Raw genomic sequence first — 57671 nt, 5'->3', positions numbered from 1 at the left:
ACCGCCGACGTGCCGCTGATGGGCGATCTCAACGTCGCGCCGCTCCATGCCAAGATCGTTCGACAAGGCGCGCAATACGTCTTGATCGACCTGGCCGGCGGCAACCAGCCCCATGTGCTCAAGGATGGCGAAACCATCGCCATCAGCACGTTTACCCTGCAATTCAGGTTGAAAGCAGGCGCGGCGCAACGGGCGAGAGATCAAGCTCGCGCTCCCTTGCCGCCGCTCGCACCGCCGGGCGTGTGCCAATTTTGCGGTCAAACAAAAGACCCGGCCACCGGCCTTTGCGCTTGCTCGACGCCGGCGCCCGCTCAACAACCAATAGGATCGATCTCAACTGTCTTGGTCGGCATGGACGGCCCGTTCGCCGGTCAACGCATCTCGCCTTCGCAAAGCGGGCTGATCATTGGGCGCGAAGCAGGCTGCTCGGTCGTTCTGCCGGACGGCTCGGTCAGCCGCCGCCATGCCCGAATCGCCATCGAAGCAGGTCAAATGACCGTGTACGACGAAAATAGCACTAACGGAACCTTTGTGAACGAACAACGAATCCAACAGCAAGCCCTGCGACCGGGGGACATTGTGAGAATAGGGCCGTTTCGGTTTAGAGCGGAATGAGCGAGAGCTTGAAGGGACGGGTGGCCGTGATAACGGGCGCAAGCCGAGGCATCGGCAAGGCGTGCGCGCTGCGCCTGGCTCAGGAAGGCTGCCACATTGTGATCGCCGCCAAAACGGTAGAGCCCGATCCACGATTGCCCGGAACCATCTACGACGCCGCGCGAGAAGTCGAACAGTACGGCGTCGAGGCGCTGGCGATGCAAACCAATGTTCGGAATGAGGACGAAATCGAGCGATTGGCCGAGGCTGCGCTGCATCGCTTTGGCCGAGTCGACATTCTGGTCAACAATGCGGGCGCGCTATGGTGGCAGCCCGTAACCGAGACGCCATCCAAACGCTTTGACCTAGTGATGGAGGTGAACGTGCGGGCGTCGTTCCTGTGCGCGCGAGCCTTCTTGCCCAGCATGATAGAGAACCAGTGGGGGCACATTGTAAACATGTCGCCACCGATCGACATGAGCGTCATCTCTCAACGGACGGCCTACATGATCAGCAAGTTCGGCATGACGATGATGGTCTACGGTCTGGCCGAAGAGGTCAAGCAGCACAACGTCGCGGCCAATGCGCTTTGGCCGGCTACCATCATCGAGAGCCAAGCCAGCATCAATTATCAGTTGGGCCAACCCAAGGACTGGCGCAAGCCCGAGATCGTCGCAGACGCCCTCGCCGCCATCGTGTCCAAGCCGCCCAGCCATCGAACGGGAACGGCGCTGATAGACGAAGACGTATTGAGAGAAGAAGGCGTAACCGATTTTGAGAAATATAACTGTGTGCCGGGCAGCAATCCGCCCCGGCTGACCTGGAACGCCGTACAATAGGAGCCGACTATGGAGCAAACCCAGCGAATAGACCCGAACCAGATACCCGACCCCAATCGCACTCAGGCGATGCCCGGCGGCACCGATCCGAATCGGACCCAAGCCATGCCGGTCGGGGCCCCGACCGGTCCGCCCTTAACGCTGCAGATAACGCAAGGCCGCTCGGTAACGCTGGCGCACGGCGTCTCTCGCGAAAGGGTTCTCTTCGAGCTGATTGCCACCGGCGCGATGACAGGCGGTCGAGCGCCCCTCAATCTGTGCCTGGTGATCGACAAGAGCGGTTCGATGGAAGGGGAGCCATTGGAGTACGTCAAGCGGGCCTGCGCGTATGTGGTCGATCTGCTGACCGACCGGGATGTGCTCTCGATTGTAACGTTCGAAGAGATCGTCGAGGTTCTGATGCCGCCTCGCCGAGTGCTGAACAAAGAACTGATCAAGCAGAACATCCAGCGATTGCAAGTGGGCAATACGACCAACCTCTACGACGGGCTTTCGCTGGGCCTGCAACAGTTGGCCGCGGGCAAGCAACCCGGATATCTCGACCGCCTGGTGCTCTTTTCCGACGGAGAACCCACGGCCGGCATTAAAGACTTTTCCGCCATTACCCAGTTGGCGGGCGGCGCCAAGGAGCGGTCGATCCCGATCAATGCGCTTGGTTTTGGCCCGGACTACAACGAAGAGTTGATCGCTGGGATTGCTCGCCGAAGCGGCGGCAAATACCACTACATCGACCGTCCTGAGCGCATCCCCGAGGTGTTTCGCGACGACCTGGAAAAGATGATGAACGTAGTGGCTCGGTCGCCTCGCCTCGAACTTCAATTAGCGCGATGGGTGCAGATTCGCCAGGCGTTCGGCGCCGAGATGAACCTCGCAAGTCGAACGGCGACCCTATCGATGGTCGACCTAGAGCGCGGAGCGAGGCTGACGCCGCTGATCGAGTTCGACTTCCCCAACCATCCGGCCGGGAGCTATCGGGCGGCCAAGGCGAAACTGGCCTATGTAAACCCTGTAACCGAAGCCGAAGAGACGATCACAGCTGACCTGATATTCGAGTTCACGACCGATGCGGCTAAGGCTTCTCTGCCCGAAGATGCGCGAGTGGCGGGCGAAGCTCAAGTGGCGATCGCATCCCGCGCTCTCGAAAAGACGATCATGGGCATGAAGACGCACCAATTGAACCCAACCATGGCTCTGCACGAGCTTCAAAAGACGCAACAGATCCTTCTGCAGCAAGGTCGAACGGCGGAGGCTTCCGAGATCGGCAAAGCGATCGGCGACCTGCAACGACAGGATATGAGTTCGGTCGAAAAGACACTCATCGGCGCGGCGCTCGACCTAGAGCAAGGCAAAAAGCAAGAGTAAGCGCTCAGTACTTCGGGCCGTTGGTGAACTTGTGGATCGTCTCGATCTTGCGCACGGTGCCCGATTTGCTCCTCATGACGATCGAGTGCGTTACGGCGCCTGTGCCTGTAAACCGCACGCCGCGAAGCAGATTGCCGCCCGTGATACCGGTCGCCACAAACATCAGATTGCCTTGCGCCAAGTCGTCCATCATCAGCACGCGCTCGGGATCGCCGCCCAAAATTTTGGCCGTGCGCTCGCGATCGGCCTCGTTTCGGCACACCAGCCGGCCTTGGATCTCGCCGTCCGTGCAGATGCAAGCGGCGGCCGAAAGCACCCCTTCGGGAGCGCCCCCGATGCCCAGCGCCACGTCCACTTCGCCCTCAGGGTCCAGCGCCTCGATAGCCAACGAAAGATCGCCATCCGAGATCAACCGTATCCTGGCCCCCGATGCGCGGATGTCCTCGATCAGCTTCTCGTGCCGTGGACGATCCAACAACCCTACGGTAAGGTCTTGGACCTCCTTGCCCAAACACCGAGCTATCTCCTTAAGGTTTGCCTGAACAGGCCGAGTGATATCGATCGCGCCCTTGGCCGGCTTGCCGACCACTAGCTTGTCCATGTAAATGTCGGGCGCATGGAGCAAATGCCCTTCCGATTCCATGGCCGCCGCCATCACGCTGATCGCGCCCGGAGAGCCGGTCGCTACCAGATTAGTACCCTCCACCGGATCGACCGCGATCTGGACGCCAGGGCCCTTCCCAGAGCCCACTTCTTCGCCGATGTAGAGCATCGGCGCCTCGTCGCGCTCGCCCTCGCCGATCACCACAACGCCCTTAATCTCCACGTCGCTCAGCGCCTTTCGCATCGCCTCGCACGCCGCATGATCGACCATGTGCCGGTCGCCCTTGCCCACCCAGCGTCCCGAACTGAGCGCGGCGGCCTCCGTCGCACGAACGAACTCCAACCCTAAATTGCGTTCCATGATGAATCTCCTCGCCCTTGATGTTGCACGATACTCATTCGCCGCGCGGTTCGTCTTTCCTACAGAGCAGGTACAATGGCCTTGATGTTGCGCGCAATCAGACGGCTTGGGACGGCGGCTTTGGCAGGTCTTGTCGTGCTGGCCGCTTGCGGACCAGGCGGCGCAAAAAGCACAACCCAACAACCGCTTGAGCCTGCGCCCGAAACGGCCCCCGTTTACGGGTTTAAGATTGTCAAAGAGTATCCGCACGACCCCAAAGGCTTCACCCAGGGTCTGGTCTATCTAGACGGGTTTCTCTACGAAGGAACGGGACAGGAGGGCCTCTCCAGCCTGCGCAAAGTCGAACTGGAAACCGGGCGCGTGCTGAAGAAGGTCGATTTGGACAGCCGACTCTTCGGCGAGGGCATCGCGATCTTAAACGACAAGGTCTACCAATTGACCTGGCGCAACCAGACGGGATTTGTGTACGACCTGGCCACCTTCCGCAAAGAGCGCGAGTTCAGCTATCGCACCGAAGGATGGGGGCTGACGCACGACGGCGCGCATTTGATTATGAGCGACGGCACGGCGACGCTCTACTTTCTCAATCCAGAGAGTCTGCGGATCGAGAGACAGATTATCGTAACGGACGGCGGCATTCGTCAGGACTATCTGAACGAACTTGAAATGATCAACGGCGAGATTTGGGCAAACATCTGGAACTCCGACATGATCGCCCGGCTCGATCCTAAGAGCGGAAAGATCAACAGTTACGTCGATCTGACAGGGATATTGGCAACGAAGCATCGGCACGGCAAGGAAGACGTGCTGAACGGCATTGCGTACGACAAAAAGAACGATCGAATCTTTGTTACGGGCAAGAACTGGGCAAGGCTCTTTGAGATCAAGGTCGAGCCGAAGCCCAAGGCTAATTGACGACGTTCAGCAACACCCGCGCCTCTCTTGGCTCCTCGTCCTTGGCCTCTACAATCTGATAAAGGCTGTCTCGTTCGACCGGGATGCGCCCGGCCTCTCGAATAAGATCGAGCATCTGGGTTCGCGTCAACACCTGTCGCTTTTCGCCTGGCGCATCGTCCTGATAGACGATCTCGTACTCGTGAATCGTGCCGTCCACATCGTCCGCGCCGTACCAAAGAGCGGTCTGCGTAACGGCCGCCGTGTTCATAATCCAGAAGCTTTTGATATGGGGAATGTTGTCCAGCATCAGTCGGCTGATGGCGATGTTCTTAAGATCGTCATAGCCTGTGGTGTGAGGAAGGTCCTCCAAATCGGTGCCTTCTGGATGGAAAGCGAGCGGCGTCATAGCCAGAAAGTGGCCGGTCTCGTCCTGCAATTCGCGCAGTTGAACAAAGTGATCGACTCGCTCTTCCAGCGTCTCGCCCATCCCATAGAGCAGCGTCGCATACTGCTTAAGACCCGCGTTTGCGACCGACTTGGCAATCTCGATCCATCGCTTGCCGTTGATCTTCTTATGAAACAATTCGGCATGAACCCGGTCGCTCAAAACTTCGATTCCCCCGCCCGGCACACTGCCTAAACCCGCCTCGCGAGCATCCGCCAGCGCCGCATCGACCGTGGTGTTGCCCACTTTGGCGATTTCTTCCCACTCCACCGCCGTAAAAGCCTTCACATGAACGCCGGGGCGCTCCTCGCGCACCGTTCGAATCACGTCCATATAGTAGTCGTAAGGAAGCCGAGGATTGACGCCGCCCACCATGTGCACCTCTGTAATGGGAACGTGTCTGTGGGCCCTTAACCTTTGGCGAATCTCCTCCAAAGAGAGCGTATAAGGAGACGGCCCGCCCTTCTTGGCGTAAAAACTGCAGAACTTGCAGAACTTGTTGCAAATGTTCGTGTAGTTGATGTGCTGGTTGCGCACGTAGTAGGCATTATCGCCGTGCAACCGTTCGCGCGCGATGTTTGCCAATCGTCCGATTCCGGTCAGATCGCTGGATCGATAGAGCGCCGTGCCGTCGTCAAAGCTGAGCCTCTCCCCCTGTTGGACTTTGTGATAGATAGGCACGAGTTCTGGACTGAGAAAGGCTTCGGCGCGCATGGCGAAAAGTATACCTGCGCGTTAGGGACGTTTCTTGATCGTGCCGACGTCCAATCGCCGGTCGCCCGTCAATTCGGTTTCGACCGTCTTGCCCTGCCAATCGCCAAATGGCTTGATGTGCACCCGATACTTGCCATGTCGAATGGAAGCCAGCGCACGGATTTGAAACCGACCGCCTTCGTTAATCCGGCTGACAGGCAGCGCATGTTCGCCTAAATAGGTGTCCGCGTCGAGCTCTCGAATCTCGACGCGCACTGGAGAGTCAAACCCCTTGTAATCTTCAAAAACGCCCTCGATCGTGGCGCCCATGTAGGTATCGATCCGCACCCAGCCTGCTTCGCTCGGCGCGTCGTTCGCATCGACCAGAAACAGCATGTACCACCCCGGCGGGGCGATCTTTGGATCCCAAGGCATGGCGGCCTCGACCGTATCTCCGTCGACCCGAAAGTGGCATCGCACCAGCATCTGGTCGGAGTTGACCGAACGAGAGACGCTGGACGGCCGCACCAGCGCCACCGACTTGATCTCCGCCGCGTAATCGCCCTTCGCCTTAGCGTACTTGATCTTGGCAACCTCGCCGTAGGCCCAGGTCTCTTCTCGGGGAATCGATAGGATTCTGGGTCGCTCGTCGGCTGTGCGCTTCTCGTTCGTGCCGGGACGATAGGCGTAAGGCGGGAAAAACAGCGTCGGCGAGCGGGAAACGTATTTGTCGCACTCGACTTCTGGACCGTGGCGGTGGCGAACCATGTTGGTGCCCGCAGACAACAGACTGCTGTCCGCCAACAGCACGGTGGTCGATCCGTAAGCGCGCATGGCGTCCGGCGTGCCATGCTGACCGCCTAACCGCGCATTAGAGCCAAAGCAATCCTGAATCGCCTTGTCCGTATCGCCCCGCGGAGCGTCGGCCAGCGGGATCAGCGCGCCGGCGCCAAATCCCCATTGCCCGTTCTCGCCTGCTCGATAGAGCCAAGTGGAGTAGCTGACGTCTTCCCACGTCCAGTCGCAATCGTTGGGCTTCTTCATCCCGCCGTTGATCAGGATCTGTCCCGTCGGCAAAATCGTCGCATTGAGATAGACCTTGCCCTCGCCGTTGGGCGAGGCCGGACCGCGCTCCCAAGTTACTTCTGCGTTGCCGCCCACGCGCAAAAGGGTGATAAACGACGCCCCGCCGTGAACCGTGCAACCGTCCGCGCCGCCGATCTGCGCCACCTGCCCCATAACCTGATCGGCAAGGTTCTGCGGATTGAGCGCCCTGGCCTCCATTCTCGGCAATAGCACGGTCGAGCCTTCGTATCGGTTCAGCGCGAGCGACGGCTGCTGAGCAAACGCAAAGCCCAAAACCATGCAGAATGCCAAAAAGAGTTTCATAACGAATTAGATTCTATCACGTTTTAGCCGCCGGGTAACATTGGAGCAATGCGATCTCCCGAAACTTGGCGACAGCTGGGTCTCAATGACGACGAATACGAAAAGATCGTCCAACTGATAGGGCGCGAGCCGACCGAGACCGAATTGGGCATGTTTTCCGTCATGTGGTCGGAGCATTGCGGATACAAGTTCTCCCGGCCCGCCTTGCGCCTGTTCAAAAACTATCGCGAAGCGCAAGACGCGGGCGGATTTGAGAACGCGGGGCTTATATCGCTGACGGAAGACCTGGGCGTGGCGATGAAGGTTGAAAGCCACAACCATCCGACCGCCGTCGAGCCTTTTCAGGGCGCTGCGACCGGAGTCGGGGGCATCGTTCGGGACATCTTTACCATGGGCGCGCGGCCCGTCGCCCTGCTCAACTCGTTACGATTTGGACCGTTGGACGACGCAAGAAACCGCTACCTCTTCGAACAGGCCGTAGCCGGCATCGGCGGCTATGGCAACTGTATCGGCGTGCCGACGGTAGCGGGCGAAGTCAGCTTCCATCCGCGCTACAGCGGCAATCCGTTGGTGAACGCCATGGCTGTGGGAATCGTCAAGCGCGAGATGATCACCTATGCCCGAGCGGACGAACCGGGCAGCATCGTGCTTTACGTAGGCGCAAGGACCGGGCGAGACGGCATACACGGCGCAACCTTTGCCAGCGTCGCCCTGGGAGAAGATTCTGAGGAGAAGCGCCCGAACGTGCAGATCGGCGATCCCTTTATGGAAAAACTGCTGATCGAGGCCTGCCTGGAGGCAATCGAGAAGGGTTTGATCTCTGGGATGCAAGACATGGGCGCCGCCGGTCTCACTTGCACCACCTGCGAACCGAGCGCCAAATCGAACACGGGCGTCGAGATCGACGTTGCCAAAGTGCCCGTGCGCGAACAAGATATGACGCCCTATGAGATTATGCTTTCGGAATCGCAAGAGCGGATGCTCTGCTTTGTAACGCCCCAAAACGCAGAGGCCGCCAAAGCGGTCTTCGCCAAATGGGACCTTCAAGCCGTCGAGATAGGCCGCGTTACCGATACGGGAAAAGTTACCGTGTTAAACCGGGGCGAGATCGTGGCCGACGTACCCTCCAAAGCGCTGACCAACGAATGCCCGACCTATCGGCTGCCCATCGAAGAACCGGAGTACTACCGCCGGGCCAAAGCCTTCACGCTGGACGCCGTCCCCGATGTCGCCGATGCCAAAGGCGCCCTGCTCAAACTGCTCGCCTCGCCCAACATCGCCTGCAAGCGCTGGGTCTACCGCCAATACGATCACACCGTGCAAGCCGCCACCGCACTCTTGCCCGGACAGGGCGACGCGGCAGTGATCGCCGTGGAAGGCACGGAAAAAGGGATCGCGGTCAAGATCGACGGCAACGGCCGCTACTGCTACTTTGATCCTTTTGTCGGGGCGCAAATTGCGGTGGCCGAGGCGCTGCGCAACGTCGCCTGCACAGGCGGCGAGCCAAAAGCAATCACCGATTGTCTTAACTTTGGCAACCCTCAGCGTCCAGAGGTCTTTTGGCAGTTTTGGCGATGCGTGGAGGGCATCGCTTCCGCTTCGGACGTTTTGGGCGCTCCTGTCGTGTCGGGCAATGTCAGTTTCTATAACGAGAGCGAGCTAGGCGAGGTGTTCCCCACCCCGACCATTGGCGCGCTGGGCGTATTAAAAAAGGTGGACAGGCGAGTTGGCGCAGGATTTCAACCGGGCCATCGAATTGCGATTGTGGCTGCGCCCACTCCGGCCGATCGGCTTGAAGGCTTGGGCGCATCGGAGTATCTCAGCGTCGTTTGCGGCATCGAGGACGGCCTGCCGCCGCCGATCGATCTATATTGCGAAGCCAAACTGCATAAGTTTCTCCATTCGGGCGCCTCGTCCACCCTGTTTCGATCCTCGCACGACTGTTCGGACGGCGGATTTGCCGTAGCGCTGGCGGAGTGCTGCATCATGGGCGGCGTAGGAGCCAGCGTGCAGATGCCCGGCCAGGGTCGATTGGACGGTCGCCTCTTTGGCGAGACGCAGAGCCGCGCGATCGTCAGCTATCAAGACGAAAAAGCCGTTGAGCGCTTGGCAGAGCGCCTCGGTCTCGCTTTTGTGCCTATTGGCGAAACGGGCGGCGAAGAGATCGTCATCGAAGGCGTTCTCGCCCTCTCTCTCTCCGCCGCCCGCGACGCTTACGAAACCGCCCTCCCATCAGCGATGGGGGGGGGTAGACGCTACTTATCCCTGTTCGGTATCCCTCGGCCACTGCGGTCGGGATAAGCCGGCTTGGCAGGCGCCTTGTAGGGGTTGCGCCGCAGCTCGTCCAACATATGCTGGATCGCCGCGTCCAACTGGGGATCGCCGCCGTTCTGCATCTTGGCCGGATCGTCCCATACCAAAATGTCCGGATCGACGCCGTGCCCCTCGATGCCCCAGGTGCCGTCCGTCTCGTAGAATCCGAAGGTCGGCACGCTGAGCGAACTGCCGTCGATCAGCCCGGGCGTGCCCGTCAAACCGATCAATCCGCCCCAAGTGCGCGTACCGATCAGCTTGCCCAGCCCTGCTTGCTTGAAGTAGTAGGGGAAGGCATCGCCGCCCGAGCCGGACGGACCGTTGATCAGCATGCATTTGGGCCCAAAGTGAGCATCGGGCGGCCAAGGCCAATCGACGCCGTCCCGACGCGCCCAATAGTTGGTAACCGGTCGATTGAGCAGTTCGATGAAGCGCGTCGGAATCTGTCCGCCGCCGTTCCATCGCTCGTCTATGATCAGCGCATCTTTGTGCATTTGGCCGTAGAATTGGCGCACCAGGTTGGTTTGGCCGTTGATGCCCGTATCGGGCACATAGATGTAGCCCACGCGCCCGCCGGTCTTCTCTTCGACGTACTTGCGATTGCGCTCGATGGCCCACCGGTAGCGCTGGCCGCCGTCGCCGCCCATCGGTCGCACTAACACGTCCTTAGCGTCGGCATCCTTGGTCGGCTTGGAGCTGACGGTGATCGTAGTCGGTCGGTTGGCCGTGCCGATAAATGCGGCCCAGATGTCCTTGCTCGTATCGATCGGCTTGCCGTTGACGGCCAGGATGTAGTCGCCGACCTTGATCGAAACGCCTAACTGGTCGATGGGGCTGCGCTCGTCGGAATCCCAAGCGGCGCCCTTGTAAATCTGGGTGATTCTGTACGCGCCATCATGCAACTCATAATCGGCGCCGAGCGAGCCGACGCTCACCGTCGTTTGCGGCTCTCCGGTTGCGCCGGGATTATAGTAGACGTGGCCTGCGTTCAGTTCGGAGATCATTTCGGCGATGACGAAGCCAACGTCCTCGCGACTGTTGCAATACTGCAACAGCGGCTCGTACTGTCGGCGGACACCCGGCCAATCGACGCCATGCATCCCCGGATCATAGAAGATATCTCGCAGCAGCCGCCACACGTCGTTGAACACCTGCTGCCACTCCTCGCGCACCTCGACAATGGCGGTCATGCCTGCGGTGATGACGTTCTCGGCGTTCGCGCCCGCCGATGCGTCTTGTATGGCGGGCGTGCCCCCGCGCATGAAGATGATCTTCGTGCCATCGGCCGAGATGTCGAAGTTGCCCGCGCCAGTAGCCACGCTCTTCTCTTCGGTCTTGCCGTCGCTAAAGTCGACGAGTTTGATCGCATTCTCGTTCGGTCGGGTAAAGAGCAGATGGCCGCGGTTGTTGACCGCTAGCCGCCCCACGCGACCGGCTGCCAATCCCAAGCGGATCGAGCGATCTTCGATGCCGTCCCAATCGATGCTGAACTTGGCCGGCTTCTTCTCCTCCGGTTTGGTCTCTTCGGGCTTCTTCTCGGGCTGTACGGGTTGAGCAGCCGCGGTCGGCGCACCGCCCGTTCTTTCGGCGCTCATTGCAAAAGAAAGGCCCATCGCGGAGACCGTTCCGGTCATTTTGCTGCCAGCGATAGTCGCAACCATTTCGAGTTGTGCGACCTGTACGTCCGCAGTCAAAGTCAACTGCTTGGAGCCAGGGTTGTAACTGCCGGCAACGGCGCCGCTCGCCAACACCGTTTCTAGCGTGCCGGTTACTTTGTTGCTGGCGTCCATGGTCAGCTTCATGGTAAAGTCCAGGCCGTCTGGCGGGATCGGCGATGGGCCGGTTACTTTGCCCTTCCACTCGCCCGTAACGTCGTCCAAGGTCGCAACGAATGCAATCGGAGCGGATCGCGCGTTAGATTGCGCCTTCTTCTCCTCTTTCACCGGCTCCTCGTCGCTCTTGGGAAGGAACGGATTCTTCACGTCCTTGCGCAAGGGCACGGCGATAATGACCTCGGAGTTGTTGTAGATCCAGTTGGTGCCAAAGTCGTCGTAAGTCGCCGAGAATGCCTGGCGCGAGATATAGAAGAGCCACTCGCCCTTCCTATCGAACGTCGGATTGCCCGACGAGAACATGTCCGAGCAGACCTGATGCTTCGTACCAGTCTCGACATCGTAGACCATGACGTAGGCCCGCCGATTGAGCGAGGTCAGATCATAGGCGATGTACTTGCTGTCGTGCGACCAGGCATAGTCGGGCGGGTTTGACCAGATGTCCTTATCGACCTGCTTGACCTCTCCGGTCTCAACGACCGCGTAGCTGAGGATGCCCTTTTGATCGGTAAAGCCGATCATCTTGCTATCGGGCGACCATTGTAGATTTCGGCGGAATCCCGGCCCCATTTTCGTTACTTGCTTGCTCTCGCCCTTGCCGTCCCCTGGCGTCAGCCAAATCTCATAGTCGCCCGATCGGTCCGATAGATAGGCCACCCATTTGCCGTCGGGGCTCCATGCAGGGCTGCGCTCGGCATAACCGCTCGATTCGGTCAAGTTGCGAACGCTGCCTTCTTTGGTCGGAGCGGACCATACGTCGCCCCGCGCTTCGATAACGGCGCGCTTCCCGGTTGGCGAAATGCCGAACGATGCGACCGAATTGGCAACGTTGTATTGGCGAGGCAGAAGCTGTGCCTTATCGCCCGGAATGGTAACGGGCACAGAACGCACAGAATGGCTCGGCAGGTCCATCACCATCATCTGGGCGCCGTACTGAAAGACGATCGCGTCGGCGCCAATGGACGGCCATTTCACGTCAAAGTCTCTATATCGCGTAACCTGTTCGCGCCGATTGTTGGTCGTGTCGTAGCGCCACAGGTTCAAACGGTTCTCTGGGCCTTCGTCGGTTAGGTAGTAGACGTACCGACCGTGCCACATGGGGAACGTGTCGTTGCCCGGCCACTCGGTAATGCGTTTAGAGGTCTTGGTCTGAAGATCGAACAGCCAGATATCTGGGGCAAGGCCGCCCTGATACCGTTTCCAAGTGGCGCTATCGTTCTGCTGAAGCAGATAAGCCAACCATCGCCCGTCCTCGCTCAGCGCCGCATTAAATCCGTAGGGAACCGGCAGTCTTGTCCACGCGCCGCCCGTCGAAGCCGCCGTGTAAATCATCGGCCAGCCGGGCAAGGTCGCCTCGGCGCTGCTGCCAAACAGCAATTTCCCGTTGCTCATCCAGGCAAAAAGCTGCTCGTTGCCGGGATGATGGGTGATGCGCTTGGGAACTCCGCCCGTTACAGGCATCGTATAGATGTCTCGCCCACCCTCGTAGTTCGCGACGAACGCAACTTGGGAGCCGTCCGGGCTAAAGCGCGGCCAGTTCTCGGGGCCAGAAGGGCTGGAGAGCGGCATCGCCATCCCACCCATGCGAGGCACAACCCAAAGGTCGTTGTTATACAGAAAGCAAATGTGCGTTTTGCCGATGGCCGGATAGCGCATCATCTGCGCGGGCGGGCTCTGCTGAGCAAAGGCGAAAACGATCGAGACGGCGAGAAATGCAACGAGCGAGAAGGACTTCATTCCCGGGAACCTCCGTGTCATGGGTTGGGTAACGCATTGTACCACGCGCGGCCTACACCATCGGTTCCGATTCTTCGCCCTTTTCGTCAGACAATTCTATAACGGCGCGCACAACGGCCGCTTGCGATTGGTTTCCTTGCGCTTCCAACCATTCCGCAACCTCGTGCAGAAAGTAATAGACCGTATCGGTGGGCATGGCAAGGCTGCGATATTGGCGTTGAACCTCGCACAATTGCACAATGGCGGGAGCCACCAATTCGCGCAGATCGCCTTCCTTCGACTGCCAGATCTGGATGATCCAATCGGGCGCTTGCAACATGAGCCAATGCCACGCGGAGCCCTGATAGACCTTCTCCTTCTCCAGAAAGGCCACCATCTCGCACAGCCGCACATAGAATTGAAAGCACTCGATCGCCGAGCCTTTGCGCCCTTGGGCCGCCATGTAACCGCCCAACAGAAGCACCATATGAGCGTACTGCGCCAACGGCACGCCTCGCTTGTTGAAGACCGTCTTAAGCCGCTCCCACGCCTCGTCCAAACGGCCCAGCTCCATCATCAGCGAGATCTCTTGACGCACGATCACGGCATAGATGCCTGGCAGAACGCGCGGCAGCCCGTCCGCTTGGCGCAACACCTTCAAGGCATCGATCGGCTTGCCGTGCCGCTTCAATTCGGCTGCGTACTGCTGGATGACTTTCGAGGCAAAACCATGCTCGGCCATCTCCATCGCCTCGTTGATCAGTCGCTGATAGGTCTCTCTTCTCTCCTCTATCGGCATCCGCCGCACGCCGTGAAGCTCTCGGTTGAGGTCGTCTCGGGATCGTCTCATGGGGATTGTCCAGCGGCGGATTATACCGCGGTTTTGGCGACCTAAGTCCCAAGCCTCCTACCAGTTTTCAGCGGTATACTTGCGCTCGATGGCCGACCTCTATTACGACTCAGACGCCGATCTGTCGGCACTGAAGAACAAAACGATAGCAACCCTGGGCTATGGCGCTCAGGGTCGCGCTCAAGCCTTGAATCTGCGCGATTCAGGCCTCCAGGTCATCGTCGGCGCGCGTCCGGGCCGGTCGATGGACCGCGCCGCCGAGGACGGCTTTGAGCGATGCCCCATTGCCGAAGCCACGGAGCGCGCCGACCTGTTGGCGATGCTGATCAACGACGAGTATCAGCGCGACCTCTACAACGAGAGCATTTTCCCTCATCTACAACCGGGCAAGACGCTGCTCTTTGCTCATGGGTTCAACATCGCGTTCGGACAAATACCCCCCCCGTCCTATGTGGATGTGATCATGGTCGCGCCGGTCGGCGTCGGCGAACTGGTTCGGCGCCTCTATCTTCAAGGTTCTGGCGCGCCTTGTCTGATAGCGGTCCATCACGACTATTCGGGATCGGCTAAAGCTACGGCGCTCGCCTATGCCAAAGCGATTGGAGGAACCCGTGCGGGCGTGATCGAAACGACCTTCAAAGAAGAGTGCGAGACCGACCTGTTTGGCGAACAAGCCGTCATCGTCGGCGGACTGACCGCCCTGCTGACAGCCGGATACGAGACTCTGACCGAAGCCGGTTATCAGCCGGAGCTGGCCTACTTCGAATGCGTCCATCAACTGAAGCTGATCGTCGATCTGATCTACGAGCGCGGCATCTCGGGCATGAGACAAGCGATCAGCGATACAGCGCTCTACGGCGATCTGACCCGCGGGCCTCGGATCGTTAACGATGAGACCAAGGCTCGGATGCGAGAACTGTTGAAAGAGATCCAGGACGGCCGCTTTGCCCGCGACTGGCTGCAAGAAAACGTTGTCGGACGCCCCGTCTTTGGCTCGCTATTGAAGCAAGGCGAGGATCACCCTATGGAACAGGTCGGTAAAAACCTTAGAAGAATGGCGACCGAGGGCGCAAAGCCCGATTCTTAGGTTATAATTCCCCTGGAGGATGAGCATGCGAAGAGGCTTTACCTTGATTGAACTGTTGGTGGTGATCGCGATCATCGCCATTTTGGCCGCGATTCTGTTTCCCGTCTTTGCCCAAGCGCGCGAGAAGGCGCGCATGACCACATGCCACTCGAACAGCCGCCAATTGGGCCTCGGAGTCATGATGTACGTGCAAGATTGGGCGGAGACCTTTCCGCCATCGACCAACTACGCCGCTCCCGCCGATTCTCCGGAGAGGGTCTGGATGGCGATCATGCAGCCATACGTTAAGAACACCGGCATCTTTATCTGTCCAAGCGCCGAAAACGCTGCCTACGGCAATCGATGGGCGACCCGCGACCGACTGCCTATAGGCTACACCGCGGCGGCGGCTTTTGATCCTGCCCAAATCGAAGGATTCCCCGATATGTTCGGCCCGGCAAAATTGGAAGAGGACGCCCGCATTCCCTTGTTCGGCGACACGGCAAGCGGTCCTGGCGCAATGAAATACCGAGGCTATGTCTTCGATCCCTACGTCGGCTTGGAAAACGCGGTCGATCCGCGCCTGGGCACACCCTTGGTAGCCGATCGAGACCTCGTCATCGAACTCAATCATCTGCGCCCTGCACAGCTCAAGCCGCTCTACTGCCGGCATCAAAAGACCGGCCGAGACGAGGGCATGTGCCTTCTAATCTTTGCGGACGGCCATGCAAAGAACTACTCCGCCAAGTCGATCTTGGCTCAACAGGGCGGAGCCAACTTGCTCTGGCGCTTCCGCTAAGCGTTACACTTTGGGCGGCTTGAAGCTTTTCAAGGCGGCTTCGTCCGCCGGAGGCTTCAGCTGCCCATTGACGATCATAACGCGCAACCTCTCGACCTTCTGCAACAGCGGCGCGGGAACGTCCTTCTTGGTGTGCTTCATCGCGCTCATCCCCACGCCGCCTTCCTTCACGCCATAAACGATCTGCCCTGACTTAAACTTCCCTTCCGATGCCCGCTTGCACACATCGAATACCGCCTGATCGACCCGCTTGACCATGCTGGTCAGCACCCGTCCGGGCGCCAGGCCGTCTTGATCCATATCGACGCCGATCGCGTAATAGCCTGCGCCGCGCTGCTTGGCCGCCTCGATCACACCGATCCCGCACCGACCCGCCGCATGATAGACAATGTCCGCACCCTGTCGAAACTGCGTCAGCGCAAGTTCGCGGCCCTTGCCCACATCGTCCCAATTGCCCGTATAGCCGACCAATGTCCGAGCAGCCCCCATCGTCTGAGCGCCCGCCCGATAGCCCGCCTCAAACTTCTTGATCAAGGGCACGTTCATGCCGCCGACAAAGCCCACGATCTTCTTTTTGCTGACTCCCGCGGCCAGAGCGCCGACCAAAAACGAGCCTTCCTGCTCGTTAAACTTGATCGAGACGGTATTGGCCGCCGCTGGAGCCGAACCGTCGATAATGGCGAACTTGACCGCAGGATAACGAGGCGCAACCTGCTTCAGGGCGTTCTCCATCAAGAACCCGACCGCAAAAACCACGTCGTACTTCTGCCCCGCCAATGCGCGCAGATTCTTCACATAGTCGGCAGCCGTGGCCGACTCCAAATAGCGCACTTCGGCGCCTAACTTCTGCTTGGCCATCTGCAATCCTTGCCAAGCCGATGCATTGAACGACTCGTCCCCAATGCCGCCAACGTCCGTTACCATCGCCGCACGTATCTTTGCCATCTCTTTCTCCTCCAGTTTCAGTAAAGCAGCGTCTCTCGTCTCAGGTTCAGCTCCAGCGACTCTCCGTCTCTTAACACCACAAGCCGAACGCGCGTGTTCTCCGGTCCGCGCAACCATGATTGTACTTCCCTTGGCGATGCGCCCTCGGTCGAACGACCGTTGACGCTGAGCAGAACGTCGCCGCGTTTCAAGACGACCGAAGCGGGCGATACCGGGATCATCGAACTCACCGTTGCCCGCTCTGCCGAAGGCCTCAACACAGCCCCAATGCTCGCGTTCTTGTCATTGCCCGGAGGCGTCTGGCGAACATACGCCTTCCCCGAACGGTAATCCACGGTAAACTCGAATCTCCGCATCACATTGATGCCTAGCACGCCCACATCCGTGCCTGGCATGATGCTGCTGGAGGCATTGGACGTGAAAAGCGATGCCAAGTCTTCGACCACAAAGTCGGCGCCGCCCGAGTCGATCTTCAAGTCTCCCACTCTCGCGCCTCTCATCGCCTGCGAAAGCCCCGTAGCGCCCGTCGCCGCCATCACGGGCTGAGACGCTCGTCTCGCCCGGTCGGGCACCATCGAGGTCGGTAGCGAAGTAAACTTCGCGCCAGTATCCAAAACCAGCCAGCCTTCGGTCCAATTGGACACCTCGCACCGAAAAGTCGGCGTCCCCGCGATAAAATGCAAACCCAACTCTATCGAGTCTTTTGGCTTCTTATACGGCTCCCGCGCGTCCTCAAATCGAATTTCGCCCTTCGAGAAGTCGAACGTTACGCGAAAATGGCCCAAGAAATCCGAACCTAAGACGCCCTCCACTCCCAGCGCGGTCGAAATGAAACCAAGATCGCCCACTGCGATCCACTTGTCGCCCACTGCCGCTCGTCCAAGCTGCACCATGCCGGCGCGAGCGCCGTGCAGCGTCAGTCCGCCGCTGACCGACCTCATGTTGATTCGGCCAAGAAGACGGAGGCCGATCGACGAGGCCAATGACCTTGAGACTATCGTCTGGCTGGCGCCCGAATCGAGCAGCATCTTCGCGTCCTTTACGCCGTCGGGTCCTCTCAGTTGTACAGTAACGATCGGCATGAGCCCTCGGTAGCCCACCGAATGCGCATAGGGCAGCCTGCCGGCAAAACTCTTCAACTCTACGGCTCGCCGATACCGCTCCCGAGCGTCGATCCTGGACGCGATCTCCAACTTAGCGATCTGCATCTCGCCAAAGAGCTGACCGTCATAATAATCTCGCCGATGGTGGGGAGCCGCGCGGCCCGAAACGTTTCGAAAGTCGTCGAACGTCGAGGTCTTGATCGCTCTGGACTCGCGCAATGGATGCCGACCCCACACCTGAAAGCCCAATAACCGAGGTCGCAATAGATGCAGATAGAGTTCGACCGCTTGATCCCTTCCCTCCCATTCGGTGCGAACGGAATAGACTCGCACCGAACGTCCGTCCGGCATTTTGCCGCTGCTGACAGTCGGCGACAGATCGCTCTGCCGAGAGAGGTGGGCTATGAGGCGCGATTCGGAGTTCTCTTGCTCGGAGGGCCGCATTTCCAAAGGGCTCACACTCCTGAAAACGCCCTCCGTCATGCTAAAAACGCCGTTGGGTGTTTGCCAAACCTCGGAAACGCGCCCCGCCGATTCGGTCCTCAAATACCCCCATCCGGCATACCGCTGCGACACAAATCGAGCGCTATTGCTCGAAATCGCATGAGACAGCAAGCGACCCTCGGCATAAACGGTCGTCGCAAAGCGCAACGGCTCGCGAAACTCGTTAAGGGCTTGCTTCAACTCCGGCTGCGTCGAACCGACCAGAGCGGACAGTGCGAACGCGGCACAGAACGCTATCGGCCGCATAGACAACCGTTTCGACCCTGCCCGCCTCGCTCCTGCCCGCTCGGGTAAACTGAGGGATATGGGCGAAGGCCTTTGGCGCGCTACGGTCGTCGTCTTGCTCGGGTTCGCTTCCCTCATCGTTCTCGCTCGTTCAGAACGCCCGCAAGGATGGAACCGTCTAACCGAGGCTATACAGACCGCCGATGGTCAGAGCATCCTAAACGTCGCCTCGGAAATCGGTCAAACCGGCGCCAACGACGCAAACTCCCGAATGGCCGTCGCAACGGTGCTGTTGGCCTACGGTCGAGCCGACCTTGCGGTTACCTACTTAGATAACGAAGCCGAAACTATACGGTTCAAGAACCAGGAAGAGGAGGGGGTCTATTGGCGATTCGTCGGCGATGCGGCGCTCACCGATAGCGGTCTAACCATGAGCGCTTTGGCCGCCTACGAACGAGCGCTGCAGGCCATGCCCAACGATCATCTCGTTTTGAACAATTACGGCTACATCTTGGCCGATACAGACGGAGACGCCGAGTTGGCGTTCCAACTGACGAACAAAGCCTGCGAACTGAGACCCGGCTTGGCGACCTATTTGGACAGTCGAGGCTGGGCGCTCTATAAGTTGGGACTATACGACCGAGCGATCGAAGACCTTCAGGCAGCCGTGCACGGAGACCCGACTAGCTGGGAAATCCGGTACCACTTGGCCGCCGCCTACTCGAAGATCCAATACAAAACAGAGGCCAGAATCGAACTGGAGAAAGCGATGAGACTGGCGCCCCGCTCGGTCGATTCGAAGGACCTCATGCGAGAGATCGATGTTCGTCGATGAAGTTGAGTTTGAGGTTCTTGCCGGACGGGGCGGCAACGGCGCCGCCTCGTTTCGCCGCGAGAAGTTTGTGCCCAAAGGCGGGCCGGACGGCGGAAACGGAGGCAGGGGCGGGAACGTCGTGCTGGTCGGAACCAGCTCCCTTTCTACCCTGCTGGATTTTCGATACCGAAACCGAATCAAGGCCGATGACGGCGGAAACGGCGAAGGCTCGCACCGTCAAGGCAAACGCGGCAAGGACATCCTGCTCAAAGCCCCGTTGGGCACGATGGTGTTCGACGACGAAACCGGCAGGCGCATCGGCGATCTGATCGAAGAAGGCCAGAAAATCATCATCGGTCGCGGAGGTCGCGGCGGGCGAGGCAATGCCAGCTTCGCCACCTCCACCCGGCAAACGCCCAAGTTTGCCGAAAAGGGCGCCCCGGGCGAGAAACGGCGCATTCGGCTCGAACTCAAGCTGATGGCCGACGTGGGGGTGATCGGCATGCCCAATGCGGGCAAAAGCTCGCTGATCAGCAAAGTTTCTGCCGCCAAGCCCAAAATCGGCGACTACCCCTTCACAACGCTCGCGCCCAACTTAGGAGTGGTGCGATATGGCGACTTTTCGTTCGTCATGGCCGATATGCCCGGCCTCATCGAAGGCGCTCACGAGGGCGTCGGACTGGGGCATCGATTTCTGCGACATGCGCAACGCGCGCGCGTCCTGCTCCACCTGCTGGACGCCTCCTTTCTGTCCGGCCGAGACCCGTTAGACGATTTCAAGACCATCCAACAAGAACTCGCTCAGTTCGATCCGGAGCTTCTATCTCGCCCCATGATCGTGGGACTCAATAAAATCGATGTCGCGCAAGAGCTGGACAAATTGAGCGAACTGGAGCAAACGATCCAGCAACAAGGATTCGAAACCGTCCGACTCTCCGCGCTGACCGGCGAGGGAACCGAACCGCTGGTTGCTCGACTGGCCGAACTCGTCAGCAACCTCCCTCCGCCCGTTTTCGAACCGGAGGAGGAGATCGTTGATGCCGATGAGCCGCCATGGACCGTCGAAACGGTGAACGGCGAATACCTCTTGTCCGGTCGCAGCGTCGAGCGGATGGTGCAGATGACCGACCTAGATAATCCAGAAGGGCTACAGATGTTGCACCGAAAGCTCAAATCGACGGGAGCGCTACAAGCGTTGAAAGAGGCGGGCGCGAAAGACGGGGATACCGTGCGAGTGGGCGAAATCGAACTCGAGTACGTTACCGACCTAAGACGCAGAAAGAAAGAAAGGTAGACGCGGGATCGCTCCCGCGCCTACGCATCGGGCTACTCGGTCTGAACCTCAACTTTAATGCTCTGCGGTTGAGTCGGTTGTACCTTGGGCAGGCGAATCTCCAGAATGCCCGACCGATACGTCGCCTTCACGCTTGCCGCATCGATGTCCGCCGGAAAGTCGTACCGGAAGCTAAACTCGCCGGAGACGTTCGCGCCGTTCGAGAAGAGCGTTGTAACGTTCTCCCCCTCGATCCAAGCCTTGCGCCGACCGCTCACCGCGACCGTAGAACCAGAAACCTGGACATCGAACGCGGCCTCCTCTGCCCCAGGCACAACGGCTAAGAGCACAAAGGCCTCAGGCGTGTCATAAGCATCCAGCGTCGGTTGCCAAGCCTGCCGCAACTCGCCGCCCGTCGGCGATTCGAAGAATCGGTTGAACAGATAGTCCATCTCCCGCCAAGGATTCCAGGGCGTCAGCTCAAATTGCGGTCGATGCCGCAAAGCGATTCGATTACCAGCCATGTTACTTCCTCCATTGTCGTTCTGTTGAAATTTGTAGAACGAAACCTGCGCGTCCTACACTCATATTATACGATGGCTTGTCAAGTAGGTTCCCAACTCGCGGCAAAAAAATGGGCAGGCCGCGACTGGCCTGCCCCGTATGGCCTACCGGCGTCGCCGCCTGGCCAAAGCGATCAAGCCAAGCGCCAAAGCGCTTAGGCTGGCCGGTTCGGGCACCAACGTTACTCGCCCGGCGCCCGACTCGGTGGGAAACCAAGATTGCCCGCCGCTCAGGGTCAGTTCGGTGAAAATATCGAAGAAACTATCGATCCGATACATCCCGCCGCCAATATCCTCGATTGTGGTCCGCCCCGTAGACGGCAGCGTCGGGCTCTCCCTTATCATGACGCCGGCGGGCAGATCGCCGCCCGAGATGTCGAGTTGGATCATCTCTGTGTCGAAAATGCGCAGGTTGCCAATCTGGTCGAGCCATCGCACAATGACGGTGCAGTCTGCATTCGCGGTCAGTCTGGCGGGAGTTCCGCCGCTGATGCTGACATCTGCGCTGACGCGAGAGCCAAAGGAGTGGGTCGTCGTTCCGCCCGGGCCTGGGGGCGGCGAAGAGTTGGTGAACATGTCGTGGATCGGATTAGACAGTTGAACTAATCCGCTGGCATAACGGGCATGAAATTGCCCTACGTAGGAGCTGTCGCTGGGCGGCAGATTGTCGCTGTTCCGAATGACCTGCGCCATCGAAGTTGTGGCTGCAATTGCCGCCGAGACGACAAGCAACATCAAGCGGTACATTTCATCCTCCTTTTGCAATGCTCACGGATCTCTGCAACTAGGCAAAGTCCAAAAGGTTAAGTTCGCCCAAACTTGCGCCGATTCCTTCCTTGTCCGAACGAATTTTCGCAGTCCCTCCGCACCCGCCGAAACGCCGTTCGGAACGCCAGGCTTCTGCCTGGCCCGCTCTTTTGGCTCGCGGGGACGCTCGCCCTCCCGTTTGGCGGCTTTGGCTCGCGGGGACGCTCGCCCTCCCGTTTGGCGGCTTTGGCTCGCGGGGACGCTCGCCCTCCCGAACAATTCCCGGCGACGCAGTTCATTGGGAGGGCGAGCGTCCCCGCGAGGCGAACCTTGCTTCTAGTACGGTCTCGCAGGTAGAATCAAGAAAAATTAAAGGAGTAGGAAGAACATGAGATTCCTCGTCGTGCTCGCGCTTGCGGGCATCGCTGTCGCACAGACCTCAAACTACCAGATGAAGTCGATCAACGCCGATAAGAAGGGCTATTACTCGGCGAAGACCACCTATCCCCACTTTGCAAACCTTGGCAAAACAGGCGAAATCGCCAACGCCGCGATCAGCGACTGGACAAAGAGCGCGCAGACCGCATGGGTCAAAAGCGCCGCCAAGAATCCTCAGGCACCCCGCGTACCTTATGAATTTCTCGCAACGCCGACCGTGCATCGGAACGATTTGCGAGTCATCAGCCTCTACTTCACGGTCTACGAGTTCACTGGAGGAGCGCACGGCAACACGAACTTCGTCTGCATGAACTTTGGGCAAGCAAACGGACAGGTTCGAAAGTTGAGCATTGGCGATCTTTTTATGCCCGGATTTGACTACAAGCGATATCTGTCCGACCAGATTCTGGCGCAACTGCAAGGGGTCGAGCGCGCGGCATGGGTGGCCGGCGCCGAGGTGGTCGAGATCAAGCCTGCGCAATTGGAAAACTTCACGATCCACAAAGACGGCCTCTACTTCTTGTTTCCTCCCTACGAACTGGGCCCCTATTCTTCCGGAACGTTCAAAGTGCTGGTGCCCTACACGAAGTTAATGGAGCATCTGAACAAGGGCGTGTTGTTCGCTCGCTAGGCGAACCGATAGGAACAGCCGCGCGGCTCGGCTTGGGCCGCGCGGCCGACCAACTCAAAACCGTTTTCCCTTCTAATAGCCGCGTCTTCGGTGCGGATCGCCAAGACCGAGTTCCAATTCGCCAAGTCGTAGTGCGTCAGGATGCCCATTTCGCCCAAACCGACTTCGGTTAAAGAAATAGGATCGATAACCCGAGTCTTGAGCCACGGCGGATTGCGAAACAGGTTCGACGGCCCAGCATAGCATTGAGAGGCCATCTCGCTCATGCCGTATTCGGAGATAATGTCGTTGGTCCCAAACCGCTCGCTCAGCTGGTCATAAAACGCCCTTCGATCGATCTCGATGTCTGTAGACTTAAAGCCGCCCGTCTCGACGATCTTAGAGCCGTTGGAGAGTTTGACCGCGTCCATTCGATAGAGCGCGACCGCCGTGCCAAAAAGCACAAAAGGCTCCTGCGCCGCGATCTCTACTGCCGGCCTGGTTTCTATGAGCGTCGAGACCATGTAGGCGAGGGACGAATCGGGCGCATCGGACCATGGGTCGATCAGCGAGCAGATCGGCATGGGGTTGCCGCCTTCGACGAAGCGAGAGTAGCCGTGCTCCAATGACGCGCGATAGAGATGGAGGGCGCCAGCATCCATGTAGTGTCGGCTGCGTTCGCCGCTGCCGGTACCGCTAGACAGGAAGCATATGGCGGCCTCCTCTTCTCGGCACCGAGTCAGGCTCCAGCGTTTGAAGGCCACGGCAGGAACGGGCGGAATCTGCTTCCAATCGACCAGAGGAGGCTGGACGCCCAATCCGTTACAGAATTGGCGATACGGTTCGATCTCGTCGTACTGGACGCGGAAGAGTTGAACGGCCAACGCATTGAACTCGGCCTCGTCCTCGAGTCCGGCACGAATGAAGGTCTCGATCCGTTGTTTCAGGGGCTTCAGGACTTCTTCTTGGCTTCGGCTTTGGCCTGCTTGATCGCGGCCTTTAGCTTCTTGGCCTTTCGATGTCGGCGCTGGCGCAGTTCTCTTACTCGCATCCTCATAGGGCGGAATTATACCTAACTCGAATGGTACAATTGCGACCAGTGAAAAGGCTCGTCTTGCTCGCATTGCCGATCCTCTTGGTCGTTGCCCTGGTGTCGCCCATTGTCGCACAGCGCGGCGGCGGATTTGGGGGCGGTCGTGGCGGAGGCGGGGGATTTAGCGGAGGCGGAGGCGGGGGATTTAGCGGAGGCGGAGGTTCAAGAGGATGGGGCGGCGGGGGTGGAGGCGGCCCGATCATCGTTAATCCGGGCGGAGGCTATGGGTGGCCTCGCTGGGGCTACAGCCCGTTTATCAATCCAGTGTCGGTCTGTAGCCTAGTCGCCATCGGATTCATCGTCTTCATTGTAGTTACGTCGGCCTTGGCGGCCAACCAGGCCAACCGCCGTCGATATGCGCGAAGCAACTGGGCGACTTTGGACGAATACGACCTTGTTGCGGGCGTCTATCTGCTCAAGAACGGCCGATCGTACACCCGCCGTTTGGGTCAGATGATCGCGGCTGCCAGCTTCGAAGACCCATCCGCCCGCGCCAACGCGGCCAAGACGATCGGAGAGATTTTGTTTCACGAAGACATCGTCCGAGCCTATTTAGAGACTTGGCGCGCGCACCGCGACGGCGATTATCTCTCTCGATACGGCGAAAAGTTAGCGCAGAGGGCATGGGATCTGATGGTTGTGGATGCCAGCGTTGTCAACGTGGCAACGGACGGCGAGGCGGTCGAGTATTCGGGAGAGTCTCAAGACAAAGACGAAGTAATCGATGGCGAAGCGCTAATCTTCTTGATGGCCATCGTGCCTACTGGCTGGATGCAGGATTTGCGGGACGGGGGCGCGACCGAGGCGATCAAGTTCAGGGACGCCTTGATCAATCGTCCGATCGAGCATAACGCTGCGCTGTACGTTTGGTTTGTGCCCGATCAGGGAGCAAGCATGAAGCCAGAGCGGGCAGAAGAACTTTTCAATGCCGCCGTCAATGCGCTAAAAATGGGCGTAGGCCGAGACAATGGATGAGCTGAGTTGGGGCGCGAGTTCGGACGCTCGCAATCCGATCAAGTCCAGTCTGGCGTTCGTCGGCGAGGTCGCTTCCCTCTTTCTCTCTACCGTTCGTTCGGTGCTGACAGGCAAAATCGAGTTCAAAGAGACGATCCGCCAGATGGCGTTCATCGGCGTGGCATCCATCCCCATCGTGGCGATCACTGCGGCGTTTTCGGGCGCAGTGCTGGCTCTTTACAGCGCGACTCTTTTGGTCAAGTACGGGGTCGGCAGCCTGGCAGGCGGGGCGGTAGGACTCTCGGTAGCCAGAGAAATCGCTCCTGTGCTGACCTCGATCATGGTGTCGGCGAGATGCGGGTCGGCCATTGCCGCGCACATCGCATCGATGAAGGTTACCGAACAGATCGACGCCTTGCGGGCCTTGGCCGTCAGTCCGATCAGTTATCTGGTCGTACCGCGCACGTTGGCCGCGCTGATCATGGTGCCCGCGCTTTGCACGGTCGCCAACTTTTCGGGCATCTTTGGCGGCGCGATCGTTGCGGGGGCGATCGGCGTTTCCTACTATTCATACTTCGAATCGCTTCGCGCAACGATGGAGACGTTCGACATCACAGGAGGATTGATCAAGGCGGCGGTCTTTGCGCTGATCGTCGCTTTGGTCGGCTGTCAGCAGGGATTAGGCGCATCCGGCGGCGCCGCAGGCGTGGGAAGAGCCACCACGCGCGCGGTCGTCATCTCGCTCTCTCTAATCTACATCGTCAACTACTTTTTGGCCGATGCCCTGTTCAACCGATGAGCGCGCCCGCAATAAAAACGATCGATCTTCATTACCGCATTGGCGGCAAGCCGATTCTTTCGGGCGTCAATTTAGAGGTTCATCCCGGCGAGGCGGTCAGCATCATGGGATCGTCAGGATCCGGCAAGACGACCCTGCTCCGGTGTATATCAGGCTTAATCCAGCCAACTTCCGGCGAGATATGGGTAGAGGGAATCGAGATTTCGAGACTTTCTGAGCGCGATAAACTCCAGATTCGGCGGAAATTGGGCATCGTCTTTCAATACGCGGCGCTTTTCGACTATTTGACCGTCTACGAAAACGTCGCGTTCGGCGTCGAGCGGCTGAGCAAGCCCGCCAAAGGAAAGATTGCCCAGATCGTTCAAGAACGGCTCGCTTGGGTCGGATTGGAGGGCACCGAATCGCTTTACCCATCCGAGTTGAGCGGGGGTATGCGCAAGCGGGTCGGCTTGGCGCGAGCCCTCGCGACCGATCCCGACATTGTGCTGTTCGACGAACCGACCAGCGGCTTGGACCCCGTTACCGGCTTTCAGATCGATTCGCTCATTGCGCGCCTTAAGCGCGAATTGGGGCTGACGGCGGTGGTCGTATCGCACGATGTGGCGAGCGTGATGAGGGTTTCGGACCGTGTAGCGATGCTCTCTGATGGGGTTGTGGCGGCGGAAGGAACTCCGCAAGAGATTCATTCCAGCGATCATCCTCAGGTACGCTCTTTTATGCAGGCGGCATCCGCAACCGTGCTCTAACGACCGATAATGAAACCGTTTTGCGAGGGATTGCGATGAGAAACGATGCGGTTTTGGTGGGCTTGATGGTCGTCCTTGTGGCGCTCGGCCTCTACGTGGGATACGGCTATCTGCGCGCGCAACAGGATACTCGCGGCTACTACACGATCAGCGTCGAGTTTCCCAGCGCAAAAGGCATCTCGCCCGGCGCTCCGGTCATGATGTCGGGCGTAAACATTGGGCGCGTCAAATCGGTCGATCTCTTGACCGACAGGCCTGGCGTGAACGTGAAGCTTCACATCAAGCCGACCGTGCAGATACCAGAAGGCAGCACGTTTAGAACTCCCGCCAGCATCCTTCTTCCATCTGAAGCCCGCATCGATGTTCAACCGCCGCCGGTCTACTCCGGTCGATACTTGGCGCGCGACTCGGTTGCTAAAGGCGTCTCCCCGACGGATCTGGATAAACTTCTGCCCGACGTGGGCAAGACGCTCGAGCAGATTCAGGGCACTTTATCGTCAGTGCGGCGATTCTTGGACGACCCCGAACTGAACAAAGCGGTCATCAGCACGATGAAGAATCTGGCCGAGACGGCCGAGCACATAAGCAATCTCACGCTTCAAGCAAACCGCACATTGCAGGCCAATCAGGGAAATATAAACAGCATCATGCGAGAAGCCGCGCTGACAGCCAAGGAGGCGCGACTGGCCATCCAGAGCGCCCATGCCCTGATTGGCGATCCGGCATTGAAGGATGAAGCCGTGGCCATGCTGACCAGCGCGCGAAAGGCGGCTGAACATGCGGAGGCGTCGCTGGCGGCGTTCCAAGAGTTGACCAGCGATCCCGAGACCCAGGAAAACATGAAGGCGACGCTCGCAAACGCCAGGCAACTGAGCGACCGGTTGATCGAGCTGACCGGGCAAGCGACCGAACTGATCGAGAAGGCTTCTACCTTTACCGATAAGGCAACCACGCTGATGGAGGACGGTTCGGAGGTGGCGGAGGCTGCCAAACAGACGCTAAGCCGGATCAACCGCACTTTGGGCTCATCGCCGAGCCTGGCCAGCGCTTTTGGCTTTGGCGAACCGACCTTTCAGTTAGATTTTCTGTCTGATGTGAACTCGAACCGCTACCGGACGGACACCATACTCTCCATCCCCTATCGCAACGATAGCTTTTTCTACCTGGGGATCTACGATTTTACGGAGACGGATCGCGCGATTTTGCAGTACGGCACAAAGGTCCATTCCGACCTATCGCTTCGCTACGGTCTCTTTGCCGCCAAACCGAGCGTTGGGGTAGACTATACGCTCAACAATCGAACGCATTTGGCGGTTGACCTGTTCAATCCCAACGACCTGCAAGTAAACTTCAAAATAAGGCAGCGACTGTGGGAAAACGTATTCGGCTGGGCCGGGGTCGAGGGTGTTGCAAACGGCAATCGCCCGACAATAGGCCTGCAGATTCAGCGATAGCGCAAGGAGAATTGGCATGAAAGTGATATTGACCCGAGATGTGCCCAAAGTGGGCAAAGAGGGCCAGGTTGTCGAGGTAGAAGGCGGATACGGACGGAATTATCTGATCCCTCGCGGCCTGGCCATGATGGCGACGCGGGGCGCCATGAAGAACTTGGCCGACATGGAGAAGGCGATCGCCCGGCGGCACGAACGCACGATGAAGGACGCAGCTTCGGTCGCTCAGAAGTTGGACGGCAAAAGCGTCAAGATCGAAGCCAAGACTGCGCCCAACTCGACAAAGCTCTTTGGCGCGATCACGGCTAAGGACGTAGCCGATGCGATCGAGAGCCAGCACAGCATCAAGGTGGACAAGCGCAAAATCGACCTGATCGATCCGATCCGCAGCGTCGAAACGAAAGAGGTCAAGGTGCATTGGGCCGGGGAGATCGAAGCGACGGTTACGGTGGAGGTCGAGGCGGCCACCCCTGCTGAATGACGGTCATCCTTTACACGGACGGCGCCTCGCAAGGCAATCCTGGCCTTGCCGGAGCAGGCGTTGCCATTACGGATGAACAGGGCCGCTTGCTGGCCGAGGAGAGGAAGTTTCTGGGGCAGCAAACCAATAACGCGGCCGAATACGAAGCGCTCATCTTGGGACTTGAAACTGCCAAGAGATTAGGGGCGAGAGTGGTTCACTGGCGCACGGACAGCGAACTGTTGCAGCGTCAATGGATCGGCGTTTATAAGATCAAGAAACCCGAGCTGATGGTTCTGGCGCAGAAGGCTCGCAAGCTGGCCGATCAGTTTGAGAAGGTAACGGCCGCCCATATCTATCGAGAGGAGAACTCCATAGCGGACGGATTGGCCACCAAGGCGATCAAGGAGCATTTAAGGCAATTAAGATGAGCGACAAGACGGCGGTTTTGGTCTATTCGGGCGGTCTGGACACGACGGTCTGCATCCCTTTAATGCGCGAGCGGTACGGCTTTGATAAGATCGTAACGGTTACAGTCGATGTGGGCCAGCCGAGCGAGGACGTGCAAGACGCTGCAGAGCGGGCGAGAGCGCTGAACGCCGAGCATTACACGGTGGACGCTAAGGCAGAGTTCGCCTCGGACTACTGCTTTCCGGCGATCGCGGCAAACGCAGACTACCAGGGATACCCGCTCAGCACTTCGATCGCGCGACCATTGATTGCGGCCAAGGCGGTCGAAACGGCCAAGACGCTGTCCCGAGCAGACGCCTTCGTCCACGGCTGCACGGGCAAAGGAAACGACCAGTTCCGCATCGAGTTCATGATCCGCGCCCTGATGCCCGAAGCCCAAATCATCGCTCCCATGCGCGAGTTGAACATGACGCGTACAGAAGAGATCGAGTACGCTCGCAGTCACGGCGCCCCCATCCACCAGTCGAGCGAGAAAATATGGAGCATCGACGAGAACTTGTGGGGCCGGTCGGTGGAGGGCGGACGGCTGGAAGACCCGTCGTATGCGCCGCCAGAGGAGATCTTCCAATGGACGGTCGACCCGACCAAAGCCCCTGACCATCCTCAAGAAATCGAGATTCGCTTTGACCAGGGTCGGCCGGTCGCGTTAGACGGACAGTCGCACTCTCCCCTGGAGATGATCGTGCAGCTGAACCGAATTGCCGGGGCGCACGGCATCGGACGCATCGACATTATGGAAGATCGGATGATCGGCCTAAAGGTGCGCGAAAACTACGAGTGCCCGGCCGCCGTAACGCTGATTACTGCGCATCGAGCCTTAGAGGCCTTGGTCTGCGCCAAGGACGAGCTTCGTTTTAAGGAGCAGGCGGATCGCGCTTGGGCCGAGTTGGCCTATGCGGGGCTGTGGATCGATCCGTTTAAGGCCAGCCTCAAGGCGTTCATCCAGAAGGTCCAAGAGCGGGCGACGGGAACGGTAAGACTGCGGCTTTACAAGGGGTCGGCACGAGTGATCGGGCGCGAAAGTCGCTGGGCTCTCTATGACGAGAACCTGGCATCGTTCGACACCACCGACTTCGACCAGTCCGAGATGGCGGGCGCCGTCAAGGCGCACGGCTTAGCAGCGCGGCTCTATCGGCGGTTGAGCCAGGGTTAATTCGCGTCTGCCAGGCGCTTAGGAATGATGAAGCCCTCGTAGGCCGAAATGGCTATGAAGACCCAGTCCATCACTTCCAGGGCGGATGGGAGGTCGGGGAGTATGGCGATCGCCCGTTCGACGATGTTCTTGCCAAACAGATCGCCAATCCCTTCGCGCTCGGCAACGTCGGCAAAAATCAGCGCGTCGGCTATGAAAACCGAGAAGCCGCCTAATACAGCGCCGATGATGAAGAGAGTCATGTTGTCCTCTTTCTCCGATCCGAACGAGATGGCGCCTCCCACCAGCGCGCCGCAGACGATCGAGACGAGGCCGAGCTGATAATTGGTGAGCATTGTGAACTGCCAATAGACGACCGAACCAATAAGCATAGCCAAGACGCCTAAGACAATCGCGCGAACCGTGTTGCCGCTTTTTGATGATTCCGTTCCCGTATATTGAGGCTGATCACTATTCATGAGGCACAACTTCTTCGAGCAAGGATTGATTCCCTGCAAAGTACGAACAGGGCGCGCTGAGAGCGCCCGTCGACTCGCTTGAACGGGATTCTTTTGATTTGTAGCACAAAATCGAGTAGGAATCGCGCCCCAGAAACTTCCGCAAGTCCGTTGCGCAGGAGTTGCCGCCAGGCCGTATAATTAGGCTGTCAGGAGGCCCTCCAAATGCCAGGACGCAGCGCCGTCGTCGTGCTCGTTATCGCCCTCTATACCGCCATCGGTTTGGTCGCCATCGTCCAGAGCGAACAGCCCAAGGGTCGCGCTTCGTTCCTAATGGTCAGCTCGTACACGGGCGCGCCCATACCCCATGCAACGGTCAACCTGACCAGCGGCGACCGCTACAAAACCTATACGTCCGATCAGCATGGCCGGATTCCCGGGCGCACGCTGCCGGCAGGCAGTTGGCGCGTCTCTGCCTACTCTCGCGCGCACAGCGCAGAAAACGAAACGGTTACTATCGCCGAAGGCGAGGCTCGCCAATTCGTCGTAACAATGAAGCCGAACCGACCGTTTCTCAACCTCATTCATCCGCAATCGGTCTACCTGCCCGATGAAGAGATCAAGATCGCGTTGCAGGGCTTTGACGCGAACGCAAACGAGATCGAGATCGAACTGCTCAAGGTGGACTGGTCGGCAGTACCAGCCGGAAACAAGCGAGGAATCATGTCTCGACTGGAGGGACTTCGGTATGGCTGGTGGCAAGGCGGCGAAGAATTGGCCCGCTATCGCCAGAGAATGGGACAGCAGATGAAGTTGGTTGCTTCCACTCGGTCGGCCATTGAGAATCGCGATGCCGAAGGCGTGTTCCTTGAGTATGCGCCCATCAGTCCCCAAGGCCCGGGCGTCTACGCGGCGGTGGTGCGGGCAGGCGCTCAAAGGAGCATCGCGCTCATCATCGTTACATCGGTCGGGTTAGTCGTAAAGTCGGCGCCGAACCAAACGATGGTTTGGGCGACCGATCTGAAGACTGGCCGCCCCATAGCCAACGTGCCGATCGAATTGTACGGCGACGAGAGCGCCTTGAGCGCATCGACTAACGCACAAGGATTAGCCGCGCTCGATGCTAAAAAGACGTCTGGGAATCTGTTGGCTGTCGCGCTCGATCCGTCTACCCGCGCGCCCACCGCTTGGGCCAGGGTCTATCGCTATGACGAAGGGGGGCGCTCGGGCGGGCTATCTGGGGCCATTTACTCCGATCGGCCGGTCTATCGCGCCGGCCATATCGTTCGCTTTAAGGGCGTACTGAGGAATCACACCCCAAACGGCTACACCGTGCCGGGCGGCCAGCCAGCGCGGGTCAAGGTTCGCAACGGCGAGAACGATCTCATTTTCGATCAATCCGTGCGTCTCTCGCAAACGGGTTCGTTCAACGCGCAAGTCAAACTGAGCGCAGAGGCGGGTTCGGGCCTCTACTCCATGACCGCAGAAACCGACACTGGGCAGGCCAGCGGCGAGTTCATGGTTTCGCAATATCGCAAGCCGAGCATCGAGGTCAAAGTCCGACCGAGCAAGCCCTTCTTTGTCGGTCGAGAGGCGCCGCGATGGGATATAGAGGCAGGCTACTACTTTGGTCTCCCGGTCGCCAATGCAGAGATTCAATATTCGGTCTATCGCAGCCGAGTCTATGCGTTTGGCGAAGACGAAATGCTTGACGAATATGACGGCGAGTATTATGGCGAGTATGTCGGCGACGGGGCGACTCGCACGGACGATGCGGGCAAAGCGACCGTCCATTTTGATTGGGGATGGGCGAAGAAGGAAGAGGAGGCAGATTCCTACTGGGATCAACCGGGAGACTACGAGTACAAGTTGGTCGCCTACATCACTGGCGAGGGTTATGAGTATGCCTCTGGCGAGGGCAAAGCGCTGGCAACCCAAGGCTTATGGACCGTAGGGATCGAATCCTCTCTTTACTATGGCGGTCTGAACTCTGAGTTCGAGTTTGGCGCTGTCGCAACAGATCGAGCCAGTGGAGAGGAGCGCGAAGCGAGCGCCGTCTGGCGGGCAGGCGTAGTGAATTGGGATAGCGAGAAAACGACGGTCGACTGGCGATTGCAAGGCTCGGGCGACGTGTGGAGACAGAGGTTCGATCGGCCAGGCGAATGGCTGATCGAGGCGAACGTGCGCGACGATCAGGGCAACCCGATCAAGGCGCGACAGTGGATTTACGTCTCCGATCGTGCGGGAGCAGACGCTCCCCCCGTCCGCGATGCGCTGAAGGTAATTCTCGACAAGGCAAACTACGCCGTCGGAGAGAAGGCGAAGCTGCTGGTCCGCAGTCGCGTGAAAGAAGGCTGGGTTTTGGTCAGCGTCGAGGGAGATCGCATTCACAGAGCCCAAGCGTTACAAATCTCTCGCGGCCAAGCAGAGTTGGAAATTCCGATTACAGCCGCGTTCACGCCCAGCGCATACGTCTCTGTCTGTATGACCGCCAACAAGCGATTCTTCTCGCGCAGCGCCCCCATCCGTATCGGATCGGAGGACAAGAAACTCACGATCGAAGTCGAATCCGACAAACCGAAGTACGAGCCGAGAGAGAGAGCGCGCTTGCGATTTCGAGCGACTGCAAACGGCCAACCGGTGCAGGCAGAGATCTCGGTGGCGGTGGTCGATGAGGCGATTTTCGCCATTCGCCGCGACAAACCAGAGACGCTCTTCAATTCGCTCTACGCTCGGCGACCAAACCAAGTCTCAACGGAGCATTCCTTCCCGTGGCTGGCGCTTCAGGGCGATAAGTCCGGCTCGGAATCGCCGCGCCGCTACTTCCCCGACACCGCAATGTGGCTGCCCACAATCACGACCGATGCTCAGGGTCGCGCCCATGCAGAGCTGGTCGTGCCCGATTCGCTCACCGAATGGCGAGTAACCGCGATCGGCCACACGGCGCGGACAGAGGTCGGTCATGGCATCGGGCGGTTCAAATGCTCGCGACCGTTTGCCGTTCGACTCTCGGCGCCGCTTGTTTGGGTCGAAGGCGACGAGGCGCTGATCAGCGTGGTGGCATCGAACGACAGCGATCAGCGTCAAGAGGGCGAGGTGTGGCTGGAAGGCGGGATCAAAGCGGATCGAAAGCGAGTTTCGATCGAACCGGGCGCGACGGCCGCTGTATCATGGAGGCACAAGGCCGACAAGATGGGCAACATGGAGATCGTCGCTCGTGGCGAAACGCGCGACGGCAAGCGAGACTCCGAGGCCAAGACGATCGAAATCCTGCCCTTTGCGACCTATCGATCTCAGTCGGCGAGAACCACCTTGCAGAGCGGGGAGAACGTTGTGCGACTCTCCTTGGACCCCAGGCTGATTCCGGAGTATTCACGGCTGGAGCTGCGCGTTGCGCCCACCATCTTGTCTCAGATCATCGGCTCGCTCGACTATTTGGTGGATTATCCCTATGGATGCACCGAGCAGACCATGAGCCGGTTCTTACCCAGCCTGATGGCCGGTCGATTGATGCAGGAACAGGGCTTGGCAGAGCCCATCGTGATGAAGCGGGCGCGAGAATCGGTCGCGCAAAGCATCTCGAGGCTCTATCGGTTCCAGAATTACAGCGGCGGATGGGGCTGGTGGGAAGAGGGCGAGAGCGACCCTTGGATGACGGCCTATGTGCTGCGAGGGCTGTGGCTGGCCAAGCAGTACGGCCAGAATATCGACGAGAAGCGGTTGACCAGGGCTCGCGATCACTTGACCAGGTCCCTGACCAGCGCTTACAGCGATTATCGACCGAGAACGCCAGATCAAGTCGCCTTTGCTCTGTTCGCACTGGCCGAATCGGGCGCGCCCATGCCCACGCTGGCCTTTCAGGTCGGCGAAAACAGAGACCGGATCGTGTTGCTGAACAAGGCCGAGGATTACAGCGCAATGGGCATGGCGCATCTCTACATGGCGCTCAAGAAATGGGGCGCGGAATCTGTAATGCCCGGGCTGTTGGATAAGATGATGCTGCTGTCTGAAGGCAACCATTGGCCCGTGCGGCACAACGACTACTGGACGACTGCAGCCGAGCAGACGGCTTGGGTCTATTTGGCGCTCAGCCGAGCCGGAATCGACGGCGCCAGGCTTACGGAGATCGCCTCGTGGCTATCCCGGCAGCGCATGGCAGACGAGTGGGGCAGCACAAAGGCGACGGCCGCGGTGATGGAAGCGCTGTTGGATCATGCGAGGCGGTTTCGCGTCTCCGCTGCCGCTGTCCGAAGCGTTTCCATATCGGTAACCGGCAGCAGCCCGATCAACGTCGCCATCGATGCAAATCCGGCGCTAGAGACTCTGGTCTCGCTCGATCCGCGCAACCTTCGCGCAGGCGCGAACGAGATAAAAATAAACGTTACAGGTCCGCCCGGCGCGATCGGCATTGTCAACGTTCGGCAAGCGATAAAGATTCAGGAAATCGAGGGCGAGGTGATCGGCGGGGCCTCGATCAAGCGCGACTACATGCTTTTGGAGAGCCTGAGCGGGGGCGCAGAGGCCGTGGGCCGCTCGCTACGGTCTGGCGATCGAGTGCGAGCGGGGTCTCTGATCAAGGTCAAGTTGACTTTGCGGTCTGCCGACGCCAAAAATTGGCAACGGCTTTTGATCGAAGACCCTGTGCTGTCGGGTTGCCGCCCTATCGATGCCGAACTGCCGCTTTCCGGCTATTCCGACTCGGCCTCATGGTCGCAAGAGATGCGCGACGACCGAATGCTCTTCGCGATCAACTACTCTTGGGGAGACGAAATCAGCGTTGAATATGTGCTTCGCGCTGAGACGCCCGGCGAATTCCGCGCGCTGCCTCCGATTGCTTGGACCATGTACGGAGACGGTCGGGCGACCGGATTGCCCTTCCGGTTAGGAGTTCGGGAATGAAAGCGGCCCTACTGATCGTGCTGACGATGGGCGCATTGGCGATCGGGCTGCGCAGCTCTCCCGATTCTCGCCCCACTGAACTGGCGCGATTTGACACGCCGTTGGCGGGTCGGACGCCTGGACAGCGGCACAACGCAGCGTGGGCGGCCAAGCGTTTGAGCGGCGCAGTGATTCGGCCGGGCGCAACGCTGTCGTTTAACGAAAGGGTTGGCCATTGGATCAGCTCGGAAGGCGCAGCACGAGCGCCGGTCAGCTTTGGAGGGACATTGGCCGTCTCTTGGGGAGGAGGCGTCTGTCAGACTTCAACAACGCTCTACAACGCGGCCTTGTTGGCGGGTTTGACCATCGTCGAGCGGCATCCGCACGATGTGGCGCCGCTCTATGTGCCCGCCGGACTAGACGCGGCAGTAGCGCAGGGAATCGCCGACCTTAAGCTGAAGAATCCATGGCCTGTGCCGGTGCGCATCCATGCAACGGCCGAAGGCAAGCGACTAATCGTTAGAGTTGAAGCCCTGGGCCGGGTTGAAAAGCCAGAAATTCGGACAGCGGTCGAAACCGTTTCCGTTCAGGCCGCGCCGGATGCGCCCGGGCTAAAGCGTCAGGTTGGAAGAGACGGTGCAAGGGTTCGCGTTTGGCGGATTGTCGGCGACCAGTGGGAGGATTGTGGAGAAAGCGAGTACGCACCCATCCCGCGCGCAGATTAGGGCCAATGCCAAAGTCAACCTTGTCTTAGAGGTGGGCGGACTGCGCGGCGACGGCTACCACGAGATCGCATCCGTCATCCTGCCCGTCCATTTCTGCGACAGCCTTACGATAGAGGCCTCCCAACGCGACGAAATTGCCGTTCCGCACTATCCCGAGCTAGAAAACCAAGACAATCTTGCTTGGCAAGCGGTAGAAGCGTTTCGAAAAGCGACGGGATGGCAACAGCCTGTGAGCGTGAAGATTGACAAACATATCTGGATAGGGGCGGGATTAGGGGGCGGCAGCAGCAATGCAGCGGCCGCTCTAAGAGCGCTGAAAGAAATAACGGGAATCGAAATCGACCTCTCACCGATCGCCGCAAAAATCGGATCGGACGTTCCTGCAATGCTGTTCGACGCTCCTGTACTAGCCCGCGGACGAGGCGAGATCGTCCAGCCGCTGGCCAATCTGTCGGTCGGGGCTTCTTTTCTAATTGCCAAGCCCAAACAGACGTCCTGCCCTACCGCATGGGCGTATCAGGTTCTGGATCGGCATCGACCCAAAGGAAGCATAGAGGGACGAGCCGAAGCCCTGGCCCAAGCCATACAGTCGATCAACGCTTCTGCCGAGCTGGCCGAGCATCTTTACAACGATTTCGACGAGGCTATCACGAAAGAACTGCAGGATGTCGCCGAGCTTCGCGATCGGCTCTATCAGAGCGGCGCATTGAAGGTGGTTCTGACGGGAAGCGGATCGGGACAGATCGCGCTGTTCGACGACGAACTCAAGGCGAATCGCGCCGCTGAGAGTTTGGTCGACTGCCTTACCAAGGTGGCACGACATGGGAATTGACGCGGTGATCTTGGCGGGCGGGCGCGGCGACCCAGCAGGATTGGCCGAAGCGGGAGTCGAGAGCTGGGCAATGATGCCCGTCAGAGGCAAGCCCATGTACGCGCATGTGCTGAATGCCGTTCTGGGCTGCGAACAGATCGACCGGGTTTCTATTGCCGGTAACGTGCCCGAAGGCGAGGGGTATACGGTCATCGAACCCGGCGCGTCTCTGCTCGAGAATGTGCGAAAAGGGTTGGAAGGATCGATGGCCGAATGGGTTCTCTTTGTAACCGCGGACATCCCGTTCGTAACCTCGGAGGCATTGAGCCGCTTCATCGCCGATTGCCAAGAATCGGGCGCAGACATCTGCTATGCGATCGTGCCGGCGGAGGCCTGCCGCGCAAAGTTCCCCAACATCAAACGCACGACGGCCAAACTGCGCGAAGGCGAGTTTACGGGCGGCAATCTGTTCTTCGTCCGACGCCAATCGGCTTTGGGCCAACTGCATCGGCTGGAAGAGCTCTATGCTTACCGAAAAAGCCCCGTCCGGCTCGCAATGGTCATCGGTTTGGGGGTGCTGATTCGCTTTGTGCTAGCCAGGTTGATTTCCCCAAAGCTAATCAGCCTCCGGCATGTCGAAGAACGCGCCTCGCTAGCGATCGGCGTTCCAGCGCGCGCGATTGTGTCGCCCTACGCCGAGGTCGGCGCCGACATCGATACTGCCGAGCAGTGGCGACTAGCAACCCAGGCCGAACGAGACTAGCACGAGCGCAAGATCAACATCGTCCACAATGCCGTCGGCATTCAGGTCCTCGGGGCACCCAATGCACGTGTTGCCAAAGGCCGCCAGCACCATCGCAAGGTCTACGTCGTCAACGCAATCGTCCCCGTTCACATCGCCCACGAACATTACAACCAGCCGAACGCGGTTGGACAGATATTGTGGTCTTAGCGACTGTCCGCCCGAGAAGATAGGCGAATTGATGATGCTAAAGCCGCCATTGCGCGTTGTGGCAGTGATGATATCGTAAGACGAACCTAACGGCGGGATAAAGCCGTCTACCAGCTCGATGTCCAGTTCTCCGCCAAGGTTAACGATGTTTCCGACGACCAGCTTGTCAAACTCTGTGAGGCTCTTGACCTGAATCTGTACGCTGCCCGTGCCGGACTGCGTGTAATTGGCCGTTACGTTGATCTGGCCAATGTCCAGCGGTCCACCGGGTTCGACAGAGCCGCCCGAGTTTGCAACGCTTCCCGTTACCGTACCGTTGCCGTGCAGACGGCCGCCTTGCAGCCCCATTGGGCTGCCAAACTGGAGATTGCCGCCGTTGAGCCAAGTTTCGCCCGTTGTCTGAATATAGGGCGATCCGAAGTTGATCGTGCCGGACCGGGATTCGACCAGCATCGCATTATTGAAAACGCCATGAGTCAGGGTTGTTGTCCCGGCTCCGGCGATCTTTCGGAAGTTGCCGTTGTTGTTGATAGCGCCGGCGGCTCCCCCGGTCGTATCGATCGTTGTACCGTCTCGAACCTCGAACTCGGCATCGGGGGAGTTGGTGATCGATGAAGCGCTATTGAGGCGCACGAAGCCTTCCGCATGGAGCATGGTTCCATTGTTAACAATCGAGTGACCCGACATACTTTTTATGGAAGTCGTTGCGGTCTCAAAATGGCCGTTGTTTATCAGTTGCGAGCCGGTCAGCGTGCCGCCCTCCCAAAACATGCCCGAAGGAAACGATAGGCTCGCACCTGCGCCCGTCATATTCAGACTAGACATACGAGCCTGACCCGTTCCAGAACCGTTGAACGCGCCTTCAAAACTGGTCGTGCCGCCGCCCACGAAACTAAGGACGGTTCCCGGCGCCGTAAACCAACTTCCAGCCACCGATCGAATCGTTCCCGAGACGGAGCGCAGCGTACCGCTCTCCACTCGAACGGCGCTCCTATTTTCAAACGTCGGAACACTGATCATCGCAGTGCCGCTACCGCCGCTCTTCTTCATGGTTCCTCGATTAAGAAAAGTCGTTTGCGCTCCACCTGTATAGTCGATCGCAAAGTCTCCGGTTATGTCGAAAGTCGCCCCGGGGTGATTATCGAAAATGCCGCCGGAGTTTATTCGCAGGAAGCCGCCATCAAAGAAGCATTGGCCGCGATTGTTGAGCGTTATGGCCGAGATCGTCTTTACTGCGCCTGTGGTCAGCCGTAGCAAGTCGTCGTTGTTCAGAGAATTGCCGAATATAGCTCCTGACACCCACTCTGCGCCTCCGTTAGAAAAGTCGAGCGTGGCGCCATTTGGACCAATATTCAAACCTGCGAAAACAAATCGACCGGAGCCTATGCCTTCGAAGAGGCCCTCGAAGAGGGTTCCCGCGCCACCGGTTATCGAAATGGAAGTGTCGGCTTCGGCTTGCCAAACCCCGCTGGACAAGATGGTTCCTGAATTGACGTTCAACTGACCCAATTCGACCTGGACAATTCCAGAATTATCGAACGCAGGCACAGATACGGTCGCCGCGCCCGTTCCGGCTGTCTTTTCGAAAGAACCGAAATTGTTGAATCGGGTTTGGGCGCCGCTTGTGTAATCGATCGCGAAGTTTCCGGCCACTTCGAAACTGGCATTGTTGTTGAACACGGAACCACTGTTCAAACGAAGGAAACCATCGGCCAAACGGAAAAGGAAGTTGTTGTCGAACGTTGCGTTGCTAAGCGTCTTGACATTGCCGGTCGTGGCCAGCACGACCTGGTTGGAAGCAACCGGCCCGTTCGAAACAGCGCCGCTCGTCCACTCAGCCGGTCCGCCAAGATTCAAAGTCAAACCGTTGGAATTAAGAGCGAGGGAACTGAACTCCAGAGTGCCTGTCGATGGTCCGGCGAACTCGCCTTGAAGGTTCATTCCACTTGACAAGACTACTCTGGCGCCGCTGGCAATGTCCCACGTGTTGCCAGCCTGAGCATTGACATTGGTAGAGTTGAGGTTAAGAATGCCGCCTTGCACTTCTACCGTATTGCGGTTATCGAAGTTGGGGTTGCTGACGATAGATAGGCCGGCTCCCGTCTTCCGTATCAAACCCTGATTGAGAATCGTTGAGGCGGCGCCGCCGGTGTAGTCGATCGTAGCGCCTGAGGCCAGCTCGAGCAATCCCGTTGCGGCGTTCGTCCATTGCGTGCCCGAGTTCATTCGCAACCAGCCCGCTTCGAGAGCCGCGTTTCCATTGTTGACAACAGACACAGAATTGAGGGACTTGACACTGCCCGTCGTCATTCGGATGCGCCCGGCATTGGTCAACTGATTGCCATTGATCGAACCCGACTCCCAGACAAAACCGGCGTTCGTCATGTTCAATTGAACGCCCGCCGGGCCAATCGAAGGGTTGGCGTTCAAAACCATAGGGCCTGCCCCGTTGCCCGTGTAGATGCCTTCCCACTTGGTCCCGCCGAAAGAGCCGACAAGGGCGATCGAGGCGCCTCCAAAGATGCCCCATGTGCTGGCGCTCGTTACTGTGGGGACATTGAGCGATAATGTTCCCGCTTCTACCGAGATCGTGCCGGAGTTGTTGAACACCGAAGCGACGATGCTCGCCGTCCCGCTGCCTGCAATCTTTCGGAAAAAGCCGAAGTTGTCGATGATGGGGCCAACACCGCCTGTCGTATCGATGGCGACGTCTCCCATGATGTCGAACGTGCCGTTGAGGGTGTTGGTCAGTTTCGAACCGCCGTTCATTCGCAACCAGCCGCCTTGGTGCCGCATGGTCGCTGCTCCGCCGTTGATGATGTGCAGGCTGTTCATCGACTTGACAGTGCTCGCCGTCAAACTCAGGATGCCGCGATTGGTAATCTGATTGTTCGTCATCGAACCGCTAGACCAGGTAAACCCCGATCCGGCGATGAAGTTCAGCTCCACATTGTCTGGATGCACAACCCAGTTGCCGCCAAAGTTGACCAAGCCGGGGCTGTTTCCCAGCAAGATGCCCTTGATACTGGTGGAGCCTGTGCCGGTGATGTCCAACACGCCATTGACGGCGTCCCACCTTGAGTTGTCGCTCACCACGGTCGGCGAATTGACCACAAGGGTGCCAGAGTTAGAGGCGATACCGCCTCCGGTAGTCGTAAGAGATTGAAAGTTGACAGTCGCCGTGCCGCTGCCGGCAGTCTTGGTGATAAACCCCGAGTTTTGAACGTGCAGGCCTCCGCCTCCGGTCGTATCGATGACGGCGTCGTGCAGGTTCAGTTGGGCATTGACTAGATTAGCAAAGACGGGGGAAGAGTTGCAGCGCCAGAATCCTTCTTGAAGCAGAATCGTACCGTTGTTGACCATCCCGCCGCCAGACATCGTCTTGACCGAGCCGGTCCTGAACAGGGATGAACCGAACAGATCTAAGTTGGCGGAGCCAGAAATCGAACCGCCCGACCACTCTAGACCGTTGTTGACAATCAACTGAACGCTGCTGATTTGAAGATTACCGCTCAGGAACAGGCGCGCGCAGGAGTTAGCTTGCGCTACCCCAACGGTGTGTAGAACGGTGGCATTGTCGTTGATGCCTGGAAATCCGGCGATGTTCCACGTTTGCGGTCCTCCGCCGTTGCTGTTCCGCCAATCGCCGTTGCGGGCGGAGATAAAGTCGTCAGCCCAGCCTGCATAGGCGAGCAAAAGAGTTATAGAAGCAATGCTAATCGGTTTCATACGCCCTCCTTTCTGCAGAAATTATAACACGGTATTGAGCGCGTCGAGGTCTAAGTCGAACCCCGTACTGATACGCTTATTGACCGCCTGCTTCACGGCGTCCATGCTGGGCGGCTCTCCTAACTGGGCCGCCATAGAGGTAGCCCGATAGCCGGTCAGACCGCAAGGCACGATGAGATCGAAAGCGCTCATGTCCGGATCGACATTGAGGGCGAAGCCGTGCAGGCTGACCCACTTGCTGACCTTGATCCCTATAGCGGCCAACTTCTCGCCATGAACCCAAACTCCGGTGTTGATGCTCGAGCGCACGCCCTTGATCCCAAATTCTGCTACGGCCTCGATGAGCGCCTCTTCGATGGCTCGCAGAAATTTGTGCAAGTCTGCGCCATGATCCTTGAGGTCGAAGATGGGATAGCCGACCAATTGGCCAGGGCCATGATAGGTTACGTCGCCGCCGCGATCGGTCCTGACGACTTCTATGCCCCTTTGCTGGTACTCCTGCTCCGTCAAGAGCAATGATTGACCTGCAAATGCCCGGCCGAGAGTGATGACCGGAGGATGCTCGACCAGTATCAGCGTATCGGGCGCAGAGCCTTCGACGCGCAACTGATGCCTCTGCCGCTGGACTGCCCAAGCCTCTCGGTAGCCCATGCGCCCCAAATCGAGCAGTTCGCCTGGCCTCACTCCCCTATCGTACCCAACTTTAGGTATACTTGCGGCTCGACCACGCCTACGATGAACAGAGTCCTAGTTAGCGATCCCATCCCAGAAATTGGCCTAAAACCGCTGGTTGACGCCGGCATCCCATACGACCTAAGAGTCGGGATGACGCCGTCTGAACTGATAGAGGCAGTCCGAGAATACTCGGCTTTGATGGTGCGATCGGAAACCAAGGTAACCGCGCCTGTCATCGAAGCGGGCGCAAATTTGAAGATTATTGGAAGGGCGGGCGTCGGCGTCGATAATATCGATGTAGAAGCGGCGACGCAGAGGGGCATCGTGGTCGTCAACTCGCCCGGCGGCAATACGGTCGCTGCGGCCGAGTTGACCATGGCGCTGCTGCTCTCGCTGGCAAGATTAGTGCCCCAGGCCGATCGATCATTGCGATCAGGAGAATGGAAAAGGTCTAAGTTTGTCGGCGTAGAGTTGTACAAAAAGACGATCGGCATCGTCGGATTTGGCAAAATTGGACGAGAGGTCGCTCGGCGAGCGAGAGCCTTTGGAATGCGGGTATTGGCGTTTGATCCGTTTATGCCGGTCGAGACAATCGAACAGGCAGGCGTCGAAGCCGCATCGTTAGAGCGCCTGTTCGCAGAAAGTGACTTTGTTACGCTGCATACGCCGCTAAACGACCAGACCCGGCAGATGATCAATGCCGAAACGCTGGCCAAGATGAAGCCGGGCGCGCGCATTGTCAATGCCTCTCGCGGCGCCATGATCGATGAAGAGGCGCTGGCCACAGCGATCGAATCGGGCCATATCGGCGGCGCAGCGTTAGACGTTTTTTCAACCGAACCTCCGCCGCAAGATTTGAAGTTAGCGCGCATGGAGCAGACCGTTGTAACGCCGCACTTGGGCGCCTCGACGGAAGAAGCGCAGACAGCGGTCGCGTTGGACGTTTCCGAGCAGATTGCAAACGTCCTACAAGGACTGCCGCCCTCAAGTCCGGTCAACATGGTGGCGGTGGATGCCGACGCGATGGCTAGAGCGCAACCCTATTTGAGGCTAACGGAACAGATCGGAAAACTGCATGCGCAGCTGGCGTCGAGCCCGGTTACAGGCGTGGTAGCCGAACTCTATGGCGATTGGAACGGCCTCCCCACCGAGATGATTGTTCGCGCCTCCATCGCCGGTCTGCTGACCCCCATGCTTTCGCAGCCTGTCAATCTGGTCAATGCCCATCTTATTGCCCATGACAGAGGGATCCGAACGGAAACGCGCCTGATTGAAAGCGATGACCCGCCAACGGTAACGATAACAGCCTCTACTCTAGACGATTCAAGGTCGATATCGGGCGCATCGTACGGCGTCGGTGGCATTCGAATAACCGAGGTTGACGGATTGCGCGTGGATTTGCAGCCGGAGGGCCTGTTTATCTTTACACAGCACCAAGATCAGCCAGGCGTTATCGGAAGCGTCGGCACGCTTCTAGGCGAATCGGGCGTTAACATCGCTCAGATGTATGTTGGGCGAGAACATCGAGGCAGTCGGGCGATCATGGCGTTCAAGATCGACGATCCGGTAGACGAGGCCGTTTTGAACCGACTGAGATCCTTGGACGGCGTTCAGACGGCGATTCTCGTAGAACTTTAAAGAGGTCCAAAGGAATCTGCCAGCGACCGTCGAATGAGGGTATTCTATGTCGCTTAACCAAGTTCAGGGAGGAGGTCCCAGCACCATGCGAACAAACCTGATGTTCCTCGCGGCGGCGGCCGCACTATGCACAGGCGCAACTGCACAGACGCCAGACGTCAAGGTCAGCGCGCTCAATCAGAAGCGCGACGTGGCCGTATCGGTGAAAGGCGCCAAACCTTCTGCCATTCAGTTGTCGATCGATGGCGCGGCGGTCGCTTTCCAGGTTGCCGATTCGGGGACATCGATTTTTCCGCTCAGTTCGGTTCCTTTAGCCCCGGGCGTGCACGAAGTGTCCGTGCAACTGTTCGACCAAGAGGGACGACTGCTGTCAGAAACCTCCCAGTTGGTCGAGCTGGAGGCCGACCCGCTCGCGCCGATCATGGTGCAATGGCCGCGCTTCAATGCGACCGTTTCGGGCCTTGTCGAGGTTCGGATTCAAGCCAAAGGCAACAAGCCGTTCGTTTCACTGTTTGTCGATAAAGAGTTTCGAACGCTTCGCAACTACTCGCCTTATTCGTTCGCATGGGACACGACGCTGGAGACGAACGGATGGCACCTAATCGAAGCAAAACTGTACGACGACGGTTTGGGCACGCTCATGTCGCCTCCGGTTCGCGTTTATGTCAATAACGTCGGCGGTCGCACGGATCGGCGGAGCGAAGCCACAACTTCCGTGCACGACGCGAACGAAGCCATGGCCGAATCTCGTCCGATCGCGCGTCCCATCAAGCCATCGGAACTGATGGTCAATGCGGCTCCCGATATCGCGTCGGGATTGTTCAGCGCGCCGCTCAATGCAGCGATGGCCAGCTCGGCTCTGCGAAACGGCAAGGGTTTTGAGGCCGTCCCCAATTCTGGCCAGCGGGCGTTTGTGCCCGAGTTTGCTCCCGTCGCCCCTAGAACGGTTTTGCCCGCTCTGGCAACGATGGCCGAGCCGAACTTGCCAGGATTGGCCAAATCGCCCGTTCGCTCTTCCGAAACTACAGTCCGACAGGCCGGTCAGCGGCTTGAGCCTCCCAAGATCGCATCAGTCTTGCCTGCTAAACGCACGGTGGTTGCAGAAGCCCCGATTCCAGTTCGCAAGGGCGTCAAGATCGAAGGTTTGAGCGGTCCGTTTGCAGTCATCATGGATGCCAACCCGGTCAGTTTCGACGTCTCTCCTCGCGTCCACTTTGGCGTACCTATAGCGCCTGTGCGACAGATCTTTGAGAACGCGGGCGGCCGTCTGTTCTGGAATCAGGCCGACCGCACGGTTACCATAATCGGCGCGCCCAAGGAAGTTTGGATGAAGGTCGGGCTGAACGCAGCACGGCTGGACGGCGATTCGATTACTTTAGAATTGCCGCCCATGATCATCAATGGCCGCACGCTTGCGCCAATCTCCTTTATTCAAGAAGCGCTCGGCATCGATTGCGTCTACGATCCTTCGCTTGGCGCGATCATCATCGGTCAGTAAAGTCTACGTTGGCGGGAGTTTGAGCCAGTCGGGCGCTTCTTCGGCTTGTGCCTGAGCAAGCGGCCTGATTTCGGTGATGGCTCCCGCTTCGACTAACTCGAACCGGGTCATCTCGGCCTTGCGCTTTGTAATGTTGGTGAACAGCACAATGGGCAAGGTCTCTAAGAGCTTCTTCACGTCCAATCGGTTGAGGCTGAGCATCGATTCCAAAATCATGATCACTCGATCGGGATGTCGGCCAACGCCCGTCAGCACCAATTCGTGAGGCGCATTCTCATCCACGGCGACAACCCGCTGCGCTTTCGAAACGTTCATCTCGCGATTGCACTCTTCGCAGATGCCGGTTGTCGCTCGGGCAGAAATGCGCTGCATAGAGCCGCAATTGGGGCACTTAATCTGCTTTGCATCGACCACCTTGCCGTTCTCGATCTGCACCAGTTTCATGCAGTGGTCGCATGCAAAGTCGCGGACTGGAGGCGCGGTGAACTCAGTGTCTTGGTTGCAATAGGGGCAAGTAACCGGAAAGCTCGGAATGCTGCGCGTTTGAAGGTAGCCATAGATTGCGTAAAGCAAGGCCGCACCGCCGCCGATCACCAACAGCCAGCCTATATGCTGAAACCAGTCGCCATACTTGACGACCAGCCATCCAAGAAAGAGGCCGAGCACGCCGCCTCCTCCCACGACCAGAATCTTCGACATCGCCTGCTCAAGTTCGTTCGAACGTTTAGTCGGCTCGTCCATGTTTCCCTCCATTCCCTGCGCTCGTTGTGTCAAAATAAAGAGCATGAGCGCATTTCGTTGGCGCGTCTCTCTATTCTTATTATTCTCGATAGCGGTCGTCTCCTGCCTGCTTGCCCAACAGAAACCGCCAGCCTTGACATTGGCCAAGCTTGGTTTTATCAACGAGCGCGTAGAGGAGCAGATAACGATCAGCGTCGATTATTGCTGGCACAACGGCTACCACCATTGGATGATGGGGATGCTTTTCTTCTTGATCGAGATCGATCCGAAGAATACCGAGCGCTATTCGACTCTGGGCTGGATCCTTTCGAGCAATGGGCGGCACTCCGAGGCTGTGAAGGTATACGAGCGCAACATGAAGGAAAATCCAGGTCTGTCGGACGCCTTCTATGACGCGGCCTATCACTTCTACCAGCGCAAGGATTACGCCCAAGCCGTCAAGTATGCCGAGATGGCAGCCTCGAAACCGGGCGCGGAGGGCGTCGTGTTTCGGTTGCTGGCGCATAGCTACGAGCGCACTAATCAGTTTGCAAAGGCGCTAGCCGCTTGGGAGCGACTCTTGAAGATTGCTCCTAACGACGGGGCTGCGCAGGGCAACATGAAGCGTATAAGAGAAAAGATGCAGAGGTCGCAGAAGCCATGATGCTGAACTGGCGGCTTCAGCAGCCGACCGATCTGCTGATCTGGATGATAAACCTGCTTGTGCTGTGCATTCTCTTTGAGGTGATTCTTTCTTGGTTGCGGCTGTTTAACGTGCGCGTGCCGCTCTATAATCCGATCATACGGTCGATTTTGAGGGTGAGCGGGGCGATCCTCTCGCCCGTGCGCGACGTGCTGTGGCGGTTTACGGGTCGGATGGGCTTTGGCGGGATGTCGATCGACTTTTCGCCCATCATTGCGCTGGTGGGTCTGATGTTTCTCTCAAATCTAATCGTGAGGATCTTTGGATGAGCGACCGCGGACGGATTACCGTGCTGGAGATAGAAAGCCGAGCGTTTCCTCGCCGAATGCGCGGATACGATCCGACAGCGGTGCAGCTCTTTCTACAAGAGATAGCAGCCGACTATGACGATCTTCAGGAGGAGAATCGGCGGTTAAAGTCCGAACTGGGTTCCGCCTCGACTGAGACCGACAAGTTTCGCTCGATGGAAGACACACTGAAAGAAGCGCTGATGTTGGCGCAAAAGTCGGCAGACGAAGTCCGCGCCAATGCCCGCAAAGAGGCTGAACTGATCCTGGCCGAGGCCAAACTGCAAGCCGCCAAGTTAGAAGAAGAGATTGCAGGTCTAAAAGCGCAAAAACGACTGATCATCAGCGAGATCCGAGCCTTGCTCCGAACGCATTTGGACGCGTTGCCGTCCGATGTTCATGCCGCCGTCCAGATAGAAGCAGAAGAACCAGTCGCTCAGTCGCATTGAGCCTGATGGCGCAGCGCGTGGTCGGCCAGGGTTAGCGCCACCATCGCCTCCACCATAGGCACCGCTCGTGGAAGCACGCAAGGATCGTGGCGGCCCTTTGCTTTCAGAATGGCGGGATTGCCTTGCCGATCGACCGTCTCTTGCGGCTTAAAGATCGTCGACGTCGGCTTGAATGCGACGCGGATCACAATGTCCTCTCCATTGGTGATACCGCCTTGGATGCCGCCAGAATAGTTGGTGCGGGTACGAATTCGGTCGGCTCCATCGTTGTAGAACGGGTCGTTATGCCGGCTGCCCGTCATTCGCGCGCCAGCAAAGCCCGAACCGATCTCGAAGCCTTTAGACGCGGGCAAGCTTAAGACCGCCTTGGCCAAGTCGGCTTCGAGCTTATCGAAAACTGGGTCTCCCCAGCCGGGCGGACAGCCGCGAGCCACGCAACCTACGACGCCGCCAATCGAATCGCCTTCCTTTCGGATTTCCTCGATTCGTTCCTGGATCTTTCGCGCCGCGGCTGGCTGCGGACATCGGGTTGGCGTGGCTTCTACCTGCGCTATGGTAACTTTGCTTGGATCGACCTTGGCGCGAACGCCGCCAGCCTCGGCCACCCATCCGACAATTTCGACTTGGTATCGATTGCGCAGCAGTTGCTTGGCGACCGATCCTGCGGCTACTCGACCAATGGTTTCCCTCGCGCTGGCTCGCCCTCCGCCCTGCCACGCGCGCAGGCCATACTTCGCATCGTAGGTGTAGTCGGCGTGAGAGGGTCGATAGAGCTCCTGAATCTGGGCATAGTCGCCAGGGCGCGCATCCTGATTGTGAACCAAGAGACAGATTGGCGTACCCAGCGTGCGACCATCGATCAATCCAGATAGGACCGCGACGCGATCTGGCTCCTTCCGTTGCGACACCAGTTTGCTTTGGCCGGGTCGGCGACGATCCAATTCGAACTGGATTTCATCTAGGTTGATTTCGAGGCCAGGCGGACATCCATCGACAACGACGCCGACCGCCGTGCCGTGCGATTCGCCAAAAGTCGCGATCTGAAACAACCTCCCAAAGACGCTGCCCACTACCGAATGGCCTCGATCCTCTCTGCGTACTGGTTCAGCAGAATCTCGGCATCCTTTTGAGTCGGACCTTCGACATGCAAGTGGAAGACCGGCTCGGCCGAATCGGGCAATACCAGCGCCCACGCTTCGTCGTGATGAATCTTGATGCCGTCGATCAATTCGACCCGAGCCTCGCGCGACGCATCTTCGGTCAGCACGCGCATGATTCGACCTTTCAGTTCCCAAGGGCATCGTATAGCGCGGCTTGCGACATAACTGGGCGGCACTTGATCGTAGACTTGGCTCAACTTGAGTTCGGCCTTTTGGGCCATCTCTAATAGGCGAGCGAATGCGAACATCGCATCGAAGCTCGGCTGGAACTCGGGGAAAAGCAGGCCGCCTTCCATGTCGCCCACTAACGCAACGTTATCGGCGCGTTCTGCGGCAATGGTCATCAGTGATCGGGCGTCCGTCTTGGTACGGATCACATGGGCATCGTAGGGTCTGAGAAGCTCTTCAAGGCTGCTCGGCGCGGTGATCGGCGCCGCAATCGAACATCCCGGCCTAGACTTGGCGACCAAGAGCGCATAGGTCATCAAGAGGCCGTAGCCTGAGATCAGCCTCCCTTTCTCATCTACCACATTAAGCCTCTCGCCTTCGTTTTCGAACAGCACGCCGCAATCAGCGTTCAGACTTCGCACGATTTGTTGAAGATTGGTGCGAAAAACATCGACATCTGCGGGGCTATGGGGCGCTTTGGACGGGTCCGGATAGGCGTTGAGCGAGATCACATCGTGCCCGAACTGGCCGAGCATTCCTGGGTAGATCGACGCCACTCGGCTGTAGGCGAAGTCGGCCACCAAGCGCAAAGGCTTCGTCGTTTGCTCGTGCTTTAAGGCGCTCAAGAACCCGCTTTGGTACTGCTCGATCGCCCGCGAGGCAAACTCGATAGTGCCAACTTCGCTCGGATCGCAACGCACGAAATCTTCGCGGAAATAGAGGTTTTCAACCTTTCTCTCTTGGTTTTTCGAAAGATAGATGCCGCCTTGATCGTAAAACTCGATTAGGGTTGTCTTGGCGTTGATGGGCGCGGCCCGCACTGTTACGCCGCCGACCGCCTGAGTCGTGCGAATGGCATGGCGGACGATCGGCAAAGGCATGGACCGAAGATCCATGACCTCGATGCCTGTGGACAGAAGTCCGGATATAAAGGCGCGTTTGATCATTCGAGAGACTTTGAGCGAATCGCGCGAGGTAACGACGATGGAGCCGCGAGAGAGAGACGAACCGTAGGCCGCGCCCAGTTTGGTGGCCAGTTCGGGCGTGATTTCGATGTTGCTCAGGCCTTGCACGCTGAGATTTCGGAACAGCGAGCCGCGCCAGTTCTTGCCCCAGATCAGGCTCATGTTTACGGTCGAGCCGCTCTCGATATATTTGTCCGGCCACAGTTTGATTCGCGAACGAATGACGCTGTCGCCATCGATCATGCATCGGTCGCCCACTACGGCGTCCTCTTGAATCTGAACGGCCTCCTTGATGGTTGCGCGGCTGCCCACGATAGCGCTCTGGACGGAAGAGGCATGGCCAATGTAGACGCTGTCCCACAAGATGCTCCGCGCAACCACGGCATTTTCCTCGATAATACAGTTCTCGCCGATCACGGCAAATGGACCGACCACTGCGCCTGACTTAATCTTGGAACTGGCTCCAATACAACTCGGCGCAATGATCTCGGCGGCTGGATCAAGGTATGCGCCTGCGCCTACAAAGATGCCCGGCTGTTGTTCGACGCCCGGTATATCCAAGTTGACCCTGCGCTGCAACAGGTCTTCTTGCGCAGTCCGATACTGCTGCAACGAGCCGACGTCGCTCCAATACTCGTTCATAACATAACCGTAGAGCGCCTTGCCCTCTCTCATAAGGAGCGGAAAAAGGTCTTGGCTGAAGTCGTACGGCGCGTTTGGCTCCATAAAGCCGAATATCTCCGGCTCTAGAATGTACATGCCGGTATTGACCGTGTCGGAAAAGACCTCGCTCCAGCTGGGTTTTTCTAGGAACCGTAGAATGCGACCGTCCTCTTGTGTGATGACAACGCCGAACTCGAGAGGGTTCTGCACTCGCGCCAGGATAAGCGTGGCGAGCGCGCCCTTTTGACGATGGAAGTCGAGCGCAGGCTGAAGATCGATGTCGGTCAGCGCATCGCCGCTCACGATAACGAACGTGCCTTCGCTCAGATAGTCTTCGGCTTTCTTGACGCTGCCTGCAGTGCCAAGCGGCGTATCCTCGTGCGAGTAATAGAGGTTCATCTCCCATTCAGAACCGTCGCCGAAGTAACCCTCGATCGCCTCCGCCAGATAGTGGACCGTGGCGACCACAGTGTCGATACCCTGTCGCTTCAAGAGGAGCAGGATGTGCTCCATGATCGGACGATTGCAAATGGGCGTCAGCGGCTTCGGACGGCTCGCTGTGATGGGTCGGAGCCGCGCGCCCTCGCCGCCCGCCATAATGACTGCTTTGAGATTCTTGCTCACTTATTCCTTAGGTTCGCCCAAAACGCTTAGGTATCCTTCAAATTGGAAGTCGGGACCCGACCGGCGCCATGAGACATTGTTCAGCTTCGGTGCATCGGCGATTGATTGAACGCCTTTGGATCGGAAGAAAGACTCTTGCCCGCCGACAAGGATCGGCGCCACAAAAAGTATAAGTTTGTTGGCCAAACGCTGGTCAAATAAACGTGCCGCCAATCGAGCGCCGCCCTCGACCAGCAGGCCCGTAACGCCTCGACGCCCCAAATCTTCCAATGCGCCCTTCAGGTCGACCGGCCCTTTTCCGCCTTGCTCCACGATCTCAACGCCTCGGTCTGCCAAAGATGCGCGCTTGAGTTTAGGGATGGACTGACAGTACAGGATGGTTGGCGCCAGGGCAGTGTCGAAGAGATGGCTCTGTTCTGGCGTACGTCCGGCGCTGTCGAATAAAACTCGAAGGGGCTGGTTGACGACGCGCAGATGCCTTACGGTGAGTTGAGGATCGTCCTTGCCCGCGGTACCGCTACCGACAGCGACAGCGCCGTGCAGCGCGCGGAGCTTGTGCGCGGCCTTGCGAGAAGGTTCCGAACTGATCCATTGGCTATCGCCCGATGCGGCAGCGATCCTGCCGTCCAGGCTGATGGCCAACTTGATGGTTACAAACGGCCGTTTTGTTTGGTGAAACCAAAAGAATTTCTCGTTGATCCGCATGGCTGACAGAGCAAAATCAGTGGCGTCTAGCACACGGACGGTTAGCCCGGCTTCTTTAAGACGATCGAGCCCGGCCACTTTGGGATTTGGGTCAAGGTTCAGGATTGTTACTGTGGAAACTCCTGCGGCGATGATCGCGTCTGTACAGGGCGGCGTTTTGCCGTGATGCGAACAGGGTTCGAGCGTGCAGTAAAGTTCGGCGCCTTTGGCGCGTTTTCCTGCCTTCGCGAGGGCGATCGACTCGGCATGAGCTTGGCCAGCCGCGTTGTGAAAACCCTCGCCGACTATGGCGCCGCCCTTAACAACAACCGCGCCCACGTGCGGGTTAGGCGCCGGAAAGCCTCGTTTGGCCAACGATAGGCACCTGCGCAAAGCCAGTTCGTCAATCTTGCTTAGGGTCATCTTCAGAGAACTTTCTTGACAGTTCCTTTACCAGCTTCTCTCGCTCTTCGTTCCATGCCGTCGCATTATCGGTTGCAAACTCCTGGATGGCGCGTCGAATCTCTAGCCATGCCAGGCTCACTGTAACGATCAAGAGCATCGTGATCGTGCCCCAACAGAGCGCCAAAATTGAAAGATATGCGTTGCGCGATCCAGGCATGGCGGCCGGCCCCAGCGCCAACAGCCAGATGGCGAAGGGAATCATGAGTACGGTCAAGAGCAAGAATGTTGTCAGCCACGCCCGATTGGAGAGGGCCATGCCGGGATTATACCGGGGATGCGATCGAGGATCGAAGCGCCTTTACGCCCTCTGCCACGCTGGCCGCCGCAAAGACGCTATTGCCGGCCACCACTGCTTGCGCGCCTGCCGCCACTGCGTCGCCGATGTTGGAGGGGGTTATTCCGCCGTCGACCTGTAACAGCGCGTCCGATCCTCTGTCGGCTATGAGTTCGGCGGCTCTTCTTAGTTTGTCGATGGATGCGGAAATGAACTCCTGTCCGCCAAAGCCTGGGTTGACCGACATGATCAGCAAGAGGTCGATGTCTTTGACGACTTCTTCGGCGCTGGATAACGGCGTGCCTGGATTGAGGGCAACGCCCGCCCGAACGCCCAGTTTCTTGATCTGCTGAATGGTGCGGTGGACGTGGGGACAGGCCTCGATGTGGACGGTGATAGAGTCCGCGCCCGCATCGGCATACTCTTTCAAGAAGTCCCAGGGTCGTTCGATCATAAGGTGAGCGTCGAACGGCAGATTGCACTGGCGGCGCAGGCAGGAGATTACCGGCGGACCAAAGGTGAGATTGGGCACGAAACGGCCGTCCATTACGTCCAAATGAAGCCAATCGGCACCGGCGGCTTCCAATTGTTTGGCGGCTTCGGACAGGCGGCTCAAATCTGCCGACAAGACAGAGGGCGCCAGCAAGATCACTTCGCAATCTCCCGGATCAATTCTTCATCGATATAGACGCGGATCTTGACCCGCGACCCGTATCCTACGACATCGAAACTGACCGTCTCGCCGCCGTCTCGGGTTTCGTCTACCACATCGCGCACGCTCATCTGATCTTCCACCTCTATGCGAACGCGATGCTCGCCGGGCGGAATGCGGACGTTAGTAACGAACGAGCGCGGATTGAGCGCGGACGGTTCGTTGGTCGTTTCTTCCTGCACATCATCGAACGGGGCTGTATCGGCGCCGCGGCTAACGATAAGGGTAATGGGTTGGTCTCTGGAGACTTTGCTGCCCGGAGGCGGCAGTGTGGCCATCACTTTTCCCCACTCGATAGCCTCGCTCGGGCGTTCTTGCACTCGATCGGAAACGACGAGACCCGCTTTTTCCAACTCTCGCCTGGCTTCGGACGCTGGCAGGTTCGTTACGTCTGGAAGGTCGACGGTGCGTTCGCCAAGGCTGACCCAGACTTTAATGGTCGAGCCTTTTTTGAGTTGTCGGCCTTCGGGAGCGCTAGAGAAGTAAATCGTGCCGGGGACTGCTTTTGGATTGTAGTCTTGTCGCTCGACCTCGATCGTAAAGCCAGAATCGGCGGCCGATCGGCGGCCTTCTTCGACCGATAAGCCGACCAATTTAGGAGCAGGAAGCTCATCAGGCGCAACGTAGAGCGAGAGCACAAAGCCTATTAGTACGAGCACCGCCAGGAGCGCGGCGGCGCCCATAGCCTTGAGCATAAAGCGCATCCATGCCGGCAGGCTATCCTCTTCTTCGTCCTCGTCGTCTATCTCTCTTGCCTGTTGGCTAACGACCGCTGTAGCGGCAGGCTGATCGAACGGCGTCCAGTTGAGCGGCTTGCCGAATCGGAGCGCCTCCTTGACCTCTCTTAGATCAGAGATCAGTTGTTGAGCGCTGGCATATCGATCCGACGCTTCTTTTTGAAGGCACCGCTGAATGATGATGTCGACCGACTTAGGCACAGCGGCATTAGAAGCACGAGCAGACGGAGGCGGATCTTGCATAATGCTGCGCGCTATGTCGGGCGGGCGCTCTCCTCTAAACGGCGCAGCGCCCACCACCATCTCGTATAGCATCGCGCCGACTGCATAGATGTCGCACGAGGGCGATGGCGATTCGCCCGCGATTTGCTCTGGCGAAGCGTAATGGATCGCCAAAGCGGTGCGGGCTGACTTGAGGGTTGGATCGGCATCGTAGACGGAAAGCAATCCGAACCCGGTTACCGAGACTTGCCAATCGGGTCCGACTATGACGTTTTCTGGACGAAGATCGCCGTGCGAGACGCCGGTAGAATGGGCGGCGGCAATGCCCTCTGCTATTCCGAGCGCGATGTCCACGGCGATGGCGACAGTGAAAGGCGCCGTGCGTTGGATGCGCGCTCTAAGGTCTATCCCGCGCGAATATTGCTCGATGAGGAATAGGTCGCCGTTGTGCTCCTCGATGCCCAGCATCTGGCAGATGTTCGGCGCGCGCAGGGCGCTAAGACTGCCGACAACGCTGCGCAGCGCGGCTACTACCGCTGGCGAGGCCGAAGCTACGGGCCGGAGCGATTTAAGCACCACGTTCTTGCCCGTTGCGAGTTCCTTAGCGCGATGCGCGATGAAGAGGGGCGACTCCCCTATGGCTTCGAGAAGTTCGTAACGACTGGAAACGATGTTTCCGGTCACTTGCGCACCGCCTGCAGTCCCAACAATGCGAAGTAAACGATGATGGCCAAAGCGAAGGCGGCAGAGACGGTTTTTGCCAACGGAGCATCCGGCTCCCAGCCCGTGCCCAGGTGAAGCGCAAAGGATGCCGCGAGTATCAATGCGACGGTGGCTCCTACCGCATCGATCGGCTCTACGCTTCTTCTCTGATCCACTCGATGGCCTCCCTGATCAGGTCCTTTGGCGCGTCTTGCAGAACAACGCTCTTCCCTGCTTCTTGCACTATTGCCATGCGCACTCGATCGGCCGTGTTTTTCTTATCTCGCTGGAGCGCGCTCATTATCTCGTCTGTCGGTGGCAAGTTGGCTCGAACGGGCAAGCCTTGGCGTCTTAGCGCTACAGATAGCCGATCCAACAGGCTTTCGTCGGCGATGTCCATTCTCCATGCTATGTAGCTTTCTGCCATCATTCCAAGTGCGACGGCCTCTCCATGTAGGATACCGCGAAATCCCATCGCTTGTTCCAATCCATGGCCGATCGTGTGTCCAAAATTGAGAATTACGCGTCGACCTTGGCGCTCGAGAGGGTCTTCGTTCACTACGCTGAGTTTGAGTTGAGCGCAACGATGGACAATGTTCGAGCGCAAGTCGAACCAATGTACAGGGTAGGGCTTCCAGATAGATCGCTGTTGGCATCGAAGAAAGATAGCGGGATCGAGAATGGCGCCGTACTTCACGATTTCTGCCGAGCCATTGACCAGTTGTCGTCTGGGCAGCGTCTCCAGCAGAGAGGTGTCGCAGACGACCGCTGTCGGCATGTGAAACGCGCCCGCAAGGTTCTTGCCCAGTTTTAGATTGATGCCCGTTTTGCCTCCAATGGCCGCATCGACCTGCGCCAGAAGCGTTGTAGGCATCTGAATATAGTCGATGCCGCGCATGTAGACCGCCGCCGCAAAACCTGTCAGGTCTCCGATGACGCCTCCACCCAGCGCAATCGCTGCGTCGTCTCGTTTGAGGCCAAACGAGGCGAAGTCCTCTAAGAGCATTTCTAGCCTCTTCAGAGACTTCGATTTCTCACTGGAAGGAACTTCCATGATGGACGATTTGCCGATTCTTCTTGCAATGCCGTCGGCATGCTTGTGGAGGCGAGGATGCGTAACGATAGCGAACTTCGATGCTTTTGGCAGCAGTCGCGCGGGGATGTTTTCGTGAATCAGGTCGGGGGCAATGTAGACGTTGTCTCCCGCCATGAGAGGTCTTTTTGATGTAGGCGCCAGACTGTCCGCAAGGACGCCCACGGTCTTAGAGACGGAGCGATCGGTATCGATGCTTATGTCGCAAAGGGCGTAGTCGCTACTTCGCGCTGCAAGCAGGCGTCCCAACGAACTCTTGTCTTTGTAAAGCGGGCGGACCGCGGACTGTGCTATGCGTTGCTCCAAGACACTTATCGGAGCGTTGAGGCAGACGATGCATCCATTTTTCATCATGATGGCGACGTTAGCTGAGGATGTTACGGCGCCGCCTCCGGTTGCTACAACAGCGCCCTCGGTCGGAAGATTGCGCAGTCGTTCGGATTCAATCTTTCTGAATCCGGCTTCGCCATGAAGTTCGAACAGTTCGGCAATAGTCTTGCCGGTATGTCTCTCGATCTCCTCATCCAGGTCGATGAAGCGCAGATCGAGTTTCTTAGCCAGGGCGCGGCCGATGGTGGTCTTGCCGCTGCCCATCATCCCGGTTAAGAAGAGAGCGCTCATAGAAAGAGGGCGGCGAGCAAGATGCGTTGCTCGCCGCCCATGCGTAGCGATGTTGATGCGTTCAAGCTTAGGGCGATACCACCCCGCTGGCGCCAGGCTCGTCGGGAACGACCGTCGCCGTTACAAAGATGAGAAGTTCGTTCTCTTCGATGTTGTCGTTTCGGCTTCGGAAGAATTGGCCGATGAGAGGAAGGTCGCCGAGGATCGGGACTTTGGACTGGCTGCCTCGTTCTGACTTTCGCACGAGACCGCCGATGACCATCGTCTCGCCATTGCGAAGGCGTCGGACGGTTACGACCTGCTGCTGAATGACGTCGGGAATTTCGCCAATGGGGCCTCGTCGGAACTGACCGAAGTCGGCTACCACCGGCGTCAGCACCAGCGTGATCGTACCGTCGTTGTTGATTCGAGGCGTAACGGACAGACTGGTCTGCGCGGTCAGCGGGATCGGCACTGTGGTGACGATCGGCTGGCCGCCCTGCGGGCCAGGCAGGATCTGTTGCGTAAAGATGGTGGTCTGGATCGCGTCGATGATCGTGGCCGGCGTGTTGTTCATCGTAGTGATGATGGGAGCGTTGACGATTTTGCCGACGCCGCTGCTCAGTTGGGCGCGCAGGTCGGCCACGACGCTGCCGTTGGCGTAGTTGACAAAGACCTGGGCGTTTACATCGGCAAAACCGGTTGCGCCGGTGCTCATGTTGACGCGCGACAGGTTCCAGTCGATACCGAACTGATTGAGCCAGCTGCTCTGGACAGTTACGAACTCGGCCTTGATAATGACCTGCTTCGGAGGTACGTCCAGATAGCGGATGATTCGTCGGATGTAATCGACGTCTTCGTCTCGCCCGCGAATGATGATGCTGTTATCGATGTCGAGCGCAATGATTGCAAGGCTCTCGTCGCCAGGCGTCGGGGGTTGCAACGGGTTGCCTGCAGTCGCCTGACCGCCGCCGCCGCCGAGTCCGCCGCCC

At 58.5% G+C, this 57671-nt stretch carries 49 protein-coding genes and 1 pseudogene (1 of these 50 running past the window's edge); 26 read left to right on the top strand and 24 right to left on the bottom strand.

Going from position 1 to position 57671, the window contains the following annotated elements; genetic code table 11:
• The 3 genes in view from HUU60_09870 to HUU60_09860 are tightly spaced (at most 9 nt apart) and all read left to right on the top strand, a layout consistent with a single transcriptional unit that may run on beyond the window.
• Positions 1-615, top strand: partial view of an FHA domain-containing protein gene (locus tag HUU60_09870; protein ID NUL83015.1) — the 3' portion only. 711 nt of this gene lie to the left of the window's left edge; the window shows 615 of its 1326 coding nt (coding positions 712-1326); the start codon falls outside the window, past its left edge; its stop codon occupies positions 613-615.
• Positions 612-1433: an SDR family oxidoreductase gene (locus tag HUU60_09865; GenBank protein NUL83014.1), complete on the top strand. Its 822-nt coding sequence runs from the start codon at positions 612-614 to the stop codon at positions 1431-1433. The genes HUU60_09870 and HUU60_09865 overlap by 4 nt, the downstream gene beginning before the upstream one ends.
• A gap of 9 nt (positions 1434-1442) precedes the next feature.
• On the top strand, positions 1443-2795 hold the full coding sequence (locus HUU60_09860) for a VWA domain-containing protein (protein ID NUL83013.1): 1353 nt from the start codon (positions 1443-1445) through the stop codon (positions 2793-2795).
• Positions 2796-2799: 4 nt separating this feature from the next.
• Here the strand turns inward: HUU60_09860 and glpX are convergent, their stop codons facing one another.
• Positions 2800-3759: a class II fructose-bisphosphatase gene (glpX, locus tag HUU60_09855; protein NUL83012.1), complete on the bottom strand. Its 960-nt coding sequence runs from the start codon at positions 3757-3759 to the stop codon at positions 2800-2802.
• Between the two features lie 84 nt (positions 3760-3843).
• Between glpX and HUU60_09850 the strand changes: the two genes are divergently transcribed.
• Entirely contained in the window at positions 3844-4674 is an 831-nt protein-coding gene (locus HUU60_09850; GenBank protein ID NUL83011.1) for a glutaminyl-peptide cyclotransferase, read from the top strand.
• On the opposite strand, the gene HUU60_09845 is transcribed toward HUU60_09850, so the two are convergent.
• Together HUU60_09845 and HUU60_09840 are read right to left on the bottom strand one after the other, a co-directional pair.
• Complete coding sequence (locus tag HUU60_09845; GenBank protein ID NUL83010.1) at positions 4667-5815, bottom strand: CofH family radical SAM protein; 1149 nt, start codon at positions 5813-5815, stop codon at positions 4667-4669. The genes HUU60_09850 and HUU60_09845 overlap by 8 nt on opposite strands.
• Before the next feature lie 21 nt (positions 5816-5836).
• Positions 5837-7183, bottom strand: coding sequence for a DUF1929 domain-containing protein (locus tag HUU60_09840; GenBank protein NUL83009.1), 1347 nt, complete (start codon positions 7181-7183; stop codon positions 5837-5839).
• Positions 7184-7231: 48 nt separating this feature from the next.
• Here HUU60_09840 and purL point away from each other — a divergent pair, with 48 nt between their 5' ends.
• The gene (purL, locus tag HUU60_09835; protein ID NUL83008.1) at positions 7232-9484 is read left to right on the top strand and encodes a phosphoribosylformylglycinamidine synthase subunit PurL; all 2253 of its coding nucleotides are present in this window, start codon (positions 7232-7234) and stop codon (positions 9482-9484) included.
• Here purL and HUU60_09830 read toward each other — a convergent pair.
• Together HUU60_09830 and HUU60_09825 are read right to left on the bottom strand one after the other, a co-directional pair.
• Positions 9439-13065 carry a PD40 domain-containing protein gene (locus HUU60_09830; GenBank protein NUL83007.1) on the bottom strand — a complete coding sequence of 1209 codons (3627 nt, stop codon included), beginning with the start codon at positions 13063-13065 and terminating at the stop codon, positions 9439-9441. The two genes, purL and HUU60_09830, sit on opposite strands and share 46 nt — an antisense overlap.
• A gap of 52 nt (positions 13066-13117) precedes the next feature.
• Positions 13118-13894 (bottom strand): hypothetical protein, encoded by a 777-nt coding sequence (locus tag HUU60_09825; protein ID NUL83006.1) that lies wholly within the window; start codon positions 13892-13894, stop codon positions 13118-13120.
• A gap of 88 nt (positions 13895-13982) precedes the next feature.
• Between HUU60_09825 and ilvC the strand changes: the two genes are divergently transcribed.
• Complete coding sequence (gene ilvC / locus HUU60_09820) at positions 13983-14981, top strand: ketol-acid reductoisomerase (protein ID NUL83005.1); 999 nt, start codon at positions 13983-13985, stop codon at positions 14979-14981.
• Between the two features lie 25 nt (positions 14982-15006).
• Positions 15007-15759 carry a prepilin-type N-terminal cleavage/methylation domain-containing protein gene (locus tag HUU60_09815; protein ID NUL83004.1) on the top strand — a complete coding sequence of 251 codons (753 nt, stop codon included), beginning with the start codon at positions 15007-15009 and terminating at the stop codon, positions 15757-15759.
• Between the two features lie 3 nt (positions 15760-15762).
• On the opposite strand, the gene HUU60_09810 is transcribed toward HUU60_09815, so the two are convergent.
• Both HUU60_09810 and HUU60_09805 read right to left on the bottom strand, forming a co-directional pair.
• Positions 15763-16704: a BMP family ABC transporter substrate-binding protein gene (locus HUU60_09810; protein ID NUL83003.1), complete on the bottom strand. Its 942-nt coding sequence runs from the start codon at positions 16702-16704 to the stop codon at positions 15763-15765.
• 17 nt (positions 16705-16721) lie between these two features.
• Positions 16722-18557 carry an aspartyl protease family protein gene (locus HUU60_09805; GenBank protein ID NUL83002.1) on the bottom strand — a complete coding sequence of 612 codons (1836 nt, stop codon included), beginning with the start codon at positions 18555-18557 and terminating at the stop codon, positions 16722-16724.
• 58 nt (positions 18558-18615) lie between these two features.
• Here HUU60_09805 and HUU60_09800 point away from each other — a divergent pair, with 58 nt between their 5' ends.
• Together HUU60_09800 and obgE are read left to right on the top strand one after the other, a co-directional pair.
• Entirely contained in the window at positions 18616-19371 is a 756-nt protein-coding gene (locus HUU60_09800) for a tetratricopeptide repeat protein (GenBank protein NUL83001.1), read from the top strand.
• Positions 19358-20644 (top strand): GTPase ObgE, encoded by a 1287-nt coding sequence (obgE, locus tag HUU60_09795; protein ID NUL83000.1) that lies wholly within the window; start codon positions 19358-19360, stop codon positions 20642-20644. The genes HUU60_09800 and obgE overlap by 14 nt, the downstream gene beginning before the upstream one ends.
• Positions 20645-20676: 32 nt before the next feature.
• On the opposite strand, the gene HUU60_09790 is transcribed toward obgE, so the two are convergent.
• A complete protein-coding gene (locus HUU60_09790) occupies positions 20677-21147 on the bottom strand; it encodes an Hsp20/alpha crystallin family protein (GenBank protein ID NUL82999.1) in 471 nt (156 codons plus the stop codon).
• Between the two features lie 144 nt (positions 21148-21291).
• A complete protein-coding gene (locus HUU60_09785; GenBank protein ID NUL82998.1) occupies positions 21292-21933 on the bottom strand; it encodes a PEP-CTERM sorting domain-containing protein in 642 nt (213 codons plus the stop codon).
• A gap of 388 nt (positions 21934-22321) precedes the next feature.
• Between HUU60_09785 and HUU60_09780 the strand changes: the two genes are divergently transcribed.
• Entirely contained in the window at positions 22322-23002 is a 681-nt protein-coding gene (locus tag HUU60_09780) for a DUF3298 and DUF4163 domain-containing protein (protein NUL82997.1), read from the top strand.
• On the opposite strand, the gene HUU60_09775 is transcribed toward HUU60_09780, so the two are convergent.
• Positions 22999-23865 (bottom strand): hypothetical protein, encoded by an 867-nt coding sequence (locus HUU60_09775; protein NUL82996.1) that lies wholly within the window; start codon positions 23863-23865, stop codon positions 22999-23001. The genes HUU60_09780 and HUU60_09775 overlap by 4 nt on opposite strands.
• 301 nt (positions 23866-24166) lie before the next feature.
• A pseudogene (locus HUU60_09770) lies at positions 24167-24271 on the bottom strand (DUF2497 domain-containing protein).
• Between the two features lie 67 nt (positions 24272-24338).
• Between HUU60_09770 and HUU60_09765 the strand changes: the two are divergent.
• The 7 genes from HUU60_09765 to HUU60_09735 are packed head-to-tail and all read left to right on the top strand — an operon-like array spanning position 24339 to position 30108.
• A complete protein-coding gene (locus tag HUU60_09765; GenBank protein ID NUL82995.1) occupies positions 24339-25049 on the top strand; it encodes a hypothetical protein in 711 nt (236 codons plus the stop codon).
• On the top strand, positions 25042-25827 hold the full coding sequence (locus HUU60_09760) for an ABC transporter permease (protein ID NUL82994.1): 786 nt from the start codon (positions 25042-25044) through the stop codon (positions 25825-25827). Before HUU60_09765 ends, HUU60_09760 begins: the two co-directional genes overlap by 8 nt.
• Complete coding sequence (locus HUU60_09755) at positions 25824-26573, top strand: ABC transporter ATP-binding protein (protein ID NUL82993.1); 750 nt, start codon at positions 25824-25826, stop codon at positions 26571-26573. The genes HUU60_09760 and HUU60_09755 overlap by 4 nt, the downstream gene beginning before the upstream one ends.
• Positions 26574-26608: 35 nt before the next feature.
• Positions 26609-28027, top strand: coding sequence for an MCE family protein (locus HUU60_09750; GenBank protein ID NUL82992.1), 1419 nt, complete (start codon positions 26609-26611; stop codon positions 28025-28027).
• 16 nt (positions 28028-28043) lie between these two features.
• Entirely contained in the window at positions 28044-28505 is a 462-nt protein-coding gene (locus tag HUU60_09745) for a 50S ribosomal protein L9 (protein NUL82991.1), read from the top strand.
• Positions 28502-28915 (top strand): ribonuclease HI family protein, encoded by a 414-nt coding sequence (locus HUU60_09740; protein NUL82990.1) that lies wholly within the window; start codon positions 28502-28504, stop codon positions 28913-28915. The genes HUU60_09745 and HUU60_09740 overlap by 4 nt, the downstream gene beginning before the upstream one ends.
• On the top strand, positions 28912-30108 hold the full coding sequence (locus tag HUU60_09735) for an argininosuccinate synthase (protein NUL82989.1): 1197 nt from the start codon (positions 28912-28914) through the stop codon (positions 30106-30108). Before HUU60_09740 ends, HUU60_09735 begins: the two co-directional genes overlap by 4 nt.
• Here the strand turns inward: HUU60_09735 and HUU60_09730 are convergent.
• Positions 30105-30566 carry a hypothetical protein gene (locus HUU60_09730; protein ID NUL82988.1) on the bottom strand — a complete coding sequence of 154 codons (462 nt, stop codon included), beginning with the start codon at positions 30564-30566 and terminating at the stop codon, positions 30105-30107. The genes HUU60_09735 and HUU60_09730 overlap by 4 nt on opposite strands.
• A 204-nt stretch (positions 30567-30770) precedes the next feature.
• Here HUU60_09730 and HUU60_09725 point away from each other — a divergent pair, with 204 nt between their 5' ends.
• Genes HUU60_09725 through HUU60_09710 form a run of 4 tightly spaced genes read left to right on the top strand, consistent with a single transcriptional unit; the run spans position 30771 to position 37722 of the window.
• Positions 30771-35444 carry a hypothetical protein gene (locus HUU60_09725; GenBank protein NUL82987.1) on the top strand — a complete coding sequence of 1558 codons (4674 nt, stop codon included), beginning with the start codon at positions 30771-30773 and terminating at the stop codon, positions 35442-35444.
• On the top strand, positions 35441-36148 hold the full coding sequence (locus HUU60_09720; GenBank protein ID NUL82986.1) for a VanW family protein: 708 nt from the start codon (positions 35441-35443) through the stop codon (positions 36146-36148). The genes HUU60_09725 and HUU60_09720 overlap by 4 nt, the downstream gene beginning before the upstream one ends.
• Positions 36108-36980 carry a 4-(cytidine 5'-diphospho)-2-C-methyl-D-erythritol kinase gene (ispE, locus tag HUU60_09715; protein ID NUL82985.1) on the top strand — a complete coding sequence of 291 codons (873 nt, stop codon included), beginning with the start codon at positions 36108-36110 and terminating at the stop codon, positions 36978-36980. The genes HUU60_09720 and ispE overlap by 41 nt, the downstream gene beginning before the upstream one ends.
• The gene (locus tag HUU60_09710; GenBank protein ID NUL82984.1) at positions 36970-37722 is read left to right on the top strand and encodes an NTP transferase domain-containing protein; all 753 of its coding nucleotides are present in this window, start codon (positions 36970-36972) and stop codon (positions 37720-37722) included. Before ispE ends, HUU60_09710 begins: the two co-directional genes overlap by 11 nt.
• Here HUU60_09710 and HUU60_09705 read toward each other — a convergent pair.
• Both HUU60_09705 and lipB read right to left on the bottom strand, forming a co-directional pair.
• Positions 37696-41640, bottom strand: a complete 3945-nt coding sequence (locus HUU60_09705; GenBank protein ID NUL82983.1) for a hypothetical protein — start codon at positions 41638-41640, stop codon at positions 37696-37698. The genes HUU60_09710 and HUU60_09705 overlap by 27 nt on opposite strands.
• A 21-nt stretch (positions 41641-41661) precedes the next feature.
• Positions 41662-42324, bottom strand: a complete 663-nt coding sequence (gene lipB / locus HUU60_09700; protein NUL82982.1) for a lipoyl(octanoyl) transferase LipB — start codon at positions 42322-42324, stop codon at positions 41662-41664.
• Between the two features lie 51 nt (positions 42325-42375).
• Between lipB and HUU60_09695 the strand changes: the two genes are divergently transcribed.
• Entirely contained in the window at positions 42376-43953 is a 1578-nt protein-coding gene (locus tag HUU60_09695; protein NUL82981.1) for a phosphoglycerate dehydrogenase, read from the top strand.
• Positions 43954-44038: 85 nt separating this feature from the next.
• Positions 44039-45451, top strand: a complete 1413-nt coding sequence (locus tag HUU60_09690; protein ID NUL82980.1) for a hypothetical protein — start codon at positions 44039-44041, stop codon at positions 45449-45451.
• A gap of 3 nt (positions 45452-45454) precedes the next feature.
• On the opposite strand, the gene HUU60_09685 is transcribed toward HUU60_09690, so the two are convergent.
• Entirely contained in the window at positions 45455-46192 is a 738-nt protein-coding gene (locus HUU60_09685; GenBank protein NUL82979.1) for a hypothetical protein, read from the bottom strand.
• 43 nt (positions 46193-46235) lie between these two features.
• Here HUU60_09685 and HUU60_09680 point away from each other — a divergent pair, with 43 nt between their 5' ends.
• The 3 genes from HUU60_09680 to HUU60_09670 are packed head-to-tail and all read left to right on the top strand — an operon-like array spanning position 46236 to position 47610.
• Complete coding sequence (locus HUU60_09680; protein ID NUL82978.1) at positions 46236-46835, top strand: tetratricopeptide repeat protein; 600 nt, start codon at positions 46236-46238, stop codon at positions 46833-46835.
• Positions 46832-47143: a YggT family protein gene (locus HUU60_09675; protein ID NUL82977.1), complete on the top strand. Its 312-nt coding sequence runs from the start codon at positions 46832-46834 to the stop codon at positions 47141-47143. The genes HUU60_09680 and HUU60_09675 overlap by 4 nt, the downstream gene beginning before the upstream one ends.
• Positions 47140-47610, top strand: coding sequence for a DivIVA domain-containing protein (locus HUU60_09670; GenBank protein ID NUL82976.1), 471 nt, complete (start codon positions 47140-47142; stop codon positions 47608-47610). The genes HUU60_09675 and HUU60_09670 overlap by 4 nt, the downstream gene beginning before the upstream one ends.
• Here the strand turns inward: HUU60_09670 and aroC are convergent.
• From aroC to HUU60_09625, 9 genes are all read right to left on the bottom strand, one after another.
• On the bottom strand, positions 47598-48680 hold the full coding sequence (gene aroC, locus HUU60_09665) for a chorismate synthase (GenBank protein ID NUL82975.1): 1083 nt from the start codon (positions 48678-48680) through the stop codon (positions 47598-47600). The genes HUU60_09670 and aroC overlap by 13 nt on opposite strands.
• Positions 48680-51190, bottom strand: a complete 2511-nt coding sequence (locus HUU60_09660; GenBank protein ID NUL82974.1) for an NTP transferase domain-containing protein — start codon at positions 51188-51190, stop codon at positions 48680-48682. Before HUU60_09660 ends, aroC begins: the two co-directional genes overlap by 1 nt.
• Positions 51191-52297: a bifunctional diaminohydroxyphosphoribosylaminopyrimidine deaminase/5-amino-6-(5-phosphoribosylamino)uracil reductase RibD gene (gene ribD, locus HUU60_09655; protein NUL82973.1), complete on the bottom strand. Its 1107-nt coding sequence runs from the start codon at positions 52295-52297 to the stop codon at positions 51191-51193.
• On the bottom strand, positions 52278-52595 hold the full coding sequence (locus tag HUU60_09650) for a hypothetical protein (protein NUL82972.1): 318 nt from the start codon (positions 52593-52595) through the stop codon (positions 52278-52280). The genes ribD and HUU60_09650 overlap by 20 nt, the downstream gene beginning before the upstream one ends.
• A 7-nt stretch (positions 52596-52602) precedes the next feature.
• Positions 52603-53265, bottom strand: coding sequence for a ribulose-phosphate 3-epimerase (locus HUU60_09645; GenBank protein ID NUL82971.1), 663 nt, complete (start codon positions 53263-53265; stop codon positions 52603-52605).
• Positions 53262-54968, bottom strand: coding sequence for a protein kinase (locus HUU60_09640; GenBank protein ID NUL82970.1), 1707 nt, complete (start codon positions 54966-54968; stop codon positions 53262-53264). Before HUU60_09640 ends, HUU60_09645 begins: the two co-directional genes overlap by 4 nt.
• On the bottom strand, positions 54965-55162 hold the full coding sequence (locus HUU60_09635) for a hypothetical protein (GenBank protein NUL82969.1): 198 nt from the start codon (positions 55160-55162) through the stop codon (positions 54965-54967). The genes HUU60_09640 and HUU60_09635 overlap by 4 nt, the downstream gene beginning before the upstream one ends.
• Positions 55141-56700, bottom strand: coding sequence for a 3-dehydroquinate synthase (gene aroB, locus HUU60_09630; protein ID NUL82968.1), 1560 nt, complete (start codon positions 56698-56700; stop codon positions 55141-55143). The genes HUU60_09635 and aroB overlap by 22 nt, the downstream gene beginning before the upstream one ends.
• 67 nt (positions 56701-56767) lie before the next feature.
• The coding region (locus HUU60_09625) for a hypothetical protein (protein ID NUL82967.1) at positions 56768-57671 on the bottom strand (904 nt) is incomplete at its 5' end.

The organism is Armatimonadota bacterium (assembly GCA_013359125.1).
GTDB lineage: Bacteria > Armatimonadota > Fimbriimonadia > Fimbriimonadales > GBS-DC > JABWCR01.
Note: the sequence above shows the minus strand (reverse complement) of the source record. Positions and strands in the feature narration are given on the sequence as shown.

Coding starts and splice junctions, on each gene's coding strand:
- HUU60_09860 (NUL83013.1), top strand. CDS start 1,443: ATGGAGCAAACCCAGCGAATAGACCCGAACCAGATACCCGACCCCAAT.
- HUU60_09865 (NUL83014.1), top strand. CDS start 612: ATGAGCGAGAGCTTGAAGGGACGGGTGGCCGTGATAACGGGCGCAAGC.
- HUU60_09720 (NUL82986.1), top strand. CDS start 35,441: ATGAAAGCGGCCCTACTGATCGTGCTGACGATGGGCGCATTGGCGATC.
- HUU60_09745 (NUL82991.1), top strand. CDS start 28,044: ATGAAAGTGATATTGACCCGAGATGTGCCCAAAGTGGGCAAAGAGGGC.
- HUU60_09680 (NUL82978.1), top strand. CDS start 46,236: ATGAGCGCATTTCGTTGGCGCGTCTCTCTATTCTTATTATTCTCGATA.
- HUU60_09690 (NUL82980.1), top strand. CDS start 44,039: ATGCGAACAAACCTGATGTTCCTCGCGGCGGCGGCCGCACTATGCACA.
- ilvC (NUL83005.1), top strand. CDS start 13,983: ATGGCCGACCTCTATTACGACTCAGACGCCGATCTGTCGGCACTGAAG.
- HUU60_09735 (NUL82989.1), top strand. CDS start 28,912: ATGAGCGACAAGACGGCGGTTTTGGTCTATTCGGGCGGTCTGGACACG.
- HUU60_09805 (NUL83002.1), bottom strand. CDS start 18,557: ATGCGGCCGATAGCGTTCTGTGCCGCGTTCGCACTGTCCGCTCTGGTC.
- HUU60_09790 (NUL82999.1), bottom strand. CDS start 21,147: ATGGCTGGTAATCGAATCGCTTTGCGGCATCGACCGCAATTTGAGCTG.
- HUU60_09650 (NUL82972.1), bottom strand. CDS start 52,595: ATGGCCCTCTCCAATCGGGCGTGGCTGACAACATTCTTGCTCTTGACC.
- HUU60_09675 (NUL82977.1), top strand. CDS start 46,832: ATGATGCTGAACTGGCGGCTTCAGCAGCCGACCGATCTGCTGATCTGG.
- HUU60_09695 (NUL82981.1), top strand. CDS start 42,376: ATGAACAGAGTCCTAGTTAGCGATCCCATCCCAGAAATTGGCCTAAAA.
- HUU60_09755 (NUL82993.1), top strand. CDS start 25,824: ATGAGCGCGCCCGCAATAAAAACGATCGATCTTCATTACCGCATTGGC.
- glpX (NUL83012.1), bottom strand. CDS start 3,759: ATGGAACGCAATTTAGGGTTGGAGTTCGTTCGTGCGACGGAGGCCGCC.
- HUU60_09810 (NUL83003.1), bottom strand. CDS start 16,704: ATGGCAAAGATACGTGCGGCGATGGTAACGGACGTTGGCGGCATTGGG.
- HUU60_09705 (NUL82983.1), bottom strand. CDS start 41,640: ATGAAACCGATTAGCATTGCTTCTATAACTCTTTTGCTCGCCTATGCA.
- ribD (NUL82973.1), bottom strand. CDS start 52,297: ATGACCCTAAGCAAGATTGACGAACTGGCTTTGCGCAGGTGCCTATCG.
- HUU60_09825 (NUL83006.1), bottom strand. CDS start 13,894: ATGAGACGATCCCGAGACGACCTCAACCGAGAGCTTCACGGCGTGCGG.
- HUU60_09800 (NUL83001.1), top strand. CDS start 18,616: ATGGGCGAAGGCCTTTGGCGCGCTACGGTCGTCGTCTTGCTCGGGTTC.
- HUU60_09845 (NUL83010.1), bottom strand. CDS start 5,815: ATGCGCGCCGAAGCCTTTCTCAGTCCAGAACTCGTGCCTATCTATCAC.
- HUU60_09760 (NUL82994.1), top strand. CDS start 25,042: ATGGATGAGCTGAGTTGGGGCGCGAGTTCGGACGCTCGCAATCCGATC.
- HUU60_09730 (NUL82988.1), bottom strand. CDS start 30,566: ATGAATAGTGATCAGCCTCAATATACGGGAACGGAATCATCAAAAAGC.
- HUU60_09685 (NUL82979.1), bottom strand. CDS start 46,192: ATGGACGAGCCGACTAAACGTTCGAACGAACTTGAGCAGGCGATGTCG.
- HUU60_09740 (NUL82990.1), top strand. CDS start 28,502: ATGACGGTCATCCTTTACACGGACGGCGCCTCGCAAGGCAATCCTGGC.
- HUU60_09815 (NUL83004.1), top strand. CDS start 15,007: ATGCGAAGAGGCTTTACCTTGATTGAACTGTTGGTGGTGATCGCGATC.
- purL (NUL83008.1), top strand. CDS start 7,232: ATGCGATCTCCCGAAACTTGGCGACAGCTGGGTCTCAATGACGACGAA.
- HUU60_09780 (NUL82997.1), top strand. CDS start 22,322: ATGAGATTCCTCGTCGTGCTCGCGCTTGCGGGCATCGCTGTCGCACAG.
- HUU60_09670 (NUL82976.1), top strand. CDS start 47,140: ATGAGCGACCGCGGACGGATTACCGTGCTGGAGATAGAAAGCCGAGCG.
- HUU60_09830 (NUL83007.1), bottom strand. CDS start 13,065: ATGAAGTCCTTCTCGCTCGTTGCATTTCTCGCCGTCTCGATCGTTTTC.
- HUU60_09750 (NUL82992.1), top strand. CDS start 26,609: ATGAGAAACGATGCGGTTTTGGTGGGCTTGATGGTCGTCCTTGTGGCG.
- HUU60_09785 (NUL82998.1), bottom strand. CDS start 21,933: ATGTACCGCTTGATGTTGCTTGTCGTCTCGGCGGCAATTGCAGCCACA.
- aroB (NUL82968.1), bottom strand. CDS start 56,700: ATGAGCGCTCTCTTCTTAACCGGGATGATGGGCAGCGGCAAGACCACC.
- HUU60_09850 (NUL83011.1), top strand. CDS start 3,844: ATGTTGCGCGCAATCAGACGGCTTGGGACGGCGGCTTTGGCAGGTCTT.
- HUU60_09710 (NUL82984.1), top strand. CDS start 36,970: ATGGGAATTGACGCGGTGATCTTGGCGGGCGGGCGCGGCGACCCAGCA.
- HUU60_09725 (NUL82987.1), top strand. CDS start 30,771: ATGCCAGGACGCAGCGCCGTCGTCGTGCTCGTTATCGCCCTCTATACC.
- obgE (NUL83000.1), top strand. CDS start 19,358: ATGTTCGTCGATGAAGTTGAGTTTGAGGTTCTTGCCGGACGGGGCGGC.
- HUU60_09840 (NUL83009.1), bottom strand. CDS start 7,183: ATGAAACTCTTTTTGGCATTCTGCATGGTTTTGGGCTTTGCGTTTGCT.